48 protein-coding genes and 1 pseudogene (1 of these 49 running past the window's edge) are annotated in these 57296 nt (G+C 66.8%); 23 read left to right on the forward strand and 26 right to left on the reverse strand.

Features of this window, described 5'->3' with window-relative positions; translation table 11 throughout:
* Positions 1 to 260: 260 nt before the first annotated feature.
* A complete protein-coding gene (locus FFK22_RS07290) occupies positions 261 to 1094 on the reverse strand; it encodes a 3-keto-5-aminohexanoate cleavage protein (protein ID WP_138888122.1) in 834 nt (277 codons plus the stop codon).
* A gap of 69 nt (positions 1095 to 1163) precedes the next feature.
* Between FFK22_RS07290 and FFK22_RS07295 the strand changes: the two genes are divergently transcribed.
* Entirely contained in the window at positions 1164 to 2579 is a 1416-nt protein-coding gene (locus FFK22_RS07295) for an amidase (protein ID WP_186002352.1), read from the forward strand.
* Between the two features lie 19 nt (positions 2580 to 2598).
* Here FFK22_RS07295 and FFK22_RS07300 read toward each other — a convergent pair whose 3' ends face one another.
* The 5 genes from FFK22_RS07300 to FFK22_RS07320 form a co-directional block, all read right to left on the reverse strand.
* Positions 2599 to 3366, reverse strand: coding sequence for an ABC transporter ATP-binding protein (locus FFK22_RS07300; protein WP_186002353.1), 768 nt, complete (start codon positions 3364 to 3366; stop codon positions 2599 to 2601).
* 8 nt (positions 3367 to 3374) lie between these two features.
* Positions 3375 to 4115: an ABC transporter ATP-binding protein gene (locus FFK22_RS07305; RefSeq protein WP_138888234.1), complete on the reverse strand. Its 741-nt coding sequence runs from the start codon at positions 4113 to 4115 to the stop codon at positions 3375 to 3377.
* On the reverse strand, positions 4108 to 5076 hold the full coding sequence (locus tag FFK22_RS07310) for a branched-chain amino acid ABC transporter permease (protein WP_138888125.1): 969 nt from the start codon (positions 5074 to 5076) through the stop codon (positions 4108 to 4110). The genes FFK22_RS07305 and FFK22_RS07310 overlap by 8 nt, the downstream gene beginning before the upstream one ends.
* A gap of 10 nt (positions 5077 to 5086) precedes the next feature.
* Entirely contained in the window at positions 5087 to 5986 is a 900-nt protein-coding gene (locus tag FFK22_RS07315) for a branched-chain amino acid ABC transporter permease (protein ID WP_138888126.1), read from the reverse strand.
* Between the two features lie 79 nt (positions 5987 to 6065).
* Entirely contained in the window at positions 6066 to 7289 is a 1224-nt protein-coding gene (locus FFK22_RS07320; protein ID WP_186002354.1) for an ABC transporter substrate-binding protein, read from the reverse strand.
* Positions 7290 to 7398: 109 nt separating this feature from the next.
* Here FFK22_RS07320 and FFK22_RS07325 point away from each other — a divergent pair, with 109 nt between their 5' ends.
* The 3 genes and pseudogenes from FFK22_RS07325 to FFK22_RS07335 form a co-directional block, all read left to right on the forward strand.
* On the forward strand, positions 7399 to 8262 hold the full coding sequence (locus tag FFK22_RS07325) for a MurR/RpiR family transcriptional regulator (protein ID WP_138888128.1): 864 nt from the start codon (positions 7399 to 7401) through the stop codon (positions 8260 to 8262).
* Positions 8263 to 8276: 14 nt separating this feature from the next.
* Complete coding sequence (locus FFK22_RS07330; RefSeq protein WP_138888129.1) at positions 8277 to 9614, forward strand: aspartate aminotransferase family protein; 1338 nt, start codon at positions 8277 to 8279, stop codon at positions 9612 to 9614.
* 650 nt (positions 9615 to 10264) lie between these two features.
* Positions 10265 to 11089, forward strand: a pseudogene (locus tag FFK22_RS07335) (LLM class flavin-dependent oxidoreductase); the annotation flags it as partial.
* 236 nt (positions 11090 to 11325) lie between these two features.
* Here the strand turns inward: FFK22_RS07335 and FFK22_RS07340 are convergent.
* From FFK22_RS07340 to FFK22_RS07380, 9 genes are all read right to left on the reverse strand, one after another.
* Positions 11326 to 12813, reverse strand: a complete 1488-nt coding sequence (locus FFK22_RS07340; RefSeq protein WP_221938453.1) for a cyclic nucleotide-binding domain-containing protein — start codon at positions 12811 to 12813, stop codon at positions 11326 to 11328.
* A 163-nt stretch (positions 12814 to 12976) separates the two neighbouring features.
* Positions 12977 to 13837 (reverse strand): alpha/beta fold hydrolase, encoded by an 861-nt coding sequence (locus FFK22_RS07345; protein ID WP_138888132.1) that lies wholly within the window; start codon positions 13835 to 13837, stop codon positions 12977 to 12979.
* An 88-nt stretch (positions 13838 to 13925) separates the two neighbouring features.
* Positions 13926 to 14747 carry an alpha/beta fold hydrolase gene (locus tag FFK22_RS07350; RefSeq protein WP_138888133.1) on the reverse strand — a complete coding sequence of 274 codons (822 nt, stop codon included), beginning with the start codon at positions 14745 to 14747 and terminating at the stop codon, positions 13926 to 13928.
* 75 nt (positions 14748 to 14822) lie between these two features.
* A complete protein-coding gene (locus tag FFK22_RS07355; RefSeq protein WP_186002355.1) occupies positions 14823 to 16349 on the reverse strand; it encodes an MFS transporter in 1527 nt (508 codons plus the stop codon).
* Between the two features lie 74 nt (positions 16350 to 16423).
* Positions 16424 to 17587, reverse strand: a complete 1164-nt coding sequence (locus FFK22_RS07360; protein WP_138888135.1) for an HlyD family secretion protein — start codon at positions 17585 to 17587, stop codon at positions 16424 to 16426.
* A gap of 16 nt (positions 17588 to 17603) precedes the next feature.
* On the reverse strand, positions 17604 to 19832 hold the full coding sequence (locus tag FFK22_RS07365; RefSeq protein WP_138888136.1) for a molybdopterin cofactor-binding domain-containing protein: 2229 nt from the start codon (positions 19830 to 19832) through the stop codon (positions 17604 to 17606).
* Complete coding sequence (locus FFK22_RS07370) at positions 19829 to 20323, reverse strand: (2Fe-2S)-binding protein (RefSeq protein WP_138888137.1); 495 nt, start codon at positions 20321 to 20323, stop codon at positions 19829 to 19831. The genes FFK22_RS07365 and FFK22_RS07370 overlap by 4 nt, the downstream gene beginning before the upstream one ends.
* A 7-nt stretch (positions 20324 to 20330) precedes the next feature.
* Positions 20331 to 21656 carry a cytochrome c gene (locus tag FFK22_RS07375; RefSeq protein ID WP_138888138.1) on the reverse strand — a complete coding sequence of 442 codons (1326 nt, stop codon included), beginning with the start codon at positions 21654 to 21656 and terminating at the stop codon, positions 20331 to 20333.
* A 64-nt stretch (positions 21657 to 21720) separates the two neighbouring features.
* On the reverse strand, positions 21721 to 22923 hold the full coding sequence (locus tag FFK22_RS07380; protein ID WP_186002356.1) for an MFS transporter: 1203 nt from the start codon (positions 22921 to 22923) through the stop codon (positions 21721 to 21723).
* A 209-nt stretch (positions 22924 to 23132) separates the two neighbouring features.
* Here FFK22_RS07380 and FFK22_RS07385 point away from each other — a divergent pair, with 209 nt between their 5' ends.
* From FFK22_RS07385 to cydB, 3 genes are all read left to right on the forward strand, one after another.
* A complete protein-coding gene (locus FFK22_RS07385) occupies positions 23133 to 24248 on the forward strand; it encodes an FAD-dependent monooxygenase (RefSeq protein ID WP_138888139.1) in 1116 nt (371 codons plus the stop codon).
* 416 nt (positions 24249 to 24664) lie between these two features.
* Complete coding sequence (locus FFK22_RS07390; protein ID WP_138888140.1) at positions 24665 to 26083, forward strand: cytochrome ubiquinol oxidase subunit I; 1419 nt, start codon at positions 24665 to 24667, stop codon at positions 26081 to 26083.
* Positions 26080 to 27066 carry a cytochrome d ubiquinol oxidase subunit II gene (cydB, locus tag FFK22_RS07395; RefSeq protein ID WP_138888141.1) on the forward strand — a complete coding sequence of 329 codons (987 nt, stop codon included), beginning with the start codon at positions 26080 to 26082 and terminating at the stop codon, positions 27064 to 27066. The genes FFK22_RS07390 and cydB overlap by 4 nt, the downstream gene beginning before the upstream one ends.
* Positions 27067 to 27188: 122 nt before the next feature.
* Here the strand turns inward: cydB and FFK22_RS07400 are convergent, their stop codons facing one another.
* Positions 27189 to 27566, reverse strand: coding sequence for a response regulator transcription factor (locus FFK22_RS07400; RefSeq protein ID WP_138888142.1), 378 nt, complete (start codon positions 27564 to 27566; stop codon positions 27189 to 27191).
* A gap of 117 nt (positions 27567 to 27683) precedes the next feature.
* Entirely contained in the window at positions 27684 to 28358 is a 675-nt protein-coding gene (locus FFK22_RS07405; protein ID WP_221938454.1) for a response regulator transcription factor, read from the reverse strand.
* 292 nt (positions 28359 to 28650) lie between these two features.
* Between FFK22_RS07405 and FFK22_RS07410 the strand changes: the two genes are divergently transcribed.
* The 8 genes from FFK22_RS07410 (at position 28651) to FFK22_RS07445 (ending at position 35821) form a co-directional block, all read left to right on the forward strand.
* Positions 28651 to 29166 (forward strand): Dps family protein, encoded by a 516-nt coding sequence (locus tag FFK22_RS07410; RefSeq protein WP_138888143.1) that lies wholly within the window; start codon positions 28651 to 28653, stop codon positions 29164 to 29166.
* A 252-nt stretch (positions 29167 to 29418) separates the two neighbouring features.
* The gene (locus FFK22_RS07415; protein ID WP_138888144.1) at positions 29419 to 30066 is read left to right on the forward strand and encodes a hydrolase; all 648 of its coding nucleotides are present in this window, start codon (positions 29419 to 29421) and stop codon (positions 30064 to 30066) included.
* A gap of 36 nt (positions 30067 to 30102) precedes the next feature.
* The gene (locus tag FFK22_RS07420) at positions 30103 to 30366 is read left to right on the forward strand and encodes a XapX domain-containing protein (protein WP_138888145.1); all 264 of its coding nucleotides are present in this window, start codon (positions 30103 to 30105) and stop codon (positions 30364 to 30366) included.
* 82 nt (positions 30367 to 30448) lie between these two features.
* A complete protein-coding gene (locus FFK22_RS07425; RefSeq protein ID WP_138888146.1) occupies positions 30449 to 32338 on the forward strand; it encodes an amidohydrolase in 1890 nt (629 codons plus the stop codon).
* Between the two features lie 2 nt (positions 32339 to 32340).
* On the forward strand, positions 32341 to 32784 hold the full coding sequence (locus FFK22_RS07430) for a DoxX family protein (RefSeq protein WP_138888147.1): 444 nt from the start codon (positions 32341 to 32343) through the stop codon (positions 32782 to 32784).
* Between the two features lie 26 nt (positions 32785 to 32810).
* On the forward strand, positions 32811 to 33704 hold the full coding sequence (locus FFK22_RS07435) for a glyoxalase (protein WP_138888148.1): 894 nt from the start codon (positions 32811 to 32813) through the stop codon (positions 33702 to 33704).
* A gap of 142 nt (positions 33705 to 33846) precedes the next feature.
* The gene (locus FFK22_RS07440; protein WP_221938455.1) at positions 33847 to 35142 is read left to right on the forward strand and encodes an alginate export family protein; all 1296 of its coding nucleotides are present in this window, start codon (positions 33847 to 33849) and stop codon (positions 35140 to 35142) included.
* A gap of 4 nt (positions 35143 to 35146) precedes the next feature.
* Positions 35147 to 35821: a YoaK family protein gene (locus tag FFK22_RS07445; RefSeq protein ID WP_138888150.1), complete on the forward strand. Its 675-nt coding sequence runs from the start codon at positions 35147 to 35149 to the stop codon at positions 35819 to 35821.
* Between the two features lie 12 nt (positions 35822 to 35833).
* Here the strand turns inward: FFK22_RS07445 and FFK22_RS07450 are convergent, their stop codons facing one another.
* The 7 genes from FFK22_RS07450 to FFK22_RS07480 form a co-directional block, all read right to left on the reverse strand.
* Positions 35834 to 40909: an AAA family ATPase gene (locus tag FFK22_RS07450; RefSeq protein ID WP_138888151.1), complete on the reverse strand. Its 5076-nt coding sequence runs from the start codon at positions 40907 to 40909 to the stop codon at positions 35834 to 35836.
* Positions 40910 to 41257: 348 nt separating this feature from the next.
* Entirely contained in the window at positions 41258 to 41392 is a 135-nt protein-coding gene (locus FFK22_RS44375) for a hypothetical protein (RefSeq protein WP_306770082.1), read from the reverse strand.
* 190 nt (positions 41393 to 41582) lie between these two features.
* A complete protein-coding gene (locus tag FFK22_RS07460; RefSeq protein WP_138888152.1) occupies positions 41583 to 42407 on the reverse strand; it encodes an aldo/keto reductase in 825 nt (274 codons plus the stop codon).
* An 18-nt stretch (positions 42408 to 42425) separates the two neighbouring features.
* Positions 42426 to 43409: a TIGR03571 family LLM class oxidoreductase gene (locus FFK22_RS07465; protein ID WP_138888153.1), complete on the reverse strand. Its 984-nt coding sequence runs from the start codon at positions 43407 to 43409 to the stop codon at positions 42426 to 42428.
* 364 nt (positions 43410 to 43773) lie between these two features.
* The gene (locus FFK22_RS07470) at positions 43774 to 44886 is read right to left on the reverse strand and encodes an adenylate/guanylate cyclase domain-containing protein (RefSeq protein WP_221938457.1); all 1113 of its coding nucleotides are present in this window, start codon (positions 44884 to 44886) and stop codon (positions 43774 to 43776) included.
* Positions 44887 to 45424: 538 nt separating this feature from the next.
* Positions 45425 to 46903, reverse strand: a complete 1479-nt coding sequence (gene gabD, locus FFK22_RS07475) for an NADP-dependent succinate-semialdehyde dehydrogenase (RefSeq protein WP_138888155.1) — start codon at positions 46901 to 46903, stop codon at positions 45425 to 45427.
* Between the two features lie 11 nt (positions 46904 to 46914).
* A complete protein-coding gene (locus FFK22_RS07480) occupies positions 46915 to 48039 on the reverse strand; it encodes a zinc-dependent alcohol dehydrogenase family protein (protein ID WP_138888156.1) in 1125 nt (374 codons plus the stop codon).
* A 528-nt stretch (positions 48040 to 48567) separates the two neighbouring features.
* On the opposite strand from FFK22_RS07480, the gene FFK22_RS07485 reads away from it, so the two are divergent.
* From FFK22_RS07485 to FFK22_RS07500, 4 genes are all read left to right on the forward strand, one after another.
* Positions 48568 to 49059 (forward strand): cupin domain-containing protein, encoded by a 492-nt coding sequence (locus FFK22_RS07485; protein ID WP_221938458.1) that lies wholly within the window; start codon positions 48568 to 48570, stop codon positions 49057 to 49059.
* A gap of 9 nt (positions 49060 to 49068) precedes the next feature.
* The gene (locus FFK22_RS07490) at positions 49069 to 50124 is read left to right on the forward strand and encodes an L-dopachrome tautomerase-related protein (RefSeq protein ID WP_138888157.1); all 1056 of its coding nucleotides are present in this window, start codon (positions 49069 to 49071) and stop codon (positions 50122 to 50124) included.
* Between the two features lie 187 nt (positions 50125 to 50311).
* Positions 50312 to 51202 carry a zinc-binding dehydrogenase gene (locus FFK22_RS07495; RefSeq protein ID WP_186002357.1) on the forward strand — a complete coding sequence of 297 codons (891 nt, stop codon included), beginning with the start codon at positions 50312 to 50314 and terminating at the stop codon, positions 51200 to 51202.
* A gap of 37 nt (positions 51203 to 51239) precedes the next feature.
* Entirely contained in the window at positions 51240 to 51665 is a 426-nt protein-coding gene (locus FFK22_RS07500) for an SRPBCC family protein (protein WP_138888159.1), read from the forward strand.
* 3 nt (positions 51666 to 51668) lie between these two features.
* Here the strand turns inward: FFK22_RS07500 and FFK22_RS07505 are convergent, their stop codons facing one another.
* Entirely contained in the window at positions 51669 to 52568 is a 900-nt protein-coding gene (locus tag FFK22_RS07505) for a LysR family transcriptional regulator (protein ID WP_138888160.1), read from the reverse strand.
* 259 nt (positions 52569 to 52827) lie between these two features.
* On the opposite strand from FFK22_RS07505, the gene FFK22_RS07510 reads away from it, so the two are divergent.
* Both FFK22_RS07510 and FFK22_RS07515 read left to right on the forward strand, forming a co-directional pair.
* Positions 52828 to 53937 (forward strand): alkene reductase, encoded by a 1110-nt coding sequence (locus FFK22_RS07510; RefSeq protein ID WP_138888161.1) that lies wholly within the window; start codon positions 52828 to 52830, stop codon positions 53935 to 53937.
* A gap of 57 nt (positions 53938 to 53994) precedes the next feature.
* A complete protein-coding gene (locus tag FFK22_RS07515) occupies positions 53995 to 54894 on the forward strand; it encodes an NAD-dependent epimerase/dehydratase family protein (protein ID WP_138888162.1) in 900 nt (299 codons plus the stop codon).
* Between the two features lie 173 nt (positions 54895 to 55067).
* Here the strand turns inward: FFK22_RS07515 and FFK22_RS07520 are convergent, their stop codons facing one another.
* Positions 55068 to 56036, reverse strand: coding sequence for a LysR family transcriptional regulator (locus tag FFK22_RS07520; RefSeq protein WP_138888163.1), 969 nt, complete (start codon positions 56034 to 56036; stop codon positions 55068 to 55070).
* Positions 56037 to 56226: 190 nt separating this feature from the next.
* On the opposite strand from FFK22_RS07520, the gene FFK22_RS07525 reads away from it, so the two are divergent.
* Together FFK22_RS07525 and FFK22_RS07530 are read left to right on the forward strand one after the other, a co-directional pair.
* The gene (locus tag FFK22_RS07525) at positions 56227 to 57159 is read left to right on the forward strand and encodes a ring-cleaving dioxygenase (RefSeq protein WP_138888164.1); all 933 of its coding nucleotides are present in this window, start codon (positions 56227 to 56229) and stop codon (positions 57157 to 57159) included.
* Positions 57160 to 57233: 74 nt separating this feature from the next.
* Positions 57234 to 57296: the beginning of an alpha/beta hydrolase gene (locus FFK22_RS07530; protein WP_138888165.1), read on the forward strand. Its footprint extends 588 nt past the window's final position; only the first 63 of its 651 coding nucleotides appear in the window; its start codon is at positions 57234 to 57236; its stop codon lies off the right edge, out of view.

Consider the following 57296-nt stretch of genomic DNA (forward strand, 5'->3'; position numbering starts at 1 on the left):
GACGGGTGCAGAGATCACGGAAGCCTCCTGTCTGCAGGGGATGGACCCCTGATTCAGACAGGACCCGCGATCACCGCCCAGGCCGGCTCAACTCTCCGCCCGCGCAGCAAACCCATGCCGCGGAGCGGCTTAGTCCGCTGGCGCAGCGCAGCCGGTCGGAAGGGACCCTCTATCGGCTCGCAGCATATTGCCTCCGATAACGATGTGGTCGACGCTGGCATTTGAACCTACTGCCCCAACCGGGGCGAGATTCGACAACATCATGAGATCCCGAGAGTTGCACGGGCTTGACGCGCTGATGCGAGCGGTCGGCCCGTCGTCCTGGCGACGGCGGCGATAGCTGCAACACGGTCGGCATTGTCGCGTGCGATCTGGCCGTCCGCGTTCCATAGGGAGTTCTCGAATCCCACGCGGACGTGGCCGCCGAGTGCAAGCGCTGCAGCCAAAGCGGAGGTTTCGCCGCGGCCGAAAGCGCAGACCGACCACACGGCGCTGGCACTCAGCCCATGGCGCTCGAGGCCGTGGAGGAAGACATCGAGGTCCTCCGGCCGGCTCTCCTGGTCCGGTGCATAACGGCCGAGGACAAACAGGAGCTGCGGCCGCGCGATGTCCCCGAGGTCTCCCCGATGATGCCGCTCGGCGAATCTATCGAGATCGGCCCCGTCGTAGAGGATGTGCTGGACGGAGATGCCTTCGCCGGCGGCCCAGGAGAAGAAGGCGGATGCTGCCGTTTCCCCGGCGCCGAGAATCTCACGCAGCGCCACGGAGACGGCGGCCGGGTGCAGCCTGCGCACCAGATCTATCTGCTCCGAAGGCGAATAGCGGCCGACCGCTTCCGTGGTGACCTGGACCAGCATCTGGCCGTCCGTGCGGTCCCGGATCGCCGCGATCGCCTCCGCATAGCGGCCCGCGTCGAGCACATGCGCGCCGGCCTCGTCGCGCACATGGACGTGCATGGCGGCGGCGCCGGCGGCGAGGCAGGCCGCGGCGGTGTCCGCCAGCTCCGCGGCCGTCATCGGCAGCGCCGGATGATCCGCCTTGGTGCGGCGCGCACCGTTCGGCGCGACCATGATGAGCAGAGGGTCTGGGGGCATGCGTCACCTCGATCTTGGTCTCCGGAGTACGCCCAGCCTATGGTTCCTGCAAAGGGAGACCCGGACATCATGACCGAAGCGGAAGAGAAACCATCGCCATTCGCCACCGCGGCCGAACTGTCTGCGGCGCTTCGGCAGGGCGGCACGACATCGGCCGCCATCATCCGGCGCGCGCTCGACCGGGCGGCCGCGCATGAGCCGGCCCTGCACGCCTTCGTGGAGATCTTCGGCGAGGCCGCGCTCGCCGCCGCCGGCGCCGCCGATGACCGCAGGGCCAGGGGCGCCCCACTCGGTCCCCTCGACGGCATTCCCTTCGCGGTGAAGGACCTCTTCCACATCGAGGGCCATCTCACATCGGCCGGATCGAAGGCCCTCGCCGCGACTCCCGCCGCGACAACCGCCAATGCCGTGCGGCGCCTGTGCGCGGCGGGGATGATCCCGCTCGGCAAGGCGCATACCGTCGAATTCGCCTTCGGCGGCTGGGGTACGAACCCGGTGCTGGGGACGCCGCTGAACCCGCGCGACCGCGCCGTCCCGCGCGCCCCCGGCGGCTCCTCCAGCGGTTCGGGGGTGGCGGTGGCGGCGGGTTTGGTGCCTGCCGCGCTCGGCACCGACACGGGCGGGTCGGTGCGCAACCCCGCCACCATGTGCGGCGTCGTCGGGCTGAAGACCTCCGTCGGCTTGATCGGGCGGGGCGGACTGCTGCCGCTCGCCACCTCCTTCGACAGCATCGGCCCGCTCACCCGGTCGGTCGAGGATGCGGCGCTGCTGCTGTCCGCCCTGCAGGGCCGGGACCCGGACGACCCCGCCACCTTCGGCGTGACGGGGCCGGACCCACTGCGCCATCTCGGCGACGGCGTCACCGGCCTCCATCTGCGCGTCCCGTCGGAGCGGGACCTCGGCACGGTCGAAGCCGATGTGCTCCGGCTGTTCCGGGCGGCGGTCGAGCAGCTCGCGACCCTCGGCGTCGAGGTCGAGGAGCGGGCGATGCCGCGCCGGCCTGAGGAATATATGGCCACGACCGGCGACATGATGGCGGCGGAGTCCTGGCACCATCTGCGCGAGCATGTCGAGTCCGAGACCAGCATTGTCCATCCGGCGGTCAGGGCGCGGATTCTTCGCGGCCGGACGATCGACGGCGCGCGCTATCAGGAGCTTCTCGTAGCGCGGCGGGCGGCGCAGATCGAGCTCCACCGCTATCTCGACGGCGCCGACGCGCTGCTGACGCCGACGGCGCCGATCTTCGCACCGCCGCTGGAGGGGATCGACGAGACCAAGACCCCGCTCGGCACCTTCACGCGCATGGTGAACCTGATGGACATGGCCGCGCTGAGCGTGCCGATCGGTCTCGCCGGCGGCCTGCCCGCATCCCTGCAGATCGTGGTGCGCCGCTTCGACGACGCCGTCGCGCTTCGGATCGGCCGCGCGCTCGAGGTCGCGCGCGGCGGCCTGTTCGAGCCTCCGGCAGGGTTCGAGACACCGTAGGATACCGGATCGACCGGCCTCATTTGCCGCTGGCGTAGAGCCAGCGGGCGACCAGCGCATCGGTGTCGCTGCCGAAATCCTCGCGTGCGCCCTCGGAGAAGACCGCTCCGGTCTTCACCACATAGACGTAGTCGGTGATGGCGAGCGCGGCGCGGATGTCCTGGTCGACCAGGAGCACGGCCTTGCCCAGGCCGCGGGCGAGGTCGCGCACGATCTCGTAGATGGTCTCGCTGGTCTGCGGATCCACGCCCGCGGTCGGCTCGTCGATCAGATAGACGGACGGGTCGGCCATCAGGCTGCGGGCGATCTCGACCTGCCGCTGCTGGCCACCCGAAAGCTGCCCCGCCGGCTGGTGGCGCTTCTCGCGGACCACCGGGAAGCGCTCATAGGCCCGCTCCAGCCGCTCGGCCAAAACGGCCTTCTTCGGCCGGGCGTGCCACAGGCCGAGCTTCAGGTTGGATTCGACGGTGAGGTACGGAAACAGGCTCGGCCGCTGGGGAAGATAGGCCAAGCCGAGGCCGAGCATGCGGAAGGGCGGGCTGGTGGTGATCTCGCCGCCATTCATCAGCACGCGGCCGGCGCGCGGCCTCAGGAAGCCGAACAAGGCTTTGAGCAGGGTGGATTTGCCTGTCCCGTTCGGCCCGACGACACAGGAGATGCGTCCGGCCCAGGCTTTGGCGGAGATGTCGCGCAGGATGTCGATGTCCCGCGTGTAGCCGGCGACGAGGCTCTCGCAGGCCAGCAGCGCCTGCGTATCGTGCCAGCGCGGGGTGGGAGCGTCTGCCATCGGGCCGCTCATCGGTGGGCCCGAGTGCCGGTATAGGCCCGGACGACATCGGGGTTCCGCAGCACTTCGGCGACGCCGCCATCGGCGATCTTGTGGCCGCGCGCCATGACCATGACGCGGGTCACGACCGACTGGATGGCCTCCAGATTGTGGTCGACCACGACGATGGTGTGGCCGTCGCGGTTGAGGCTTTTGATGTGTTCAATGATCTGCTCCAGCAGGCGCGGGTGGACGCCGGCGAAGGGCTCGTCGAGCAGCAGCAGCCGCGGCTTCAGCATCAGCGCGCGGCCGAGCTCCAGCAGCTTCTGCTGGCCGCCCGACAGCGCCCGTGCGTACTGGTCCGCCAGGTGGCCGAGCTTCAGGAACCGGAGCACGCCGCGCGCCCGCTCCTCCGCCGCTGCCCGCCGCTCGCCGGGGTCGGACAGCGCCGGCACGATCAGGTTCTCCATGACCGTCATGCGGCGGAACAGCCGTGGCACCTGGAAGGTCCGCGCGACGCCGCGCTGGGCGAAGCGATGCGCCGGCGCGCCTGCCATGTCGTGGTCCCCGACCCGGATGGCGCCGCCATTCGGCTTGAGCGCGCCCGTCACCATGTTGATGGTCGTCGTCTTGCCGGACCCGTTCGGCCCGATCAGCCCGACGATCTCGCCCCGCCCGAGCCCGAAGGACAGGTCCTCGACGGCATGCACGCCGCCGAAATGCTTGGAGAGACCGCCGACGGAGAAGAAGGGCGCGCCATGCTCAGCCATCGCCGGGCTCCCCCATCGCCGATGCCATCGGGCGCGGCTGCGGCCGGCGGCGTCCCAACTGCTCCAATGCCGGAAACAGCCCGTTCTGCGCGAAGCGCTGCACCAGGATCAGCGCCAGCCCCATCAGCACGAAACGCCACTCGCCATAGGAGCGCAGCGATTCCGAGAGCAGGAAGACCACGGCGGCGCCGATCACCGCCCCCGTCAGGCTCTCGATGCCGCCGATCACGGCCATGGCGATGACCAACCCCATCTCCGGCAGGATGGCGATGTTCGGGGTCAGGATGCCGATGAAATGGCCGTAGTAGATGCCGGCCACGGCGGCGATGACGGTGGTGACGACGAAGACCAGGATCTTGTATCGCGTCGTGTCGACGCCGCTGGCGCGGGCGGCGCCTTCATCCTCGCGGATCGCGCGCAGGAACAGCCCGACGCGCGTGGCGAGGAGGCCGTTCATGGCGCCGACAGCCAAGACGACCAGGCCGAGCCCGAGATAGTAGTACGGCGTGTCCGATCGGCCCGGAAACAGGCCGGGGACCGGCAGGCCCAGCATGCCGCGGGTGATCTCCTCCTCGGCGACCAGCACGAGCCGGAAGATCTCGGCGATCGCCAGGGTGAACAGGGCGAGATAGGGCCCGGACAGCCGCAGCACGAGGGCGCCGATCAGGGCGCCGACCACCGCGGCCAGCAGGATCGCGGTCAGGATGGCGAGCGGAAGCGGAAATCCCAGCTGCCCGGCGCAGAGGGCCGAGGCATAGCCGCCGAGCGCGGCGAAGGCGACATGGGCGAAGGAGAACTGCCCGGCATATCCCGCCAGCAGGGCCCAACTCGCGGCCAGTAGCGCGTAGTACCAGGCGATGGCGCCGACATGGATCCAGTAGGGGCCGGCCAGCAGCGGCAGCAGCAAGGCGATCGCGAGAAGGAGGGCCTGGCTTCCCTGCGTCACGGAGGGGCGGAGCATCGGTCGCCTCCTATTCCAGCCGCAGATGTGACCGCCCGAACAGCCCGGTCGGCCGGACGAGCAGGGTGATCACGAGAAGCAGCGCGCCGAAGGCTTGGGTGTAGGCCAGCGCCCGGTTCGGGTCGGGCAGGTAGCCGACGCCGAGCCCCTGGACGAGGCCGAGGAGGATGCCGCCGGCGATGCTGCCGCCGACGGAGCCCATGCCGCCGAGCACGATGATGATGAAGGCCTGGACCGCCGGCAGGTCGCCCATCGACGGCGATAGTGCGAAGATCGGGGCGATCAGCGCGCCGGCGCCGCCGGCCAGCGCCGAGCCGAGGCCGAAGGCGACGGTGTACATGCGGCGCGGGTCGATGCCGATCACGGCGGCGGAGTCCCGGCTCTGGCTGACGGCGTCGAGCGCCTGGCCCAGGGCCGTGCGCTTGAGGAAGACGGCGAGGCCGACGAGCAGGATGACGGCGACGATGGCCGCGATGAGCCGTTCATAAGGAAGGATCAGCGGCCCGAGGATCAGCACGCCGGCCATGAAGGAGGGCGGCGACTTAGCGAACGGCCCGAAGACCACCAAGCCGAGATTGGTCAGCAGGATGGTCAGCCCGAAGGTGACGATGATGGCGTATTCGTCCTTGCGCTCCACCTTGTCGGTGTACATCGGCGCGATGACCAGCCGCTCGAAGACGACGCCGAAGAGGAACAGGGCGATCATGGCCCCGGCCACCCCGGCCAGCGGCGGCAGGCCCAACGCCGAGATTAGATAGTACGACGCGTAGCCGCCCAGCATGTAAAGCGAGCCGTGGCCGAAATTGACGACCTTCAGCACGGAGAAGACCAGCGTCAGCCCCGACGCCACGAGGGCGAAGATGAGGCCGATGACCAAGCCGTTGATGGCGAGGAGAAGGAAATAGCTCATGGTTCGGTCGCAGCCGCAGGTCGATGGGACGGATCCGGCGAAATGAGGGCCGGCAGCCCCAGGCCGCCGGCCGCTCCGATCACTTGCCGGGGAGGATCTTGTCCGTGGTGGCCCATTGCTTCGGATAGACGATGGCCGCGTCTTCCGGCGACTGGTTCTCCTCGGTGTACTGGATGATGGTGAAGGGGACGTCCTTGAACTGGTGGAAAGCCCAGTCCGGCGTCTTGTCCGTCGGGAAGCTGTAGGTTGCGTTCACGCCCTCGTACTTGATCTCTTCCAGCGCCTTGACGATGGCGGCGCGGTCGGCGGAGCCGGCCTTTTTGATCGCCTCGATGACCACGCCGAGCGTGTCGTAGGCCTCCAGGGCGACGCCGGTGGGCGCCCGGTCGTAGCGCTCGGTGAACGCCTTGACGAACTCCTTCGCCTTGTCGTTCCACTGCGACTTCGGCTGCGCGACATTGACGATCAGCAGGTTCTTGGCGCAGGGGCCGACAACCTCCCACACCTCCTTCTGCAGCAGGCCGGACGACCCGATCAGGGCCGTCTCGGCGGTCGGGGCGAGGCCAAGCTGGCACGCCTGCTTGACCAGCTGGTACTGCGCCTGGCCGGCGATCACCATCTGAATGGCGTCGGGCCGCGGGCTCTGGCTCATCAGGCGCAGCAGCGCCGGGGTGAAGTCCTGCTGGTTCAGGTCGACCGTGGCCATCGTGTAAGGGACGTTCTTGGCCTTCAGCTCATCGGCGATGACCTGGGCTCCGCCCTGCCCGAAATCGGTGTTCTCGGCGACGATGGCGATGTTCTTGTAGCCCTGCTCGACCGTCCAGTCGGCCGCCTTGACATAGACCAGCGAGTTGGCGGGCGCGAGGCGGAACACCTCCGGATACTGCTTGGCGGTGATGGCGTCGGCCCAGACATCCGTGCCGACCCAGGGCACGCCGTATTTGTGCGCCTCTTCGATCTCGGCGAGGGCGACCGAGGAGTGGAACTCGCCGATGATCGCCGAGACGTTGTCCTTGGTGATCAGGCGCACGGCGGCGGCACTGCCCTCCGCCGGCTGGCCCTTGGTGTCCTCGTAGGTGACCGCGATCTGCCGGCCAAGCACGCCGCCGGCCTTGTTGATCTGGTCGACCTCGAGCTGGACGGCCCATTGCATTTCCTGGCCGCCGGAATAGTTGCCGGGTGGGGACAGCGGACCGACCCAGCCGATGGCGATCGGGTCTTCGGCCATCGCGGGCCATGCGGTGAAGGCCAGCGCCGCCAGCGTCAGCGCGGTGCTGAGATGAAGATGCGGATGAAGGTTCATCGAGCTCTCCCTGCTTTTTTGGCCGCCCATTGGATGAAACATTACACTCATTTTTCTGATTTTGAAATGTTCATTGCAGCTATGGGCCGGCGGGCGTAAATTCCGGTCCATGTCCGAACCGGCCTTCCGTTCGCGCCTCCTGGAAGCCTATCAGGCGATGCCGCGCCAACTGCGCGCTGCCGCGCAATGGGTGCTCGACAATCCGCGCGACGTGGCGTTGCTGACGATGCGTGAGCAGGCACGCCGGGCCGGCGTGACGCCCGCCTCGATGACGCGGCTGGCGCAGCGCATGGGGCTCGACGGCTATGATGATCTGCGCGCTCTTCACGCCGAGAGCCTGCGGCGGGGGGAGACGGAATTCTCCGACAAGGCGGGCGCCCTCGTCGAACGCCGCCGGCAGGGCGGCGACGGCGCCCTGGCCTTCGACCTGATGGAAACGCTGGAGCGTCACCTCGCGGCACTCTGCCGGCCGGCAGCGCTCGAGGATGTAACTAAGGCTGCCACGGTGCTCGCCGCGGCCGGACGCATCCACGCGCTCGGCTACCGCTCCAGCTACACGGTGGCCTGCCATTTCGCCTATGTGTACGGGCTTGCCGGCGGCGCGGTCCGCCTGCTCGACGGCCCGGGCGGGACCGGGCCGGACGCACTGCGGGAGGCGAAGCAAGGCGATGCCCTGCTCGCCGTCAGCGTGAAGCCCTACACCCGCGCGGCGGTCGAGCTCGCGGATTACGCACTGGCGCGCGGGCTCGACATCGTCGCGATCACGGACAGCGTGGTGTCGCCGCTGGTGACCCGGGCGCGAGCTGCCGTCATCGTTCCGACCGAAAGCCCATCCTTCTTCCACACGATGGCGCCGGCCTTCGCGGTTGCCGAGGCCCTGGCGGCCATCCTGGCGGCCACGGCCGGCGACGAGGCCCTTGCCGCCGTGCGGGCGATGGAACGCCAATTCAAGGCCCTTTCCACCCACATCTAGGCTCGGCCGATGCCATGACCCGCATTCTGCACCGATCCATCAAGGGCAAGCTTCCCGTCGCCGTCGGCGGCAAGGGCATCGAACTCCTCGACAGCGAGGGCCGCCGCTATATCGACGCGTCCGGCGGCGCTGCCGTCTCCTGCCTCGGCCATGGGCATCCGGACGTGATCGCCGCGCTGCACGCACAGCTCGACAAGCTCGCCTACGCCCATACGGGCTTCTTCACGACCGAGGTGGCCGAGCAACTGGCCGATCGGCTGGTCGCCGACGCCCCCGCGGGCATCGGCCATGTCTATCTCGTCAGCGGCGGCTCGGAGGCCGTCGAGGCCGCGCTGAAGATGGCGCGGCAATACTTCGTCGAGAAAGGCGAGCCGCAGCGCCGCCATGTCATCGCGCGCCGGCAGAGCTATCACGGCAACACGCTCGGCGCGCTTGCCGCCGGCGGCAACGAATGGCGGCGCAGCCAGTTCAGGCCGCTGCTGATCGAAACGCACCACATCGATCCATGCTTCGCCTATCGCTTCCAGCAGCCCGGGGAAATGGATGCCGACTATGCGGCGAGGGCCGCGCAGGCGCTGGAAGACAAGATCCTGGAGCTCGGCGGAGATGAGGTCATCGCCTTCGTCGCGGAGACGGTGGTGGGGGCCACGGCCGGTGCCGTGCCGCCGGTCGCGGACTATCTGAAGCGCATCCGTGCCATCTGCGACCGCTACGGCGTGCTTCTCATCCTCGACGAGGTGATGTGCGGCATGGGCCGCACGGGCACGCTACATGCCTGCGAGCAGGACGGCGTCTCCCCGGACCTGATGGTGATCGCCAAGGGGCTTGGCGGCGGGTACCAGCCCATCGGGGCGGTACTTCTGTCAGACCGGATCTTCGATGCCTTCGCGAACGGCTCGGGCTTCTTCCAGCACGGCCACACCTATATGGGCCATCCGATGGCGGCCGCGGCCGGCCTGGCCGTGCAGGAGGTCATCCGCCGCGACAACCTGCTGGCGAATGTCACGCAGATGGGCGGGCATCTGGCCCGGCGCCTGAGCGAGCGCTTCGGCAACCACCACCATGTCGGCGACGTCCGCGGCCGCGGCCTGTTCCAGGCGATCGAGCTCGTCGCCGATCGCGGCACCAGGGAGCCGTTCGATCCCGGGCTGAAGCTCCATGCGCGGATCAAGCAGGCGGCGATGGCGAGTGGCCTGATGGTCTATCCAATGGGCGGGACGATCGACGGCCGGCGCGGCGACCACGTGCTCATCGCGCCGCCCTTTGTCTCGGCCGCCGATGACATCGACGAGATCGTGGAACGGCTCGGCAATGCCGTGGATACGGCCATTTCCAGGATGCCTGCGAGATGAGCGATCACCGGCGGCAATGTCCGGAATGGAGGCGCGCCAACTCGGCGGGCATAGTGGGAAATGGCCGCGGAATGGCGATCCGAGTGATGTCCGGTGTCGGGGCGCCGACCCTAGGGCAGCTTTTGTTTAGGGCTTCGGATGCCGGCCCTGGCGCAGTGGGTTGGGCCGGGAGCGGGGCCGGCGTCCGAAGGCCTTCAGAGGAGGAAGCCGCGGTCAGCGCGAGGGGTGGCGGCCGGCTGAGACGAGGTTATGGGGATTTCGTGTTTCGCCTGGTGCCGAGGGGGCGGCGATCGGTCGATGACGGCGTGCGCCGGCGCCGACGGGAGGTGTCCGGAGCGGTCGCGGCGCGAACTGAGCCCGACGTGGCGGCGAGAGAGCGACGGATTGGGTGGCGTTCGGCGGTGAGAGGCGCAGCCGGGCTGGAGCCGTGGCCGAAGGACGACGGCGTGGCAGGCTCGGGCGTGTCGGCACAGTGGCCTTCATGATGCGCATGCGTCCGCCGCAGCAGGGGCAGGCCGGCAGGGCCGTGGCGTCGGGCTCTGGCTCGGGGTCGCGGTCGTCGTCGTCCGGCGCGGCGGGCTGGTTGCCGGGCTGTTCGGCGATCAGGGCCCGAAGCCAGTTGAGATCGATCGCATGGGGCCCTTGGTCAGCAGGCCGAACTGGCGGCGATGGCCGACGAGTTGGGATTTGGGGCAGTCTGGGTGCGCGATGTGCCGCTGAACGGCTCCTGGTATCCGGAGCATTTCGGCCATCCGGATCCCTTCGTCATGCTGGGCGCGATTGTGATGGCGACCTCGCGCATAGCGATCGGCACAGCCGCGACCGTGCTGACGCTGCGTCATCCGCTTCACATCGCGAAGGCCGCCACCTCTCTCGATCGACTTGCCCAAGGTCGCTTCTTGCTGGGATTGGGATCCGGGGATCGGCCGGAGGAGTTTGCGGCGTTCGGCGCAGATACCAAGGATCACAAAGCGCTCTTCCGCGAGCATTGGACCGAACTGGCCGCGGCGTTGGAACGGCCGCCGCGAATCCTCCGCCAATCCCCGGACCCCGCCGTCAGCTTCGAGCTTCGGCCAACGGCCTTGACCGAGATACCGATGCTCGCGATCGGATCGGGCGGACAGACATTGGAATGGATCGCCCGCAACGCCTCAGGGTGGGCGACCTATCAAAGACCGCCGGACGTTCAGCGCGATCGTCATGCGATGTGGCGGCGAGCGGTCGACCGTACGTCGCCAGACCAGTTCCGCAGTTTCAGCGTGGCCGTCCGCATCGAGCTTCTAGACGATCCTTCGGCCCCAGCCGAACCTGTCTATCTGGGCTATCGCACAGGGACGCATTCGCTGGTGCAAGTCCTCCGAGAGATGCGCGAGGCTGGGGTGCACCATGTCCTTCTCAATCTGCAACCCACGGGCGCACAGGCTCAACAGAGGCTTGAATGCATTGCACGCGAGGTTCTGCCGGCGTTCCGCTGATGCGAGCGGTCTCGACTCGGCGGTCGTGCGGCCCCGCAATTCATCTGCGCCACGATCGCGAGCTTGCACAAGCAGCGATGTATCGTGCTCCGACCTGGGTTCGCGTCGGCCGGCAGACTGGGGCTGCAGGGGCTGATCGACGACGGGGTTTCAGCTCCTGCAGGCGGCCTATCCTGGAAGTCCATAGGCCGAGGCAGATCCCATACCGGATGCAGAGTGAGATCCGAGTAGGCGGCTCAGAGATCGAACAGGCGCCGGATCCGAGCGGCCAGGCCGGGAGCCGACGTAATGGCGGGGGATCCATCGCCCTGCTCGAGGCGGTACCGGTCCCTGGCGGTCCGACGGGCCAGCAGGGAGCCGAGATCCTCGGTGATCGCGGGGCGGTCCCGCAACAGCGGCGCCAGGCCCTCCTGCGTGATCTCGTAGACGACGACGAGCGTCAGGGCCTGGATGGTCCCGGGCTCGCCTTCGCCGGTCAGCAGGCCGCGTTCGCCGAAGAAGTCGCCGGGTGCGAGCCGTCGCAGCTCCGTCCCGTTGCCATGCTCCAGCCGGGTCACGGTGGCGACGCCGTTGCGGACGATCATCAGTGACGTGAGCACCGTTCCCTGTTCGACCATGGTCTCGCCGCTGCGGAAGGTGCGGCGGGTCATGGTCGAGGCCAGGGCTTCCTTCTCGTCCTCGGTCAGAGAATCGAACAGGGTGATGGCGTCGAGAAGGCGCAGCGGCGTGCTGCGGTGATGGATGGGTACATCCTCTGCCCCCGCTGCGACCGACACGGCGCCGAGGGCGTTGGGCGGCAGAGACAGGACCAGGCCGGCCGCCTTTGCTTGGCGGTAGATCAGGTCGAAAATCTCACTCTTCGCCTGCGCTGTCGCCGCGATCTCCGCCACTCGGAAGGACAGATCGAGCGCGACAGCGTTGGCGTCCAGCGAGGTCACCACTGCCGTTGGTTCGGGGATGGAGAGGATCGAGTTGCTGCTCAGCAGCACCGAGCGCATCACCTCGACCATCGCGGCCGGCGCTGTTGTCGGCTGGAACCGGACCGTCAGCGTCACGCCGTGGCTTCGTTCGGGACTGCTCAGATTGGACAGCCGCGCCTTCGCCAGGTCGGCGTTCGGGACGATAACAAGATCGTTCGTGCCGCTGAGGAGATGCGTCGCGCGCCAGTTAGTCTCCACCACCCGGCCCTCGATCCCGTTGCCGAGCACGAGCCAGTCGCCGATGGAGTAAGGTCGGCCGAGGTTGAGTGCTATGCCCGAGAACACGTCGCTCAGGGTGCTCTGCAGCGCCAGGCCGAGGATGATCGCGAAGACGCCCGATGTGGCGATTAGCGTCCCGACCGGTGCATCGAAAACATAGGCGACGACCGAGAGAAACGTGCTGACATAGACGACACCGCCGACGAGATCCTGCAACAGCCGTCCTTCGCGGGGCTGATGTTCGAGGATCAGGAAGACGCGGACGATACCGATGATGGACCAGGCCGCATTGATCCACCAGACCACCTTGGCCAAGCCGACGAAGAAGCGCTGCAGGTTGGATGCGGTCGCTGGATCAGGCTGATAGGGCACGATGCCGTGGTATAGCAGCAGGGCGGTGAGCGCCGCGAAGAAGGCGAGCTGGCCAATCAGCCGACGGGTCGGGTGGTGACGCAGCACGACGCGCGTAACCACGGCGCCGATGACGGCGAGCACACCGGTCTGGACGAGCGTGTCGCCGGCCATGCCAAGGATGTCGTCGGCGCTTAGCATCGGACTGGCCAGGGAAGCGGGGCGGTTGCGCCGCGGATGTCGGGGGAGAGAGTGGAGCCTTCACGAGCTATCGTGAGCGCCACGCATCGATGCCGGGAAGACACTGCCTGTCCTTGCATGTGGAGGCCGCGGGCGGTCAGCCGCGCCAGCTCTCAAGGAAATCGAGGAGCAGTTGGTTGACCACATCCGGCCGCTCTTCCGGGGGCAGGTGGCCGCACCGGGAAACGGGGTAGGTGACCAGGTCGTCGGCGAACTCCGCCCAGACCTCGGCCATGTCGAACAGCTTGCCGACGGCGTGGAAATCGGCCCCCCACAACGACATCACCGGGCAGGAGATCTTCACCTCGGCATCGGCCTGATCCTGGGCGATGTCTTCGGCATTGGCCCGGTAGTCGGCCATCGCCCCTCGAACCGCGCCGGGCGCCCGGTAGGCTCGGACATAGGTGTCGAACGCCTCGCCGGAGATCGCCGACGGGTCATAGGTCCAGTCGGAGAAGAAATGCCTCAGCCAGATGTGCTCGCGCCCGGCGATCAGCGCCTCGGGCAGGTCGGGCACCAAGTGGAACAGGAAGAACCAATAGGCCTTGGCGATGCCAGCATTGATGTCGCGTGCCACGATGCGGGTGGGCACGTTGTCGATCACGACCAGACGCTCCAGCAGGTCGGGATAGTCCTTGGCGAAGCGGGTCGCCACACGCGCGCCGCGGTCGTGGCCGACGAGCGCGACCTTCGGCAGGTCCAGGACGCGCATCAGCTCGCGGATGTCCCTGGCCATGTTGCGCTTGTCGTAGCCTGTGGCCGGCTTGTCCGTTTCGCCGTAGCCGCGCAGATCGGGCGCGATGACGCGATAGCGCTCGGCCAGAACCGGGATCTGGAACCGCCAAGCGAAATTGGTCTCGGGAAATCCGTGCAGCAGGATCACCGGCGGGCCGTCGCCGGCCTTGATGACGAACTGGCGGATGCCGTTGGCCTGGACGGTGTAGCTTTTCTGGGTCATCGGCTGGTGCTCCGTAAAGGATGGTCGCTGTCCGCCCGAGGGCGGACAGCGTCGAGAGTGGAGGCGCCGGGTCGCCCAGGCGTCCGGCCTAGCCGCGGATAAACGCCAACAGGTCGGCGTTCACCTGGTCCTTGTGGGTGGTGCAGGTCGCATGCGGTGCTCCGGGATAGACCTTGAGCTGCGCGCCGGGGACGATGCTGGCGGCTAGCTTCGCGGTGGGGCCGATCGGCACCGTCTGGTCGTCGTCGCCGTGGATGATCAGCGTGGGGACATCGATCTCGGCCATCTCCTGCCGGAAATCCGTCTCGGAAAACGCCGTGACGCAGTCGACCGTCGCCTTGATCGAGGCCTGCAACGCGATCTGCAGCGTCTGGGTCAGGATGCCCTTCGACACTGTGCTCCCCGGCCGGTTGGTGCCGTAGAAGATGGTGTTGAAGTCGTCGAGGAATTGCGGCCGATCATGAGCAATGCCGGTGCGGATGCCTTCGAACACTTCCGCCGGGATGCCGTCGGTATGGTCGCCGGTCTTGATGAACAGGGGCGTGACCGCGCTGATCAGCACCAGCTTCGCCACCCGGTCGCTTCCGTGGCGGGTGAGGTAGCGCACGACGTCGCCGCCGCCCATGGAGAAGCCGACCAGGACGACGTCCTTCAGGTCCAGATGCTCGATCAGCTGGGCGATGTCGCCGGCGAAGGTATCGTAGTCGTAGCCCTCCCAGGGCTGGCTAGACCGGCCGAAGCCCCGGCGGTCGAACGCCACGGCCCGATAACCGTGCCGTGCCAGATGCAGCATCTGGTATTCCCACATATCGGCGCTGAGCGGCCAGCCATGGCTGAACAGGACCGGCTGACCCCGCCCCCAGTCCTTGTAGTAGAGTTCGGTGCCGTCGCGTGTCACTAGGATGCTCATGCTTGATCTCTCTCTGTCTTGAGTTCACGGGCGGCCGTCGGCCGCCGGCGATCGAGGAACGGTCGCGGTCGACCGTCATGAAACTCTGGCCGACGGGCTCGCGGCTCGGGCGGGGACGGCGGCGATCTGCGGGCCCTTCGGAACGAGCACTGCCAGGAGCCAGCAGAACAGGGCGACGATAGCGGCCGCCCGGAAGGCGTCGATGAAGGCGAGGACATAGGCCTGCTGGGAGACAGCGCTCGCGAGCAGTTTGATGTCGGCGGCCGCGGCTGCCGAACCGCTCGCGAGTTCACCCGCGAGCGCATGGCCGTAGGCAGCGATCCGGCTGGCTGTGTCCCCCGACTGGCCCTGGACATGAAGGCCCAGCAGATTGGAATGGAGCTGCTCGCGCTGCCTGAGGAAGGTCTGCATGAAGGCGATGCCAGCCTCGCCGCCGAGCAGCCGGCTCGTCTGCATGAAGGCGCCGATGGTGACGGCCTGTTCCGGCTTGATGGTCCTCGCAACCAGCGTCACCAGGCTCGTCAGTGCGAGGGATTGGCCGACCGCCTGCATGACTTGGGAGGGTAGGAAGTCCGCCGTCGCCCAGACACCTGTCAGCCCCGTCGCCATTACGCATGCCGCGGCGACCAGGGCCGCCCCGGCGCCCAACGTCCATTTCGGATCGATCCGCTGCAGCAGGAGGGCCAGCGGCAGCACCAGGATGATCTGCGGCGCGGCGATCCAGATCAGCACCGCGCCGATCTCAAGGGCGCGGTAGTTCTGCAGTGTCTGCAGATAGGTGGGAATCACATAGGCCGTGGACAGGATGATGAAGCGTAGCCCGGCCAGCAGCATGAACAGGACGAGAAGCCCGGGCGCGGCGAGAACCCTTAGATTCAGAGCTGGGTAGGGTGTCTTCAGCTCCCGGGCGACGAAGGCGGCGAAGGCAAGGCCTCCGACGGCCAGGAGGCCCACGATGGTTCCGCTGCGGGTCCAATCCAGCCGGTTGCCCTGGTCGAGCGCGACGTAGCAGGCGCCGAGGCCCAGCCAGGCATAGGCCAAGCCCGTACCGTCGATCCGCTTCAGCTCTGGAGCATTGGGCGGGTCCGCCGGCATGCCGAGCCAGACGCACAGGAACATCAGTGGAAGCCCGAGACAGTACTGCCAGGAGAGCCAGTGCCAGGACAGGGTGTCGAGATAGAACCCCTCCAGCGACGCCGCGATGTTCTGCGAGAACTCGAGATTCATCCCATAGATGGCGATGCCGTAGATCAGCATCGGCTTGGGCAGGTGCCGCAGGATGAAGATCAGGGTCAGGGGAATGAACGTCCCCGAGCCGAGGCCGGCGAGGAACTGGGCGGCGAGGTAGCCGTCCAGATCGGGAGAGAACGGCCCGAGCAGGCTGGCGACGAAGAAGACGAGAATGCCTGACAACAGGATCCGGCGTCCGCCGGCGATGGAGGCGAGATACGGGCAGGAGATGCCCGAGATCAACTGTCCCAACCCCAGCGCCGTCGTGATCCAGGCGCCCTCGTCGAACCCGGCCCCCAGGCTGCCGCGAAGATCGGCGAGGCCGAAGGTGGTGACGCGCGTGCCGAGCGTCGCCATCATCGAGCCCAGCATGACACCGATGAGGCCGACATAGTGCCTCCAGGGCACGGACGGGGATGCAGGGTGAGTGCCGGCTGGTGCCGCTGTCATCGGCCCCGTCCCTTATCGGCGGAGGCGGCGTTTCCGTCCGGAGAACCGCCCGTGTCGATCGTGGCGATCACGGACATGCCGGGGCGGATCAGCGCCCCGAGGGCAGGGTTCTGGTCGAGCGCGATCTTCACCGGCATCCGCTGGACGACCTTGGTGAAGTTGCCGGTCGCGTTGTCGGGCGGGAGGAGGGCGAAGACGCTGCCCGTCCCAGGGGACCAGCTCTCCACCCGGCCGCTCAGGACGACGTCCGGGAAGGCGTCGACGGTGATGTTCGCGCGGTCGCCGACCCGGACATTGGTCATCTGCGTTTCCTTGAGGTTCGCGATGACCCAGACTTTCGCCAGAGGCATCAGCGTGATGAGCTGCGTTCCGGGCGAGACGAACTGACCCGGGCGGACCTGGCGGGCGCCCGTCATCCCTTCGGCGGGGGCCAGGATGCGCGTATAGCCGAGATTGTCCTGCGCCAGCTTCAGCCGGGCTTCGGTCGCCGCCACCTGGGCGGCGTCCTCCTGCTCCTCCGCGTCGAGCGCCGTCAGCAGGGCCTGCTGCTGGACGAGTTGCGACTGAGACAGCGACAGGGTGCCCGCCGCCTTCGCCGCATCGGCATCGGCCTGCTCCACATGCTGCTCGGTCCCGACGATGCCCGTGTGCAGGAGATCGCGTTGGCGCTTCGCTTCGGCCGCGGCGCGCGCCAGCTCGGCCCGGGCAACGTCGATCGCGGCCTTCGCCTGGTCGATCAGCGCGGCCTGGACCGCCCGCTTGTCGGCGATGCCTGCGAGGCTGGCGCGGGCCGCGGCCAGATCCGCCTCCGCCAGATCGCGCTGTGCCTGGTAGTCCGCCGGGTCGATCTCGGCGATCAACTGCCCCGATGCCACGACCTGGTAGTCGTCGACGGCCACCGACCGGACATAGCCGGAGATCTGTGTTGCGAGAGGTGTGGTGTCGCCCGCGATGAAGGCGTCGTCGGTCCGCTGGAAACGGGAGGTCCCTGTCCAGCGATCCCAGTTCGACGCCGCCGTCCATCCGGACGTAACGATGGCGACGAGGATCGCGGCGTGGAACACCGGGTGCGTCAGGGCGTGCTTGAGCCCGCGGCCCTCCGCGCCTGGCGTGGCGGCCTCAGGACTGGAGGGCGCGACCTCCGTGGGCAGCGTCGTCATCGGCGCGTAGCCTCCGTCAGGGGCCGATGGCCGCCTTGATGCGGGCCGGCGACAGCGGCAGGTCGCGCAGCCTGCGGCCGGTCGCATCGCGAATCGCATTGGCAAGGGCGGCCCCCATAGGCCCCTGTGCCGCCTCGGCCACGCCGAGGAACGGAGCCCCCGGCTGGTCGAGGATCGCGACGTCGATCCGTTCCGGCACGCTGGCGAAACGCAGGATCGGATACGCCGACCAGTCGACGGAGGTGATCCGCGTGCGATCGAACGCGACCCGCTCGTACAGGGTCCAGCTTGCGGACTGCACGATGCCGCCCTCGATCTGGTTGCGCACGCCGTCGGGATTGATGACCTCACCGGTGTCGACGGCCGCAGTCACCCGCCGGATGCGGACATCGCCCGTCTCCGGCTCGATTGCGATTTCGACGGCGATCGCGCAGTAGGCCTCGAGGTTCTTGTACTGAGCGAAGGCGAAGCCGTATCCGCTGCCGGCGGCTGGCTTCGGGCGGCCGCTCCAATCGAACCTCGCCGCGGCCTCTTGGATCACGGCGCGGGCCCGGTCGTTGTCCAGCCATCTGAGCCGAAAGGCGATGGGATCCTGCCCCGCGGCGCGGGCGAGGTCGTCCATCGTACTCTCGATCGAGACGACGTTCAGGTAGCCGCCGAGCGAGCGCATGGACGAGCCGCGCAGCGGCATCTCCGGCAGGAAGTGATGCACCACCTTGGCGTTGGGGATGTGATAGAGGGGAATAGCGTTGCGATCGCCGCCGCCCTCCGGCTGCGCCAACTCGACCGGCGGCGCCACCGCCGCCGGATCCGTCATGTCCCGGGCCGCGAGCAGCGTCCCGGGCGGGCCCGGCCGCATCATGTGCGACTGGCTCCAGACCTCGTGGTGCCAGTCGACGATGTCGCCGGCCTGGTCGACCGCGGCGCGGACCGACGTGACCATACCGGGGCCGAAAGGCTCCCAGGAATGCTCCTGCTCCCGCATCCATTGCAGGCGGACGGGCCGGCCCGGAACCGCCACCGCGATCATCGCGGCATCGGCCGCCACGTCGTCCGCGCCATTATGCCCGTAGCAGCCTGCGCCCTCAGCGTGGATGCAGCGCACCTTCTCGGCAGGGAGATCCAGCATGCCGGCGATGGCCTGGCGCAGGGGGAAGACGCCCTGGGTGTGGGTCCAGACCGTGACCGAGCCGTCGCGCGCTTCCGCGACGGCGCAGGAGGGGCCGATCGAGCCATGCGCGAGATAGGGCCGGGTGAAGGTTCCTTCCGCGACCGTGCCGCGTGCGCCGGCCTCCCCCTGATCCAGGATGACGGTGTCCTTGGAGGGGAGAGCCATCAGCGCCGCAGTGAGGTTCGCTTCATCGGGCAGGGAGGGGCTCTCTGCCCAGACCGCAGCGGCGGCGAGGCGGCGCATCGCCTGGATCGCGGCCCACTCCTTCTCGGCCACGACGGCCAGGAAGCTGCCGTTCCGGACCACCCGGACGACGCCCGGCATGGACTCGACCGGGCCGGTTTCGACGCGTTCGAGCTCTGCCCCGTAGCTGGGGGGCCGGATCACGCGGGCATGCAGCACGCCGGCGGGGCGCATGTCCTGGACATAGGCCTCACCGCCCGAGACCTTCGCTGGGATGTCGATCCGGGGAATGGGGCGGTTCATGACGGTGAAGTCGGCCGTGGGTGTCAGCCGCGAGACGGGCTGCGCCTCGATATCCAGCAACTGGTCGCGGACCAGGTCGCCATAGCCGATTTTGACCCCGTTTGGGCCGAGCACCGCTCCGCCGGCCGCGTGCAGCTGGGCCTCGGAGAGACCGAGCCGCCGGGCCGCCTCGCCGATCAGGATATCGCGGACCTGCGCGGCCGCGTTGCGGATCGCGGTGCCAGAATCCTGCATGGAGTGACTGGCCGCGGTGTAGCCCTCATCCGCGGTGAGGTCCGTATCGGCGGTAATCAGGGTCAGCGAGCCAAACGGGACCTTGAGCTCCTCGGCTGCGACCTGGAGCAGCGCCGTCTTCAGGCCTTGCCCGAGTTCGGCCTTGCCGGTCAGGATCGTCGCGGCCCCCAAAGCGTCGATACGGATCCAGGCGTCGAGGCGCGGCGTGTCGTCCAGGCTTCCGGGCAACCCGCGCTTCGATGGCCCACCACCCTTGCCGGTTTCCGTCTGTGCCCGCGCAGGCACCAAGCTGAAGCTGAGCAGAAGCGAGCCGGCTCCGGCCAAGACGCGGCGGCGCGAGATGACCATGCTCATGACCGGCCCTCCGAGGTCTTGGCGGGCCGCTCCCGGCCCATCGCGTCGGCCGCCCGGCGGATGGCCCGCAGGATGCGCATATGCGTGCCGCAGCGGCACAAATGCGGTTCCAGCTCGGCGCGGATCGCAGCGTCCGAGACATCGCTGTCGCGCTCCAGCAGCGCCTGCGCCCGCATCATCATCCCGGGGATGCAGTAGCCGCATTGGGCTGCCTGCTCGTCGATAAAGGCCTGCTGCAGCACGCCGGGATGCTCGCGCGTCCCCAACCCCTCCAGGGTCGTCACCGTGCGATCGGCGACGAGCTCGACAGGGGTGATGCAGGAGAAGACGGCCTGCCCGTCCACCATCACCGTGCAGGCGCCGCATTGGCCCAGGCCGCAGCCATATTTCGCCGCGTTGAGGCCGAGCTCGTCGCGAAGCACATAGAGAAGCGGCGTGTCCGGCGTCGACCGGATGGTGCGCGGTGCACCGTTGATCGTCAGCGTCAGCATCACGTCCTCACTGCTTGGCTTGAAGGGTCGCCTGGGCGGCGCGGGCCCGGCCGATCGCGGCATCCAGATCCGGCCACTCGCGCCGTTGCGCGATTTGGCTACGCAGGTAGCGGGCCAGCGCGGACACCTGCTGGTCGGTCATGACGGCGCTGAAGCCCGGCATGATCGGCGCGCTCGCACCGTTGGCCGCCGGAATGCCGGCCAGGATCAGGTTCACGAGATTGTCGGGGCTCTCGCCGGCCACGGCGGTGGAGAGGGACAGCGGCACGGCGCCGAGCGGTAGCGGCCTGCCGGAGTCGTGGCACGAGGCGCAGGTCGCAGCATAGAGCTGCGCCCCGGGCTGGGCGTCCCCGGACGGCGTCGCCGCCTGGATGCCCGCGGATTGCGGCGCCCACGGTGTAGCCATGGCCGCGTCCTGCGGGGCGGTGCTGCCGTCGGCCTTCGGCTGCCCCAGGGAGGCGAGATAGACCGCCATCGCGGCGACGTCCTCGCGCGGCACGTCTGCGAGGTTCTTGACCACTGGCGCCATCGGACCGCGGGCGACACCGTGCTGCGGATGAAAGCCTTCGGCGAGATACTGCTCAAGCGCCGCCGCGGTCCACGGCACCGGCGCCTGCGAGGCCGGCCCAAGCGCATAGGCATGCCAGCCCTCCGCCTCTCCGCCCTGGAAGGCACGGGAGGTCTCCTCCGCGCCCATCAGGTTGCGCGGCGTATGGCAAGCGCCGCAGTGGCCGAGCCCTTCGATCAGATAGCGCCCGCGGTTCCAGGCGGCATCCTTGGTCGGATCCGGCTCCAACTGCTGCTCGCGGAAGAACAGAAGCTTCCAGCCGGCGAGGACGAGCCGGATGCTGATCGGGAAGGGAAGGTCGTTGGCCGGCGCCTTCGCCGCGACCGGCTCCCGTGACATGAAGAAGGCGTAGAGCGCCTTGATGTCCTCGTCCGAGGTCCGGGTGAAGTGATCGTAGGGGAAGGCGGGGTAAAGATGGAGCCCCTCGCGATCGACGCCTTCCCGCATGGCGCGCCGGAACGCCTCTTCGGACCAGCTGCCGATCCCGGTCTCGCGGTCCGGCGTGATGTTGGTGGAATAGATCGTTCCAAACGGAGTCGGCATTGCGAGGCCGCCGGCGAAGACCCGTCCGCCCGGGGCCGTGTGGCAGGTCTTGCAGTCGCCGATGAGGGCGAGCTCGCCGCCCTTCTCGACGAGCGCGGGATCGAAGCTCGACGCGGCGGGCGTCAGGATCGGCGCTATCTCGGGCCGCCAAGCATAGACCAGAGCCGCGACTCCGAAGGCCGCGACAACCGTGCCGGCAAAGAGAGCATGTTTCAGTCGCATCGGCCTGATCCTTCGCGGCTGCTGTCGTGGTTTCGAACGGGGCGGGAAGGGCCTGCTGCCTACGTCAGGCCGTGTGGTGATGACGCCGGCTACGCAGCAGGCTGAAGATCTGCATCGCGCTGGCCGAAGCGCCGAGGGCGAGGCCGAAACCGACGACGCCCGGCCAACCGCCCGTTTCCCAGGCGAAGGTCGCGCCGGCGGATCCGATGGCGCCGCCGATGAACATCGATCCCATCAGGACTGTATTCAGCCGAGCACGGGCTTCTGGGCGCAGCGCGAAGACGATGTGCTGGTTGGACACCAGGGCGGACTGCATCGCGAAATCCAGGAGGATCACGCCGACGACGAGCCCGGCCAGGGAGATCCACGCGCCGAAGACGATCCACGAGACCAGGGTGAGCGCCGCGCCGAGCACGACGACCGGCGCCGGGCCTCGCGCGTCGGCGACACGCCCGGCGAGAGGGGCGGCGAAGATGCCGACAGCACCGACGATGCCGAACAACCCTGCGACGTCGGCTCCCAAGCCGAAGGGTGGCCCCTGCAGTCGAAAGGCGAGGATCGTCCAGAAGGCGGTGAAGGCTGCGAAGATCAGGGCTTGTGTCGCCGCGGCCAACCGCAGCACCGGGAATTCGCGCCAGAGATGGATGATCGAATGCAGCAGGCGGCCATAACCGAGGCGCGAATCCGGTGGGCTGTGCGGCAGCACGACCATCATCAGCCCACCCGCCAACAGCGCCATGGGCACGCCCAGCCAGAACATCTCGCGCCACCCGCCATAGGTCGCTACGAAGCCGGCCAGCGTCCGGCTCAGCAGGATCCCGGTCAGGATGCCGGCCAGGATGAAGCCGACCGTCGCACCGCGGCGCTCAGGGGCGGCGAGATGCGCGGCGAGGGGGACGATCTGCTGCGCTACCGTCGACGAAACCCCGAGGACGAGGGAAGCCAGCAGGATCAACAGCGCGTTCGGGGCAATGGCCGCCATGGCGAGCGCCAGGGCCAGCACTCCGAATTGCGTGACGATCAGCCGCCTGCGCTCGAGGATGTCCCCGAGCGGGACCAGCAGAAACAGTCCCACGGCATAGCCGAGCTGCGTGGCTGTCGGGATCAGCGGTGACAGCCGTCCCGGAAGCTCGGCCTCGATCAGACCCAGCATCGGTTGGTTGTAGTAGATGTTCGCAACTGCGACGCCCGCGGCGGCGGCCATGACATAGATGATCGATCGGCCGGCCACAGCCGAATCCCGGCTTATCTCTTGCGTCTGCTTCATTGTCCGCGCCTTGGAAGATGGAGGGCATCCCGGTCGTCGATCGCGAAGATCGACTGCTGGTCGGATTGCCTCCGCTTCCTCTGAAGTTACTGTGCCGACGGCGCGGCATCTTTAGCGCTTGCAGGTAGAGGCATCACACCTCCGTATGATTGCTCGCCACACCCGGAACGGTGTTCTGAAGGGGAGCGGCCACATAGAAGAAACAATGCATGAAACCGCTTCGGATCAGGATTGTGGGCGGCTCGCTTGCCGGCCTCTTCGCCGGCGTCCTGCTTCAACGCGACGGGCACGATGTGCGGATCTACGAACGCTCGACCGGCGGTCTTTCCGGTCGTGGAGCTGGGCTCGTTGCCCAGCGTGAGGTCTTCCAGATTCTCCGGTTGATCGGCTTCGAGCGGATTGCCCGTATCGGCGTGGTGGCGAAAGAACGGATTGTTCTGGACCGGGCGGGGCAGGTCGTGCAGACCGTCGCGACGCCGCAGACCCAGATCTCCTGGGATGTCCTCTACGACAGCGTGGCCTCCCGCTTCACGAGCGACCACTACCTGCCCGGTCGGCAGGCCGTGGACGTCGTGGACAGCGATGCCGGAGCGGTCATCAGCTTCTCGGACGGATCGACCGATCAGGCGGATCTGGTGATCGGGGCGGACGGTATCGGCTCCGTTGTGCGTCGGTCGGTGAATCCGGAGAGTCCAGACAACCACTTCGCCGGATATGTTGCCTGGCGGGGCCTCGTTCCCGAGAGCCAACTTCCAGAAGCGGCCTCTCTGCTGCTGGACCGGTTCACCTTCTACTTGGCACCGGGGGCCCAGGTACTCGGCTATCTTGTGCCCGGTCCCACGGGCGAAATGTCAAAGGGCGACCGGCGCTACAACTGGGTCTGGTACCGTCGTGTCCGTCCGGATGCTCTTGCCGGGCTGTTCACCGATCGTGCCGGGCGCACCCATGCCTTTTCGTTGCCGCGCGGCGGGCTATCGGACGAAGGGCTTCACGACCTACGTCGGGACGCGTTCGAGAGCCTGCCTCGGCAGCTCGCGCTTGCCGTATCCGTCGAGGACACGCCATCCATCCAGGGGATCTTCGACTATCAGGCGCCGCAGGTGGTGGGACGCTCGGTCGCGTTGATCGGCGATGCCGCCTTCGTGGTGCGGCCGCATACGGCCATGGGTGTGTCCAAGGCCGCTGGCGACGTCATGGCGCTGCAAAGGCATCTGGCGACGCGGGCCGATCTCCGGTCGGCACTCGCCGGGTTCGAGCTCGAGCGGCGGGCGGTCGGTGAGCAGATTGCCGCATACGGCCGCCGGCTCGGCGCCACCGCCCTCTGACGGCCCAACGGGCATCCGGGCCCGGCCGAGGCCATGCCGGCCCCGGGTCATACGAAACTTAAGTATGAGCGCGCCACGCCAGCGTCTGAATGCGCTGCACCCGTGGTGTCGCTACGTTTTCGGTCAGGCCTGCTGATCGTCCTTCGTGAAAGCGATCCGTAGGTTGCGAGGGGCGCTCGTCATCGGCCGCCGCTCTCGAAACCAGTAAGGGCTGCGTGGTGGCAATCGACTCCTGCCTTGGCTGGGCAGAGTCCGGCGGCCGCCCTTTTCCGCCAATCAAGCGAGAGGCGGGCGCGGCGACGACGTGGTCGACCTCCCGAGGATCAACCTGCTGTCCGCTGAGGCGCCCTCCAAGCGATGCCGCCTCCAGCCCCGCAGGGAGCGTCCTCGGCGCTCCGAACCGATGAGACTGCACCATGGACGTCACGCCCCTTCTGCTTTCACGGCTCCAATTCGCCTTCACGGTCTCCTATCACATCATCTTCCCCGCCTTTACCATCGGGCTCGCCGCCTGGCTGACCTTCCTGGAAGCCTGCGGGCTCGTCACCGGCGAGCGCATTTACCGGCGCCTGTCGGAGTTCTGGTTGAAGATCTTCGCCATCGCCTTCGGCCTGGGCGTCGTCTCGGGGATCGTGATGGCCTTCCAGTTTGGCACCAACTGGAGCGAGCTGTCCCGCCGGACGGGACCAATCCAGGGGCCCCTGCTCGGCTACGAGAGTTTCACGGCCTTTGCGCTCGAGGCCGGCTTCTTCGGGGTGCTGATGTTCGGACGGGACCGCGTGCCGCGCTGGATCTACTTCCTGGCGTGTCTCATGGTCGCCGCCGGGACGACCCTCTCTTCGTTCTGGATCATGGTCAACAACAGTTGGATGCAGTCGCCGACGGGGTTTTCCGCCGGTCCTGACGGCATCTTCGTCCCGACCGACTGGTCCGCCATCATCTTCGACCGGGCCGTATGGGTGCGCTTTCCGCACATGATACTGGCGGCCTACGTCACCTCGGCTTTCTGCGTCGCCGCGACCGGTGCTTGGTACATGCTGCGGCGGCAAGCCGCGCATGAAGGCCGGGTGATGCTGACGATGGGGCTGCGCCTGGCTGCGATTCTCGTGCCCATTCAGATCGGCTTCGGCCACCTCGTCGGCGACTTCGTCCATGACGAGCAGCCGGCGAAGTTCGCCGCCATCGAGGGCCGCTGGCAGGACGAACAGCCGGCGCGGGAAATCCTGCTCGCTTGGCCGGATGAACAGGCGGAGGCGAACCGGTTCGAGCTGGCCGTGCCCTATCTGGGCAGCCTGATCGGCTCGATGAGCCTCTCCTCGAAGGAGATCGGCCTGAAGAGCTTCCCGGTCGACGAGCGTCCGCCCGTCCCAGTTCCCTTTTTCGCCTTCCGCATAATGGTGGGCTGCGGGCTGGCCATGCTGGCGCTGGCTTGGTGGGGTTCGTGGCTGAGCCGGAGCGAGCGGATCCTGCGGGCGCGGTTCTTCCTGTGGGCAACGTTCCTGTCGTTTCCGCTGGGCTTCGTCGCGACCCTGACCGGCTGGTTCACGGCCGAGATCGGCCGGCAGCCCTGGGCCGCGTACGGGCTGCTTCGGACCGCCGATGCCGTGACGCCCTTTCTGAGGCCGTCCCAGGTCGCGGTCAGCCTGGCCGTCTTCATCGCCGTCTACACGCTCATCTTCAGCTTCGGCGGAGTCTACATCTATCGGCAGCTGCGCGCCGGGCCGATCCCCGCGGCCGATCGATCACCCTTGACGACCAATCCGAGACGTCCGCTTTCGGCGGCCGGGGGAGACCCTGGCGTGGCCGAGGCGACCGACACGGGAGAACCGGCATGATTCAGTTCTGGGCGACCGTATTGGCGCTCGCCATCCTTCTCTACATCACCCTGGACGGCTTCGACCTCGGCGTCGGGATGCTGTTCCCGTTCGCGCCCGACGAGACCGGCCGACGGCACATGCTGGCGTCCATCTCCCCTGTCTGGGACGGCAACGAGACCTGGCTGGTGGTGGCGGCAGCGACCCTGTTCGCCGCCTTTCCGCTGGTCTATTCGATTCTGCTGTCCGCGTTCTACCTGCCGATCCTCGTGATGCTCGCCGGCCTGATCCTGCGGGGCGTCGCCTTTGAGTTCCGCTACAAGACGGAGCGGTTCCGATGGATCTGGGACGCCGGTTTCGTCGCCGGTTCCTACGCCGCCGCATTCATCCAGGGAACGGCGGTCGGTGCGATCGTCCAGGGCGTGCCGATCGAAAACGGCGTGTATGTGGGAGGACCCTTCGCCTGGGCTACACCCTTCGCCCTGTTGTGCGGGGCCGGGCTCTGCATCGGCTATGCGATGATCGGGGCCTGCTGGATCGCCGGCAAGGCGTATGACGATCTCCGAAGCTTCGCGTTCGGCGTCCTGCCGAAGCTGCTCGGCGCGTTGGTAGTGTTCCTCGTCGTTGTCTTCGTCCATTCGCTTCTGATCGATCTTCCCGTTCTGCAGCGCTGGATCGAGCGGCCGCTGCTGATCCTTTGCCCGGCAGCTGGACTCGGCGCATTCGTCGTGCTCGTGCGCTCGGTCCGGCGCGACGACGACCGCTGGCTGTTCCCGGCCGGTGCCGCCGTCTTCGCGGCGGCCTTCGCCACTCTCGCAGGGTCCTTCCTGCCTTACATCCTGCCGTTCTCACTCACGCTTCAGCAGGCGGCGGCGCCCCAGTCCTCTCTCGAATTCCTGTTCTGGGGGGCCGGGCTCTTTGTCCTGCCTTTGACCCTGGCCTACACGGTCGCCGTGTACGTCATCTTCAGGGGGCGGGTGCGGAGCGACCAGTCCTATCACTGACGCAAGAGGGGAGGGCGGATGTCTCCGCCCTTCGTCCGGTCCGGCTTCGCCGCGGATGTAGCTGGAAGATCCGGGTGAATCACGTTGGCGTGCGTCGCGCACATGTCGTGAGGATGGCCCTTTTATGGGCGATGGGCGGGATCCAGCGCCGCCTCCAGGCAGCGGGAGATGGTCTCGCCGTCATACGGTTTGGCGATGAACGCGCAGGCGCCGGCAGCCATCACGCGGTCACGGACTGCGTCGGTCGGAAACGCGGTCATGAGGATCATCGGGAAGACACGGCCAGACGCGATCAGCTTGGCCTGCAGTTGGTCGCCGGTCATTTGCGGCATCTGGATGTCGGCGATCATGCAGTCCGGATCGCCCCCCGCTTCGCCGAGGAACTCCACCGCCGACCCGTAGGTCCGCACGGAGTAGCCAAGCGACCGTATGAGGCTGGAGAGAGATCGCCGGATCTCGTCGTCGTCATCGACCACCGCGATCGTCGAGATCTTCGTCATGACCACATGTCCTTCGTGCGGTTCTGGTACGAAGGAAGAGCGTCCCATCCGCGGCTTGCGCGATCATGCCGGAGTCCGGTGCACGCCAACATCATATTGAGGTTTGCATTCGACGTCTCACGGATGCGGTAACCCCAGGGATTGGGCGTGGCGGACGAGATCGGCGAGCGAACGCAGCTGCAACTTCCGCATCATGTTGCTCCGATGGATCTTCACCGTGATCTCGCTGAGCCCCAAAACCCCCGCGACCTGCTTGTTCATTAGGCCGGCGACCACATGCGTCATGACTTCCCGCTCCCGCTGCGTCAGCGTCTCGTAGCGGACGCGCAGGTCGCGCAGGGCGGCGACCTGGCCGCGCCGCTGCTGGTCGCGCTCGATCGCCGCGGTGACGGCATCGACCAGATCCTGCTCGCGGAATGGCTTGGCCAGGAAGTCGACGGCGCCGGCCTTCATTGCGCGCACGCTCATGGGGATGTCGCCATGGCCTGTCATGAAGACGATCGGAAACCCGATCCCCTGGCTCGCAAGGTGAGCCTGGAAATCCAGCCCGTTGATGCCCGGAAACCGGACGTCGAGGACGATGCAGCCGGGAACATCGGGCAACTGGCTCTCCAGCAGTTCGGCCGGGGAGCCGAAAAGCCTCGTCTCCATCCCGATCGAACGAAACAGGCTGTCGAGCGCGCCGCGGATGGTCGGGTCGTCGTCGACGATGATGACGATGGTCGAAGCCGGGGCTGGGGCGGGAGCCATCTTTCTGACCGTCTGCCTGATCATCGCGAAATGCCGCATCATGTTCGCCCCCTTGGACGCCGCATGCAGGGCCATGCCGGCGCGACGAAGTCTGGCCAAGTTCCGCGGTCGATAAAATCATACATGCGTTTAGTCGGGGTATCGAAATCCGTTGTCTCCCGCGACGCCGCCGCCAACCACAAACCCACGTATGAGTGGAGTAAACGACCGACCGATATGAGGCCGCCGGCTGTCCCGTTACCGTTCGATCCGTCAGGCCGCTGCCGGCCGAGAGATCTGCCGGTTCGGACGATGCTCGTCCGGCACTGCAGGCTGGATCCGAAGGGGATCTCACATGGACGATCTTTCGCTTCAGTCTCGTCGAAAGGCCGCGCTTCGTACACCGAGCGATCTCGGTGAGGCTGCCGTCGTGGATATCGCCGCCGCACTGACCGGCGTGCTGGCGGACATGTTCGCGCTGTACCTCAAGACCAAGAACTTCCACTGGCACCTGTCCGGCCCACATTTCCGTGACTACCACCTGATGCTGGACGAGCAGGCCGATCAGATCTTCTCCACCACGGACGCGATCGCGGAGCGTGCCCGCAAGGTCGGCGGTACCACCCTCCGGTCGATCGGGCAAATCCACCGGATCCAGCGGCTGCTGGACAACGACGCCGACTACGTCACCGCGCCGGACATGCTGGCTGAGCTGGCCGACGACAATCGGCGCCTCACAGGGTTCCTGCGGGCCGCGCACGAGGTCTGCGAAGCCCACAATGATGTCGCCTCGACCAGCCTGATCGAAGTCTGGATCGACGAAGCCGAACGGCGCAGCTGGTTCCTCTACGAGGCCACCCGCTCACGCTGAAGTGCCGCGGACCAAGGTGATTCCGCAAACTCGCCTTGCGCTCAGGAAAGCGGTTGTCCTGAGCAAGACCGGCCGACACGGCTAGTCTGAAGCCGCGGCATAAGGGGTGACGATCCTTCGCGTCCATGCGTGGGACCCCGAGCCCCACACCGCCCCCGGACCGTACCGCTCTAGCGCCAAGGCCGCATGGCTTCGGCCAACGGTCCTCCTTTCGCCTTTCACCCAGCCAAACTTCCGACAGAGGAAAGCAGAATGTCCAATCTCGATATGCTTACCCCGCAGAACAGCGCCATCGCCCTGATCGATTTTCAGCCCGCGATGTATCAGGGGGTGCAGTCGCATGACCGGCTGGTGCCGTTCAACAACGTCCAGATCCTGGCCAAGACCGCGAAGCTGTTCAAGATCCCGACGGTGATCTCGACGGTGGCCGAGAAGACCTTCTCCGGCCCGTTCATGCCCGAGGTGACTGACTTGTTCCCCGGCCACGACATCATCGATCGGACCTCGATGAACTCCTGGCTCGACGCCAATTTCCGCAAGGCGATCCACGCCACGGGGCGGAAGAAGATCGTCATCGCCGGGTTGTGGACCGAGGCCTGCGTCATGTTCCCGACCCTCGACATGTTGAAGGAAGGCTTCGAGATCTACATCGCGGCCGACGCCTGCGGCGACGTCTCCCTCGAGGCGCACAACCGGTCGATGGAGCGGGTGATCCAGGCCGGCGCCGTGCCGATCACCTCGCTGCAATACATCTTCGAGCTGCAGCAGGACTGGGCCCGGGTGGAGACCTATGACGGGTGCATGGAGATCATCAAGGCCCATTCGCCCTACGGCATCCAGATCCGCTTCTCCAAATGGGCGCTCGGCGAGCACGCCAGCGAGGCTGGCGCGGCCGCCTAAGCCCCCGTCCTGCCCGCTCGCCGCAGAGGAATGGCCATGAAGCTCTATCTGGTGTCGCTCGCCGTCGGGATTCTCGTCGGCATCATCTACGCGGTGCTCAATGTGCGCTCGCCGGCGCCGCCGGTGGTCGCCCTGATCGGGCTTCTCGGCATGCTCGTCGGCGAGCAGCTCCCGCCGATCCTCAAGAGCCTGTGGAGCCAGGAGCCGACGGCCGTGTCCTGGCTCCACCAGGTGAAGCCGCACATGTTCGGGCACCTGCCGAAGGGCAGCCGTCCGCCTACCGACCAAGCCGAGGGATAGCCGGCCCGACCCGACGCCCCCCGCCTTCATCGCGGCCCGCCCCAGCCGGGCGGCCGCCCGCCTTCGCACAGGAGAGATCCTGATGACCGAGACCCGTGCACCCGACGTGATCCTGCATCGCGGCCTGATCACCACCCTCGACCGCGCCCAGCCGACCGCCAGCGCCGTGGCGATCACCGACGGGGCGTTCAGCGCCGTCGGCGCCGACCACGAGGTGATGCCGCTGGCCGGGCCGAAGACCCGCATTGTCGACCTGAAGGGCCGGCGGGTGCTGCCCGGCCTGATCGACAACCACCTGCACATCATCCGCGGCGGCCTCAACTTCAACATGGAGCTGCGCTGGGACGGCGTGCGCTCGCTGGCCGACGCCATGGCGATGCTGAAGCGGCAGGTCGCGGTCACCCCGCCGCCGCAATGGGTGCGCGTGGTCGGCGGCTTCACCGAGCACCAGTTCGCCGAGAAGCGGCTGCCGACGATCGAAGAACTGAACGCCGTCGCGCCCGACACGCCGGTGTTCCTGCTGCATCTGTATGATCGGGCGATCCTCAACGCCGCCGCGCTACGCGCCGTCGGCTACGGCAAGGACACGCCCGAACCGCCGGGCGGCGAGATCACGCGCGGCCCCGACGGCACCCCGACCGGGCTCTTGCTGGCCAAGCCCAACGCCGCGATCCTCTACGCCACCCTGGCCAAGGGGCCGAAGCTGCCCTTCGAGTACCAAGTGAACTCGACCCGGCACTTCATGCGCGAGCTGAATCGCCTCGGCGTCACCGGCGCCATCGATGCCGGCGGCGGCTTCCAGAACTATCCCGAGGACTATGCCGTCATCCAGAAGCTCGCCGACGACGGCCAGTTGACCATCCGCCTCGCCTACAACCTGTTCACCCAGAAGCCGAAGGCCGAGAAGGACGACTTCCTGAACTGGACGAGGACCTCGCGCTACCGGCAGGGCGACGACTATTTCCGGCACAACGGCGCCGGCGAGATGCTGGTCTTCTCCGCCGCCGATTTCGAGGATTTCCGCCAGCCGCGCCCGGACATGCCGCCGGAGATGGAGGGCGAACTGGAGGATGTCGTCCGCATCCTGGCGGAGAACCGCTGGCCGTGGCGGCTGCACGCCACCTATGACGAGACGATCAGCCGCGCGCTCGACGTGTTCGAGCGGGTGAACCAGGACATCCCGCTCGAGGGGCTGCACTGGTTCTTCGACCACGCCGAGACGATCTCGGACCGGTCGATCGACCGCATCGCCGCGCTCGGCGGCGGCATCGCCGTGCAGCACCGCATGGCCTATCAGGGCGAGTATTTCGTCGAGCGCTACGGCCTCGGCGCCGCCGCGGCCACGCCGCCGGTGGCGCGGATGCTGGAGAAGGGCGTCAAGGTTTCGGCCGGCACCGACGCGACCCGGGTCGCCTCCTACAACCCCTGGGTCTCGCTGTCCTGGCTGATCACCGGCCGCACCGTCGGTGGCCTCCGGATCACCCCGCAGCACAGCTGCCTCGACCGAGAGACGGCCCTGCGCATGTGGACCGAGAACGTCACCTGGTTCTCGAACGAGGAGGGCCGCAAGGGTCGCATCGCGGTCGGCCAGCTGGCGGACCTGATCGTCCCCGACAGGGACTTCTTCGCCTGCGCTGAGAGCGAGATCGCCGACACCGCTTCGGACCTCACCTTGGTCGGCGGCAAGGTGGTCTGGGCCACGGCCGACTTCGCCCCGCTGGACGAGGCAGCGCCGCCGCCCGCCATGCCCGACTGGTCGCCGGTGCGCCGCTTCGGCGGCTATGCGGCCTGGGGCGATACCGAGCAGGCCGGTTCCGCGGCCCTGCAGAGGACGGCGGCCGCTAGTTGCGGCTGTGCAAGCAGTTGCGGCATCCATGGCCATGATCACGCCTCGGCCTGGTCGGCCCGGTTGCCGGTCTCCGATCTGAAGAGCTTCTGGGGCGCCCTCGGCTGCGCCTGCTGGGCAGTGTGACGATGCCGACGTCCGCGACGATCGAGAACCGTGTCGCCGCATTAGTCCGCCCCGTATTCGGGGCGGATTGGGCTCGGTGGCTGGCGCTCCTCGGACTCTGTGCCGCCTACCTTCAGGGCGGGCTCAACAAGGCCACGGATTTCCCCGTCGCAATCGCCGAGATGGAGCATTTCGGCATCGCCCCGGCCGCTCCCGCCGCGGTCGCGGTGATCCTGCTGGAGCTTGGCGCCTCAGCCATGATCCTGACCGGGATCTGGCGCTGGCTCGGGGCGCTGGCCCTCGCCGGGTTCACGCTGATGGCCACCCTCCTGGCGCTGCGGTTCTGGGAGATGGCTCCGCCCGACCGCTTCGGCGCCGCCAACGCCTTCTTCGAGCATCTCGGCCTCGCCAGCGGCTTCCTTCTCGTCGCCTGGCACGACCTCCGGGACCGGAAACGTCCGAGCTGACCCTGTTGACTGGAGAGAGTTCTCCCATGCGCATCCCTCTTCTCGCGGCGGCCCTCGGCCTGAGCATCCTGGCCGCGTTCCCCGCACAGGCCAGGGAGACCGGCGCACCGGTCGCCGTGGGCCCGCAATACGACACCACCCATGTCTATGTGGCGCCCGCGGATGTCGACCGCTTCGCCTCCAGCTTCCTCGCCACCTTCGGCGGGCAAAGCACAAAACAGGTGGTTGCGACCGTGACGCCGACGCCGAGCAGCACGACCTCGCAGCTGCTGCAGACGCCGGCCGGCACCGTCTCCCTGTTCGGCTTCACGACCCCGATCCCCTATCCCTTCGGGGCCGAACGGACCGGCTATCTTGTCACCGACCTGGACGCGGCGCTGGCGGCCGCCCGCACTGCCGGAGCCATCGTGCTGGTCGACGCTTTCCCCGACCCGATCGGCCGCGACGCCGTCATCCAGTGGCCGGGCGGCATCAACATGCAGCTTTACTGGCACACGACGAAGCCGTCCTATGCGCCGTACCAGACCGTGCCGGAGAACCGGGTCTATGTTTCGCCCGACGGCATCGACGATTTCCTGCGCGGCTTTCTGGCCTTCTCGCATGGCGAGGTGGTGTCCGACGACAGGCAGGCGCCCGGTGTCGAGATTGGCCGGCCGGACGACACCTACCGGCGAATCCGGGTCGAATCGACCTTTGGCCGGCTGACCGCCCTCGTTACCGACGGCCATCTGCCCTATCCGTATGGCCTCGAGACCACCGGCTATGAGGTGGCGAACCTCCAGGACACGCTGGCCAAGGCAAGGGCGACCGGCGCCACGGTACTGGTCGCGCCATACACCGCCGACGGCCGCAGCGCGGCCATGGTCGAATTTCCCGGTGGCTACATCGCCGAGATCCATGGTCCGGCCTCGCATGGCTGAGCCGGTGAAAGCAGGGATGATCGGCTGGCCCCGCCGCGCCCTCGCGCCTGTTGGGGCCGGGCTGCTAGCAGCCATTGCGCTCCTGCCCGGCGCGGCCGCGCAGGACGCGCCGGGCACGGCGCCCGTGCGGCCGAAAATCCAGATGAACCGCTGGCAGGAGGACTGGTCGGTGCTGGCCGATCCCGCCCTGCGGACCCAGCCCTTCGACGGCCTGAAATACATCCCGCTCTGGGCCGGCAACCCGCAGACCTACCTGTCCTTCGGCGCGACGCTTCGGGAGCGGTTCGAGATCAACGACGCGCCCGGCTTCGGCACCGGCGGCACCAAGGGCGACGGCTATCTGCTGCAGCGGCTGCAGATCCATGCCGACCTGCACTTCAATGAGAACTGGCGCTTCTTCGTCCAGCTCGAGGATGATCGGGCCTTCGACAAACGGTCGATCTCGCCGGTCGACCAGAACCCGCTTGACCTGCGCCTCGCCTTCCTCGAATTCACCCACCCGGCGGGTGACGGCGTGGTCAAGGCCCGGATCGGCCGGCAGGACTTCGCCTTTGACCTGCAGCGCTTCGTCTCCTCGCGCGACGGCCCCAACGTCCGGCAGTCCTTCGACGCCTTCTGGATGGACTGGGAGAGCGGGCCGTGGCGCGTCCTCGGCTTCGTCAGCCAGCCGGTGCAGTATTTCGACGGCGAGCCGTTCGACGACCGCTCGAACGACGATTTCCTGTTCAGCACGGTCCGAGTCGAGCGCCAGGTGCTCGGGACGAATGAGCTGTCAGCCTATTATGCGAGCTACGATCGCCAGGACGCGCATTACCTCGACGCCGACGGCGACGAGCATCGCGACATCTTCGACGCCCGCTTCGCCGGCGCGGCCGATGGGCTGGACTGGGACCTGGAGGCGATGGGCCAGACCGGCTCCGTTGGCTCCAAGTCGATCGCCGCCTGGGCCGTCGGCACGCGAGCCGGCTACACCTTCGGCGATGCGCCGTGGCGGCCCAGGCTCGGGCTGCAGATAGACGCCGCCTCGGGCGACACCCGTCCCGGCGATGGCACGGTCGGCACCTTCAACCCGCTGTTCCCGAACGGCTACTACTTCTCCCTCGGGGGCTACACTGGCTACAGCAACCTGATCCATGTGAAGCCATCGGTCACAGTGAAGCCGGTCAACGGACTGTCGCTGACGGCCGCGATCGGCCTGCTGTGGCGTCAGACCACTGCCGATGCCGTCTACACCCAGCCGAACGTGCCGGTCGGCGGCACCGCCGGGCAGGGCGACGCCTGGACCGGCGCCTATGGGCAGCTTCGCGTCGACTATGCCTTCAACGCCAACCTGACCGGCGCGGTCGAGGCCGTGCATTATCAAGTCGGCGACGCCCTGCGGCAGGCCGGAGCGCATGACAGCGACTATCTCGGCATCGAGCTGAAATTCGGATGGTGACGCGATGAGACCGACCCTCCCGGTGATCCTCAGCTGCAATGCCGGCTATGTCGACACGGCCGGGTTCCTGGCCCTGCAGGGGCTGTTCACCGCGCATGTGACGGGCAACTTCGTCACCTTCGGCGCGGCGGTGACGCTCGGCACCACCGGCGCGGTGGCGAAGCTGCTGGCTCTGCCGGTGTTCTGTCTCGTCGTCATCGGCACGCGCTATCTGGCCTATGGGCTTGAGAAAACCGGGCTGCAGCCGCTGCGGGCGATGCTGGTCCTGAAGCTGGCGCTGCTCACCGTCGGTGCCGCTTTGGCGATCCGGCTCGGCCCTTTTCCCGACGGCGACGCCTGGCCGGCGATCGTCACCGGGATGGTGCTGGTCGCGGCGATGTCGATCCAGAACGCGGTCCACCGTATCCACCTGGCCAGCGCGCCGCCGACCACGCTGATGACCGGCACGACGACGCAGATCATGATCGACCTTGCGGATCTGGCGCACGGCGTCGCGCCGGAGGCGGCCGCTGCGGCCCGGTCCCGCCTGGCCCGCATGTCGGCCGCCGTCATCGCCTTTGCCCTCGGCTGCGGCGCGGCCGCCCTGGCCTTCGTCCTGGCCGGGGAATGGTGCTTTGCCATTCCGCCAGTCGTCGCACTGGCCTCGACCCTGCTGTCCGACGCCAGGCAGGGCTCATAGGCAACGGCAGGGTTAGGGATCGAGAGCCGGCAGTTGGAAGGAGAACGTGCTGCCCCGGCCGACTGCCGACACGGCATCCAGCGCCCCGTTGTGCGCCTGGACGATGGATCGGCAGATCGCCAGGCCCATGCCCATTCCCGTCGCCTTGGTGGTGAAGAGCGGGTCGAAGATCCGCTCCAGGATCTCGGGGGAGATGCCGTCGCCGCTATCCTCGATGTAGACGCGGATGCTTCCATCCGCTCGGGTGGATCGGACCGACAGTTGACGCCGGTCTTCCGGCAGGCCGGCCATGGCGTCGATGGCGTTGGAGACAAGGTTCAGCACGACCTGCTGGAGCTGCACGGCGTCCCCAAGCACAGCGATTCCGCCCGGCTGGAGATCGGTCGTGAGCCGCACCTGATGGACCTCGAATTCGGTCGTCGCCAGTTGCAACACATCGCGGATGAGTCCGTTCAGGGCGATCGGGCTCGGCGTCGTCGTTTGCCTTGCGAGCGACCGCAGCGCCTTGACGATCCCGCCGGCGCGCATGGCGCCGCTACGGATGCTCTCCAGTGCCGCCAGCGCCTCTGCGACATCGGGCTCGGGCCGTTTCAGCCATCGCGTGCCCGCCTCAGCATAGGAGGCGATGGTCGTCAACGGCTGGTTGACCTCATGCGTGATCGACGCCGCCAACTCGCCCATCACGGTCAGCTGCGCCGCTCGAGCAAGGTCGGCGCGAGCTTGCCGCAAGGCTGTCTCCGCTCGCGCGCGGCGGGTATTCTCTTCGCCCAGCTCTTTGTACAGCCGGGCGGCATCGAGTGAGGCCGCGGCCTGTGGCGCCAGAATATCGAGCATCTCCGTCCGGCACTCGGTGAAGACGCCCGGTGCCAGATTGTTCTCGAGATAGAGAATGCCGACAAGATTGCCGCTCTTGACCAGCGGCTGGCAGATCACGGAACGCATGCGTCGGTCGTTCGGCCAGTCCGACCAGTTCCGCGACGCCTCCGCGTCGGCAAGCACCAAGGGCCGCTTCGTCCGCATCACCGTGTTCAGGACGGGAACCGGGATAGTCTCCGCGGTGAGCGCGGACGAGTCCAGCACGACCTCGACGTCGCTCCGGATGACTCGCCCCCTCGCTGCGACGACGGGCTCGCCCTCGCGCATCAGGAGCAGGAGGCCAGTCCGAGCCCCGGTGTGGATGATCATCTCGGTCATCAGCGTCTCAACGACCCGATCCAGCACGATCTCCTGCGAGATGGTCTGGGCAGCCTTCATGACTGCGGCAAGAGTCAGCTCGACCTGCCTCGGATCCGGCGTCGTGCCGGTTCCTGCGGGCGACGCCTCGAACAGGTGCGGGTGGTCAGCTTCCAGCCGGCGGGCCTTCGCCTCGGCGCCCCAGCGGCGGTAGCAGGCATGCGAGGCGCGGATATGGCTCTCTGCCGAGCGAGGCAGCCCCTGCTGCAGGCAGAATGTGCCGGCCAGCTCATAGGCCAGTGCCTCCTCATGGACAAAGCCGGCCGCCTGCGCATCCAGGACTGAGCGCTCGTAGCAGCCGAGCGCGGCCATGAGATCGCCCCTTAACCGGGCGATCTCGGCTTCGATGAGAAGTAGCTTGCAGCGGAACGTCGTGGGGTTGAGGTCCGCCCATCGGGAAAACATCGCGTGATGGCGGGCCAGGCTCTCCACGGCTTCGGGATGCCTGCCGTCGGATGCAAGCCGGGCAGCCGCCAAAGCGGAGAACAGATGGCAGTAGGCGAGATCGATATGCGCCGGCACGGACCACGACACCGCCATAGCCTCTCGTAGGAGGCGTTCCGCATCCGCATCGTTGCCCAGGAGGAAAGCGGTAAGCCCCTCATAATACGAGGCGAAAAACAGGGTAGTATAGGAGCGGATCTGATCTCGATAGATTGGCCTCGTCTCGCTGGCCTGGTCATTCTGCAACGCATCGACGAATGAAAGCTGCGCGCTCAAGATGAGTTCGACGTCTGTGAAGCTGATTTTTTGTGTGATTGCGATGCCGTCCTCGACTGCTTCTCTGACCTGAGCCAACGGGGCTCCGAGAGCGATCAGGTCGGACGCGATGTGGTTCCGCGCGTAGCACGTCATGCCGATGTCGCCGGCCGCATGTCCAGCGGTGACGGCGTCCCGCGCCCTGGCGAGCGCATAATGCAGCGGTTGAGTCCAGGGACTGACCTGATCGAGAGCGATCAAGACTGCAGTCCGTTGAGCCTCGTAGCCATCGCGCTGCACCAGCGCTGCGGCGGCGCTGGCGTAGGCGAAACCATCTTCATAGGCGCCGTAAAGGCTGGCGCTGAAAACGCCGAACCAGGCCAGGCCGTATCCCGCTGCCGGAGACGTGCCGTGCTGCAGGGTCAGTTCGACGATCTTGGCCGTGTGAAGGAATTTGAGGCCGCCTTCGACAAAGAAGGAGGAGCTCAGCGAAGACAGAAGCGCCAAGGCGGACTGTATCGTGCGGTCCTTCAACTCGGGCAGACCGGCGAAACTCTCCAGCGGACAGTCGTTCAGGCCCTGCCGAACCATGGCGTAGGCGGCATCCAACTCGTCGGATGCGGGCCATCGGGCCAGCTCGATCCCCAGCAACCGCAGACCGTTTAAGGCCGCTTCGATGGCCGCTTCATAGTCCGATCTGACCGTGTGGATCGCGGCTTTGAGCCGATACGCATCGGCCCGATCGACGGGGCTCGCGGCGACGGCGAGCAGGGGACCGACCGCTCGCGACGCCTGTTCGATGGACCCGCCCGCGACGAGGCATTCGCAATTCAGGAACTCGACCTCGAACACGAGCGCGGGGTGCTCCGCCACGCAGGTGGGATCGAGCCACGATCGCGCGGTCTGCAGATACCCCGCCGCCCGCTCCACCGCCGCTGCATTCCTGGCCCGTCGGGCAGCGGCCAGAAGGACTCGCACGAAGGTCAGGCGCTCGGTCGCGGTGATCTCATCCCCGGCGGCGCGCTCGATCTGGCTGGCGAGTTCGAACACAACATCGGCATTCGTTTCGCCATAGAGGTCGACCATGAGCCGTGCGATCCGCGCGTGCTCCCGGGGGCGGTCGGCGGGAGTCGTCAGGGCATAGGCCGCCTCGAGAACGCGATCATGCGCGATCGCATAGCCGATTTCGCGCCGGGCGAGCAGTCCCGTATCGATCAGCGGCGCCGAAAGTTCTTCAAGGCCTCGCGGGCTTTCGCCGGACATTCGCGCGAGAAGCATCTCGTCGCATTGGCCGTCGACGCAGGCGAGCCCACCCAGCAGCTCGCGCTGGGCCGGAGCAAGCGCATCGAGTCGGCGCAGCATGAAATCGACCACGCTGTCCTCGTAGGTGATCCGGGCAGTGTCCCAGACCCAGCGCCGACGATGTGCATCGTAGGTGACGACGCGGTCCTTTATGAGCTGCTGTAGGAGTTGGATGCAGTGGAACGGATTGCCGCTCGTCTTGTGATGCACGGTCTCCGCAAGCGTGTCGATATCCGCTTCCGAGCCGTTCAGGATGCCGCCGAGCAGCCGAGCGACATCGGCAGCGGCAAGCGGGCCGACTGCAATATTCGTCTGGGGCAGGCCGGCCAAGCGGATCGTCGAGAGCACCTCGTCGAGCCGGCCTGGCTGTCTACTCTCCTCGTCCCGATAGGCACCGATCAGAACAAGGTTTTCTGGCGTGTCCCCCGCAAGGGCCGAGATGACCGCGAGAGTCTGGTCGTCTGCCCATTGCAGGTCGTCGAGGAACAGGACGAGAGGCCGGCCTCTCGTTGCGAACGCCGCCAATGTCTGCAGGATGACGCGTCGCATCCGAGTCTGCGCCAGCGTTGCCGGGGCTGCGGGCAAGGGCGCCGCCGGCCCGAGAACGATCTCGGTTTCCGGTACGAGGTCGATGAGCAGCGGCACATGGCCGGCGAGAGTATCGACGAGACGCTGTTTGATCAGCGTGACGGCCTCGTCGCTCTCGCTCAGCAATCGGGTCGCGAGGGACCGGATGATCTGAACGAGCGGGGCATAGGGCATCGCCTTCTGCATGAGATCGCTCTTGCCGGACGCAAAGCGTGTGCCGGACGGCCCAATGGCTTGGCTGAACCGTTCGACGAGCGCCGACTTTCCCGCCCCCGGCGCGCCGGACAGGAGCACGATCTCGGTCGAGCCCGATCCGGCCACCCGGGAATGCGCATCCAGCAGCAACCCCATTTCGGCGGCGCGCCCGAAAAAATGCCGGAGGGCTGTTCCCTTCGCCGAGACATCGGCCCGTCCCAGCTCGAACGGCTCGATCGCCTGGATGGCGGACCAGTCATCCCGGCAGCGCAGGAGGTCGGCATGTAGGGCTGTCGCGCTTTGGTAGCGATCCGCAGGATCTTTGGCGATCAGCTTCAGAATGATCTCGTCGACGACGTTCGGAACGGCGTCATGGAGCAGGCTCGGCCGAATCGCCTCGACCGCCACATGCGCATGGAGCCACTGCTGGGTCGACGCGGCTTTTAGCGGCGGCTCTCCGGTGGCCAGCTCATAGAGAACGACGCCCAGCGCGTAGAGATCGCTTCTATGATCGCAGTAGGGGTCAAGGCGGCGGGCCTGCTCGGGTGCCACATGGACGAAGGTGCCGGCCGGGAGGGCCGTCGCCGGGGCCTGGCCGGTTCCCCCGATGATCTGGGCCGCGCCGAAGCCGGCCAGACGAACGGTGCCGGCCGCATCCAGAAATAGGTTGGCGGGGCGGATATCGCAGTGAACGATGCCCAGCGCATGCAACTTTGCGAGGGCGGATGCGGCGTCGACCGCGATGTCGAGGAAATCCGATAGCGCGGCGCGATGCCCCGGCTGAATCACGGCGTCGAGGGCCAGGCCCATGGCCTCGGGAAACACCAGCGCGGTGCCCCGCTCTGCCGGAATGAGAGCGAGTGGCACTAGAGCCCAGTCGTGCCCGAGTTCGCATGCAACCGAGAAGTCTCGTTTCAGACGCTCTGCTGCCGCTGCGTCTCGCGCGAGCAGGGCGCGCCATGTGCGGCGCGATCCGGGATCGGAGGCAAGACAGCGATCGACGCCGTCGAGGGCCTCGACGACCTCGATATCGAGGGTTTTGAACCAGGACGTGTCAGGAACGAAATTCATGCCGGCATCGGCGCCATGGTTGCCGGCGGGCAAAGCGACCGCGGCCCCCCATTGTCGGGAGCCATGCCCCAGTTGTGCAGAGAGGCGGCTCCGTTGCCGACGTCATGCAAGGCTCATCCTCTGTACGGTTCCGGAACCTCTCGGTGCGCGCCGAGCGCACCCGGAGTGTAGTGAAGAGCGCCGATCCCGGGGTGAGATAATAGCTTGCGCTCCTGCAATCTCGACTTGCGCGATGGATCACTCGGCGTCGCGCTTGCGCAGGTTCAGGGGCTCGTTGCTGAGCACGACGTCCGGCCGCATCGGGGCATTCGCCCTGAAACCGCGCGAACAACGGGGTCAGCAGGTGGATCAGCAGGGGTCGTTGGTGGTGACGCGCAATTCGCCGGCCGGGGAGATTGTCTGGCCGGCGATCTTGCGGCTGAAGCCGGTGATCTTGATCAGCCAGAAATCGTCCCAGGAGATATTGCCGAACGGCTCGCCCATATCCTCGATCCTGCGTACCACGTAAACAGTGTTGCTGCCGAGCTGATCCTTTCCACTGCACAGGCCCCATGGGCGTGAACTCTGAGGTTTCGCTGTCGAACGCGCCGATGGCGAGCGCAAGCGGTGGCCATCGCTGGCCAGCATCCGCGCGCGGAGCCCCAGAATTCATCCTTCTCATCGCTCGTACTCCTCATGCATCCCAGGCTGGAGCGAGACCGGGAGGGCTGACGAGACGGCCATCGGCTCGGGATAGCTTGTCGATCGCGGTCATATCCTCATCGCTTAACGCGAAATCGAAGATGTCGATGTTCTCAGCGGCACGTTCGGGCTTAGCGGTCTTGGAAAGCGCCACAAAACCCTGTTGGATCAGCCACCGCAGCGTGACCTGCGCAGCGCTCTTACCGTGCTTGGCTGCGATTTTCTGAAGAACGGGATCGCGAGGTGCAGCGCCGTCGGCCATGCCGTAGTAGGCAGTGATGGCGACGCCCGCGGCCCTGGTAGCCTTCGCCATCGCGCGTTGATCCAGATAAGGATGAACCTCGACCTGATTGGTGACGATCGGCGCCTTGCTCAGTGCGATCGACGCCCTGAGCTGCGCAACATTCTGGTTGCTGACGCCGATGAAGCGTGTCTTGCCGGTAGCCTGGACGGCGTTCAGCATCTCGATCTGCTCGGCAATGGCGACTTTGTCGCCCGGCCAGTGCAGCAGCAGCAGATCGACGCGGTCGACCTTCAGTTTGTCGAGACTCTCGTCGACGGAGGCGGCGAACCTTGCCTGGCTGTAGTTGTCGACCCAGACCTTGGTGGTGAGGAACAGGTCTTCACGGCGGGCACCAGCCGCTTGCAGGGCCCGGCCGAGCGCAGCTTCGTTCTGATAGATCTGGGCAGTATCGAAGTGCCGGAAGCCGGCTTCGAGCGCGGCTGGAACCACTCGCTCCACTTCGGCGTCCGACATGCGGAACACGCCGAATCCAAGTGCGGGGATCTCCGCACCGTGAGCCTCGACTATCTGCATGATGGTCTCCTGAGATCGTCAGGCGGCAAGCGCCGCCGGTTTCCTGGTGAGCGCCGGCATGACATCCGACGCCAGTTCCTCGATGACCTCGGCGGGCGGTCGCGCCGACTGCCTGAGATTGATGGCAATGTGATCGACGCCGCCGGCAGCCAACGCCCGCAAGTGGGTGACCAGGGCCTTGCGGCCGACGCGGGCACCGAAGCGGATCGGCATGGCCGGGGCATCGGCGTTGCTGAGCAAATCGAGATGGAAAGCGCTGATGAAGGCACCGCGTCCTGCCGTCGCTTCCACCCAACGACCTGCCCGTCCCACCAGCATTTCGAGGCTTCCGGGATAGACGAAGCGACCGTCCATGTTCGCGGCAAGCCAACCATCCTCCTGCCGCGCCTGACCGGCGACGACCAGCGGGATGCTCGATTGTGCAGGTCGCGGCAGCAGGTCGAGCGACGGGACGCGTTCGCCATTCAGCGTCAAACCGCCTGGCTGCCATGCCGCGCGCAAATAGGCGACGGAGTCGCGGAAGGCTTGGCCGCGCGCCTCGAAATCGAGGCCGAGCAGCGGGTATTCGACGGGCCGGTCGCCCGAAGCGACACCGAGGATCAGACGGCCGCCGGACAGCGCGTCGACTGAGGCTGCAGCCTTGGCCGTCATCAGCGGATGCCGGATCGGCAGGACCACCGCGGCCGTGCCGAGCGCGATGTTGCGCGTCACGCCCGCAAGGAAGCCAAGCAGCGCGAAGACGTCATAGACCGAGCCGGCATCGCCCATGTTCACCTGATCGAAGACAGGCACGTCACGCGTCCAGATCGCCGAGAAGCCGAGATCATCGGCCTTGTGAATGAGGTCGGTCTGTGCGGTGAGATCGGGAACGCCGCGAGGGCGTCCGTCGGCCACTCGCCGGGCTTCGCCGGCAGCCGACCAATCGTTGTCCAGCGGCAGTTCAATGCCGAGGGTCATGCGATCCCGCTTGCGGATCAGGTTTAGTGCGGATTTTCCTTTCATAAGGAACGAGATACGTGGCTAGTCCGGCCTTGATAATCCGCTGGCGTTCCATAACTTCTGTGAAGCCATTTCATAGATCGAGCACGTTCTCGCCGACGAATGCCGGTGCCCTTGACGCTGGGCGCCATCGAGCGCGGATCCGGGTCGGTCAGCGAAACCCGATCCGTTCGCCCAAGCCAGTCTCCAAAGGCCAGCCTTGAATCAGCCGCAAGTCACCCGTCAAGCTTGTCCACGCGGGGCAGCTGGCGCTCCATTGAGTAGGGCGCATGTCATTCGCGGCCGCGATGCGCTTGGCAAACGGGCGGACGCCTAATCCGGTACAGGCTCCAATTTTCGAACCGCAGAATTACTTCCAAGAGCCGTTTCACTCGGATAGCCCATACACAGAGACGCGAGCGGATACACCTCGCAATTGATGCTCGCCTAGGTGCTCAACCTTCTGGCAGAGATGTTGCGCCACGGCTTCGGTCATGAGCAATTCGCGGCCGATGGTCTTCGTGAGCACTTCTACTCGACAAGCTTCGTTGACTGCGGGGCCGATCACCGTAAAGTCGAGCCGATCAGGTGCACCGATATTGCCTAAGAATACCTCGCCTTCGTGCAGGACAATCCCCGCCTGTAAAGTGGGGAAAGCTTTCGCGAAAGGCATGCTTGGATATTGCTCATTGAAGGTTGCCAGACGTTCGATAGCTTCCTTCGCCGCCATGACAGCTAGGCGTGACGCACGACCAATTCCTTCGGTCACCGGAAATACGGCGAGCATCCCGTCGCCAATAAATTTGAGGATCTCGCCACCATGGGCGGCGACGGCGCTGGCCATTGTCTCGAAATACACATTGAGCAGGACGAGCACGTCCGCTGGAGCTAGCGTATCCGACATGCTTGTGAAGTTTCTGAGATCAGATACCCAGATGACCGCCCGAATCGATTCGCCCGCGCCGCGCTTAATCGCGCCCTTGAGCACTTTTGCGGCTGCCCCAGAACCAAGATAGGCGCAAAGCGCGTTTTCGGAGACCTTCAACTCGCTATGCCGCTGCACGTGGAGCGCGAAAAGCTTGAAGAGTCTAGTCAGCGAAGCAATTTCCTCTTCGGCAAAACCGCCTAGCGCAGTGGTCGCAATGGTAATCACGTTGCGCTTATCTAGGCCGGCCAGCGGGATCGCCGCGTAGTCGGTCATTCCGGCGGACGCGAGTTCACGAATGATAGGAAATTCCGCCTGTGCCGAGGGCGTCTGGGGCAACCGCCGAATCGTCTCCCCGGTCTCCACAATCCGTTGCAACGGATTGAGCTTGTAGGCGTCCGAATCGATTGTCGCATCCCCGACGCGCACCTCGTCGCAGAATCCATCGTCGGAGTTCCATATCCAGGCGAAGCCAACCAGTTGAGGATGGAGTGTTCCAATGTGCAACGTGAGGCGATCGACCGAAGAGCCGGCAGCCTTAATGCGTGTGATCAGGTTGACCAGCAGGACGATCATCTCGCGTTCTGCCGAGGCGTCCTCGAGCAGCCAGTTCTCAATGTCCGCGAACGTATCAGATCGTTCTAACACTAACTCGATCGGGCCTGCCCGACGGACGAATAAGACTGATTGAGGATAAGATCGGGGAGCCGAATCAGGAGCTTTGTTTTTCATCGGATGTCCATTCGAGATTCAAACACCGCCCTCGCGCCCGAGGTGCTCAACGAGGAAGTCGACGAAGCGACGGCCCTTGATGGACAGATGCTTGGTTGGCGGAAAGAACGGGTATAGCGAAAGTCGCGGTGCCTAGAATCTATCCAGAAGCATCCGCAGCTTTTTCGTCTTTTATCGCTATCGGACATGAGGCCGGCAAGGGCCGGTCCCAGCCGGATCGTATTGAACGACATCGCTGCGCTGATACGCAGGACTTCCGCGGCGTCTTGTACCGGAGCTGTAAATCCGATGGGGAGACCTCCGACAGGAGGCCTCCCGTCGTGATCAGTTGGGCAATCACTCGCTGACATGACGGATTTCCCCGGTTGCCGCCCCGCCGGCTTCAGGCGCCGATGCCGCCAAGGCAGAGATACTTGATCTCCAGATAGTCCTCGATGCCGTATTTGGAGCCTTCGCGCCCGAGGCCGGACGCCTTCATGCCGCCGAAGGGGGCGACCGTGGTTGAGATCAGCCCTTCGTTGATGCCGACCATGCCGTATTCGAGCCCCTCGGCCACGCGGAGAATCCGGCCAACATCGCGCGCGTAGAAGTAGGAGGCCAGGCCGAACTCCGTGTCGTTGGCCATCTGGATGGCGTCCGCCTCGGTCTTGAACCGGAACAGCGGTGCGACCGGGCCGAACGTCTCCTCACGGAAGATCTTGGCCTCACGCGACACGTCGGCGAGGACGGTCGGCTCGAAGAAGCTGCCTCCGAGCGCGTGGCGTCTACCGCCGGTCACGATCGACGCGCCGAGCGCAACCGCGTCGGCGACATGCTCTTCGACCTTGCGGACCGCCGCCTCGTCGATCAGCGGCCCGATCGTCACGCCGTCCTCGAAGCCATGGCCGACCTTCAGCGTCTCGACCGCCGCCTTCAGCTTGGCGGCGAAGGCATCGTAGACGCCATCCTGTACCAGCAGGCGGTTGGCACACACACAGGTCTGGCCGGCATTGCGGTATTTGGAAACGAGCGCGCCCTCTACCGCCGCGTCGAGATTGGCGTCGTCGAAGACGATGAAGGGGGCGTTGCCGCCGAGTTCCATGCTGGTCTTCTTGATCGTCGGCGCGCATTGGGCCAGCAGCTTGGCGCCGACCTCGGTGCTGCCGGTAAAGGACAGCTTGCGCACGTCGGGGTTGGAGGTCATCTCGCCGCCGATCTCGCTGCCCGGCCCGGTGATGACGTTGCAGACGCCTGAGGGCAGGCCCGCCCGCTCTGCTAGCACGGCGATCGCGATCGCGGAGAAGGGAGTCTGGCTTGCCGGGCGGAGCACGCTGGCACAGCCCGCGGCCCAGCCAGGACCAGCCTTGCGGGTAACCATCGCGGCCGGGAAGTTCCACGGCGTGATCGCGGCAAAGACGCCGATCGGCTCCTTCTGCACGATGATCCGGCGACCGGGCAGGTGCTGAGGAATGGTGTCGCCGTAGACTCGTTTGCCCTCTTCAGCGAACCATTCGATGAAGCTGGCCGCGTAGGCGATCTCGCCCCGGCTCTCGGTGACCGGCTTGCCCTGCTCGGCGGTCATGATCCGGGCAAGGTCGTCCTGGTTCTCCATCATCAACTCGAAGAGGCGGCGCAGCTTCGCCGCGCGTTCACTCGCGGTCAGCGCACGCCAGGCTGGCTGGGCGCGCTTGGCCGCGGCGATGGCGCGGGCCGTCTCCACGGCGCCCAGCGACGGGACATGGCCCAGGATCGCGCCGGTGGCCGGGTTGGCGACGGCGATGCCGCGGCCGTTGCCGACCTCGATCCACTCGCCGTCGATATAGTTGGCCTCTCGGAACAGCGACTTGTCGCTGAGAGTGGCCAGGAATGTCTCATCAACCATGATGCTGTCCTTCAGAATTCGACGACCTGCCGGACGGCGCTGCCGTCGTGCAGGCGATCGAAGCCTTCGTTGATGTCCTCGAGCTTGAGCTTGCTGCTCAGCAGTCGGTTCACCGGCAGGCGCCCGTCGCGATAGAGGTCGATGAAGCGCGGAACATCGCGGACCGGCACGCAGGTGCCGATGTAGCTGCCCTTGAGGGTCCGTTCCTCGCCGACGAGCTGGACCACGTTCACCGGCAGCGCCGAGCCTGGCGGCGGCAGGCCGGCGGTCACGGTCATGCCGCCGCGCTTGGTCATCTTGAAGGCATTGTCGAGCGCCCGGGTCGATCCCGCCATCTCTAAGGCGTAGTCGGCGCCGCCGCCCGTCAGCTCCCGGACCTGGTCGACCGCATCTTCGTCGCGACCGTTGACCACGGCCGTCGCGCCGAGCTCCCGGGCGAGGTCGAGCTTCTCCGGGGACAGATCGACCGCGACGATCTTGCTCGCGCCGGCTGCGTGCGCACCGAGCACCGAGGCGAGGCCGACGCCGCCGAGGCCGATCACAACGGCGGTAGAGCCGGTGCGGAGTTGTGCGGCGTTGACCACGGCGCCGACGCCGGTCAGCACCGCGCACCCGAACAGCGCGGCCTCGACGAACGGCAGATCGCGGTCGATCTTGACGAGGGAGTTGCGCGACACGACGGCGTGATCGGCAAAAGCCGAGACGCCCAGGTGATGATGAACATGGCCGTGATGGTCGCTCAACCGGACCTCACCCGTGATCAGCGTTCCGGCTGCATTGGCGGCGGCGCCCGGCTCGCAGAGGGCGGGACGTCCTTCCGAACAGGGCACACAATGGCCGCAGCTCGGCATGAAGACCATGACGACATGGTCTCCGACCTCAAGATCCCGGACGCCGTCGCCCAGCGCCTCGATCACGCCGGCGGCTTCGTGCCCCAGCGCCATCGGCATCGGGCGCGGCCGGTCGCCGTTGATGACTGAAAGATCGGAATGGCACAGGCCCGCTGCGCCGATGCGGACCAGAACTTCGCCCGGGCCGGGAGGGGCCAGCTCGATCGTCTCGATCGAGATCGGCCTGCTTTGGGCGTAAGGGCCTGGCAGCCCCACCTGCCGCAAAACGGCGGCTTTGACCTGCATGCTGATGTCTCCGATTGGGGCTGCCGCTGCAGCCGACATCCCTGAGTGTGTGGTTCGCTCCTAGACCGGGAAATCCGGTCCCACTCCGAAGCTCTTTGGAAGCGAATTCACCAATGGATGGGCGCCGCCCATTTCAAGATGCGTCGTCGCCCGGTTCGCCCGAATGTCGATGAAGCACCTTATGACACGCTTGCAACGCATCATGGTTTCCTCCGGCCTGCGGAGGCGTGGCCATGCCGTCGTCACCTGCATCGGACGTTCTTCGGCCTCGGCGACCCTGGCCTACTGCCTGGCCCTGACGCTGAACCTGCATCAGCCCGAGTGGGCGCCGGTATCTGCGCTGATCACGGCGAAGGACAGCGTCGGCGAGGCGTTGGCTCTGGAAACGTTGGTTCCGACGCCGACACAGGCCCAAGCCACCATCTGCCGGAGCGCCGGATTGAGGCGGCGGCCCGGCGGGCGATTTGTTCCTTTGATTCTCAGATCTTGTGCTCCGGGTGTGCGTTTGGGGTGTCGCCCGTCGGACATATGTTCGCCGGGGCCAAGGCGCCGGTCGGCGATGCGCCGAACGATGGAGGACCGATCATGGCCGAAACACGCACCAAATTGGTCGAGGCTGCTCCCCACGCTGCATTCGACCTCGAAGCGATCGTCAAATCCTTTCCCGAGACCGCGAACACCCTGCTTGTCGACACGAGGCTGACAGATGAGGACGAGGCGAGCGCACGCGTGTTCCGCGTCTATCGTCCGACGCCTGCTCATTACCATGCCACCTGCGACGAATACCTGATCGTCCTGTCCGGTCGAGCCCGCTTCTTCATGGGAGAGCGCGAGCCCTTCGAGGTCGGACCCGGCCAAATGCTGTTCTTCAAGAAGGGCACCGTTCACGGCATGCCCGAAATCCTCGAGGAGCCGCTGTTCATGGTCTCGGTGGATACGCCGCGCCGCGACCCCAGCGACATCATCTTCGTCGATCCCAAGGACGGAACTCCCGACACCTTCGTTCAAGCCAAGGCGTGAGAGGCGGTCATGTCTGATCTGCAGCTGGAAACGGTCGCGACCTTCCCGCAGGAGCGGCCCGGCAACCCGACCGTGACGCGGGACGGTCGGGTGCTCGTCTCGATCTCGGCCATCATCGCTCCCGAATTCGCGGTGCGGGCGATCGGCAAGGATGGGCACCATCCGCCATATCCTGACGATACCTGGGCAGGCAAGCCGCGGCCCGATGGCCGGGGCATGGTCGGCGTGATCGGGATCCGAGCGGACTCCGATGACATCGTCTGGATCCTGGATATGGGCGACCGCGGGCACCAGCCGAAGCTGGTTGGCTGGAACGATCGAGATCATCGGCTTCATCGGGTGGTCGTGCTGCCGCAGAACGTCCTCCGACCGAGCTCCTTTGCCCAGGACTTCGTCGTCGACCGGCGCCGCCGTCGCATCTACATCGCCGACATGACCCTGAACGAGCAGGGCGCCAGCGACTATCCGGCGATCATCGTCGTCGACCTCGATACCGGGCTCTCCTGGCGGGTGCTGGAACGCCATCCCTCGTTACTGCCGGGGGATGAACCCCTGTCGGTCGATGGCAAGACTATCTCTCTCCGGACGGCGGACGGGCAGCTCATCCCTTACCGATACGGGCTCAATCCGATCGGGATCGATCCGCTGGGGCGCTGGGTCTATTTCGGCGCGATGTCGGGCAAGTCGGTGCATCGCATCGACGCCGGTCTGCTTGCCGCACAGGACAGCGACGCCCTCCTGGCGGAGCGGGTCGAATACTGGTGCCCCAAGCCCCATTGCGACGGTTTCGACGTCGATGCCCGCGGCAACGTCTATGTGACGGACGTCGAGAACAGCGCCATCGGGGTTGCGTCTCCCGCCGGCTATACCGTCCTCGTACGCGATCCCGATCTGCTGGGATGGCCGGACGGGGTCGAGCTCGATGCCAATGGGCGCTGGCTCTACATAACCGCCAACCAGCTGCATCGACTTCCGGTTCTCAACGGCGGCCTGGACGAAAGTCGCCCGCCGTTCCACGTCCTGCGCCTGCGCGTCGACGCGGACATGACCGGGGCCGGCGTGTGAATCGGCCGGGGCTTTTCTGACCGACGGCGGGTCCATGCTGGGCTGGGCGTCGATCGGCCCGGGCGCCAGGGTTCTCCCATCTCTCCGCGACGAGATATCGATGCGTGCCATTCTCCTCGATAGGCCGGGGCCTAGCTTCGCCCTCCGTATGGGAACGCTCTCGGTCCCCGAGCCAGCGGGCGGAGAGGTGCGGATCAAGGTGACCGCGGCCGGCCTCAATCCGGTGGACTATAAATTCGCCGAGACCGGACAGGAGGGCTGGGTCCTGCCGCATGTCCTCGGCCTGGACATCGCTGGGGCGATCGACGCCGTGGGCGACGGGGTCACAGGTTGGGCCCAAGGGCAGCGGGTGGCCTGCTTCGGCAATCCCTGGCGGCGGGGCGGCTTTGCCGAGTTCGCGATCGCGCCGGCGCAGGCCCTTGCCGCGATTCCGGACGGTCTGTCGTTCGAAAGCGCCGCGGCGCTCCCGACCGCGGGGCTGACCGCCTACCAGATCTTCCACAGGAAGGTCGCTCCGCGGCCGGGTCGGACCGCCCTCATCCACGGCGTGACGGGCGGGGTCGGGAGCTTCGCGGTCCAGCTGGCGAAGCTCGCCGGCTATAAGGTGATCGGCGTGGCCGCAGCGGCGCGGTCCAAGATCGCCCGTCAGCTTGGCGCGGACCATGTCGTCCAGCCCGACGACCTTCAGTCACTCCTGCGGCGGCTGAACGGGGAGCGCCTGGCCGATCTGGTGGTCGACACCATCGGCGCGAGCAACGCGACCGCCGCCCTCGATCTGCTGGCCTTCAACGGCGCGCTCGCATGCGTCGTGGACTTTCCCGACTTCGGGCGCATCAACTGGTTCGAGCGCGGCGTCTCGATCCACGAGGTGGCGCTCGCTGCGGCCTACCGCGCGGCCGATGAAGCGGAGATCTCGGATCTCGGCCTCATGCTTTCGGAGCTCATGGGGCTTGTCGATCGAGGGCGGGTGATGCCGTTGATCGCGGAAATCGTGACCTTCGAGCAGATCCCCGATGCCCTCCGCCGGCTGCGCCGGCGGTCGGTAACGCCCGGGAAGATCGTCGCGCGCCTCGCATGAGCGCGACAACGCCTAACCATGAACGAGGACCCGCACGATGATTGAGGTCAGTGTTTCCGTGGCGATAGCGGCGCCCGTGGAGCGCGTCTGGTCGCTCCTCGGAGGATTCGATCTTCTGCCCCGGTGGCTCGATGCGGTCCGCAGCAGCGAACTCGAAGACGGCGGGCGCATCCGGCGCCTCGAGACGGTCTCCGGCGACGTCATTGTCGAACGGCTGCTAGAGTTCAGCGAGGCCGAGCGACGCTACAGCTACGGCCATGTCGAGAGTCCGGACCCAGTCTCCGGCTATGTCGGAACGATGTCCGTGCGCGACGCAGACGGAGGCTCGGTCGCGACATGGTCGAGCCGCTTCCGGCCGCACGATCTGGGCGACGCCGCGATCGCCGGCCAGTATGAGCATTTCTATCGGACGGCACTCCATCATCTGAAGGCGCTCGTCGAGTCAGGGCGGGACCGACCCTAGCGGTCACGGGCGCTTCATGAACGCCTGCAAGCGCGGGACAATGAAGTCCAGGAACAGGCGGATGCGCTGCGGCGCACGCTGCCCGCCGACATAGAGCGCGTGCACCTCCTCGGTGTCGGACTCAGTCACGGCAAACTCCACGAGCCGGCCGGCGGCGATATCCCTGTCGATGTGGAAATCGGCGAGCCGCGCGATCCCCACTCCGGCGATGGCGAGCCGCCGCACCGTTTCGCCGTTGTTGGCCAGAGCGTTGCCACGGACGATACGCTCCGCGATCGGGCCGCCCTGCCTGCTCGGCCAGACCGGCGTTCCGCGCCGGAAATTGAAGCCGAGGCAGTTGTGCTGATCGAGGTCCTCGATCGTCGTCGGCGTGCCGTGCTTCTCAAGATAGGCTGGTGCTGCGACCATCTTCCGGCGGGCGACGCCGATCCGGCGCCCGGTGAGGCTCGAATCCGCCAATGCGCCGACGCGGAATGCGATGTCGGTGCGGTCGAGATAGAGGTCGACGATCTCGTCGGACAGGGACAGGTCGACGACGATGTTCGGATGCTTCTCCCAGAAGGCGGGCAACTGCGGCTCAATGCCGAGGGTACCGAACGCGACCGACGCGTTCACACGGACCGTTCCCCGGGCCGTCTGTGCGCCCTGGGTCAGTTCCCGCTCGATGTCGTCGAGCTCAGCCAGTAGGGCGCTGCTGCGCTCATGGTAGAGGCGCCCCTCTTCGGTCAGCGAGAATCTGCGTGTCGACCGCTCGATGAGCCGCGCACCAAGCCGCTGCTCGATCCGAAAGATGATCTTGCTGACCGTGGACGGCGTCATGAGGAGCTGCCGTGCGGCTTCCGAGAAACTGCCGGCTTCGACGACGCGAACGAACACCATCATCTCGCCGGCCCGGTTGTCCACGAAGTCCCTCCATCACGATTTGTGAATCCGTATCACAAATCATGTGCCAGCGGCCCGAATTCTCAATGCGACGCGGGTGGCCTATCTGCTGCGGGACACCATCGTCCGGTGCGGTCTGACGGTCGACGCTAGAGGGCATCGAGAGGCACCGCGTCGGGCGATGGCGTCCCCGATCTGATCCTGCCGCCGGGCCATCCCGATCCGACGAACGCGGCGAGCGGCAGGCCGGGCTGCCACGCCTTCGGAGGACACCTTCGCCATGAGCAAACTGTTCGAACCCTACAAGCTTGGGCCACTCACGCTGCGCAATCGCATCGCAATGGCGCCGATGACCCGCTCGCGCAGTCCGGATGGGATCGCCAGCGACCTCACCGCGCGCTACTACAGACAGCGCGCGGCGGCTGGCCTGATCGTGACGGAAGGCACGCCGATCTCCCGCACGGCCGAGGGCTTCCTCTTCATCCCCGGGATCTACACGGACAGCCAGGTTGCCGGCTGGCGCAAGGTGACGACCGCCGTCCACGACGAGGGCGGTGTGATCTTTGCGCAGCTCTGGCATGTCGGCCGCGTCAGTCATGCCTCGATCCAGCCCGATGGCATCGACCCGGTCAGCTCGACGGCACAGATCGCGCGCAACTCGCAGGCCTGGGGTTATATGGAGAACGGCAGGCCGGGGCCGGTCGACGTGTCGAAGCCCCGCGCACTCACGACGGCGGAGGTGGAGGGGGTCGTCGAGGACTTTGCCCAGGCGGCGGTCAATGCCATCGTGGCCGGCTTCGACGGCATCGAGGTACATGGCGCTAACGGCTACCTGGTCGAGCAATTCCTCAATCCGCTGGTAAACGACCGGACTGACAAATACGGCGCCGCCTCCGTCGAAAGCCGCTCGCGATTTCTGCTCGAAGTCGTGGACGCTATCGTCGCCAGGATCGGCGCCGATCGAACTGCAATCCGGCTATCGCCCTTTGGCGGGCTGTTCGACATGGGCGTCTATCCGGATATCGAAGAGACCTATCTCTACCTGGCTGACGAGCTGTCGAAGCGGAACCTGGCCTACATCCATCTGATGGACCAGCGGTCGCGAGGCAGTTCGCCGATCCCCGCCGACTTCCTTCAGAAGTTCCGAGCCCACTACAAGGGCACGCTGATCCTCGCCGGAGGCATGACCCGGGATCTGGCGGAGCGCTACATCGAAGAAGGGCTGATCGACGTCGCCGCGTTCGGTGAACCGTTTATCGCCAACCCCGATCTCGTCGAGCGTCTGCGTGACGGCTGGCCGCTCGCGCGGGCAGACCGGGCCCTCCACTATGGCGGCGGGGCCCATGGCTACACCGACCACCCGACCTATCAGGCCGCCGAAGTCGCCTGAACCCGATCGTCGCTGGCTCGGCCTTTCGCTGGACCAGCGTTGCAGGAGGACAGATCCATGAAGATTTTCGTGACCGGGGCGAGCGGCTACATCGGTGGCGCTGTTGCGACCCTTCTCGCTTCGCAGGGGCACCAGGTTCGCGGCCTCGTGCGCAGCCCGAACAAGGGGGCAGGCGTCAGGGCGAAGGGCATCGAGCCTGTGATAGGCACTCTCGACGACGCCGAGTTGCTGACCGCCGAAGCGCGGGCAGCCGATGCCGTGGTCAACGCTGCCGACAGTGACCATCAGGGAGCTGTCGAGGCGTTGCTGGCCGGCCTGGCTGGGACCGGCAGGCCGTTCATCCACACCAGCGGGACCAGCCTCGTCGGAGACGAGGCTATGGGCGAGCCTTCGGATGCGGTCTTTACAGAAGACACGCCGGTCGCGCCCGAACCCGACAAGGAGCATCGCGTCGCGCTCAACAGGCTGATCGTCGATGCCGCTCCCGGAGTGCGCACAATCGTGCTCTGCAACAGCCTGATCTACGGCCATACCTTCGGCCCGCCTGCCCAGAGCGTGCAGATTCCCCCACTTGCCGCCCAGGCGAAGGAGAGTGGCGTTCCTCGCTATATCGGCCGCGGCCTCAACGTCTGGTCGAACGTCCATATCGCCGACATCGCCGATCTCTATGCCCTTGCATTGGAGAAGGCGCCGGCTGGGAGCTTCTACTACGTCGAGAACGGCGAGGCGGCCTTCGGTGATCTCGTCCGCGCCATCGGCAAGGCACTCGGGCTTCCCACGTCGGCCCAGTCATGGCCGGCCGAGGATGCCGTTGGCAAATGGGGCCGCGAGCTCGCGGTCTTCGCTCTTGGTTCGAACAGTCGCGTCCGTTCGGCGAAGGCGCGCCGGGAGCTCGGCTGGCAGCCGAAGCAAGGCTCGGTGATCGAGTGGGTGGAACACGAGCTCGTCCGCTCCTGAAGTCCCGGATTGCGGCTGGGCCGTGGAGGCCCGGCGCCGACCGCAGTCCCTCGGCCACCACCTCAGCACGAGATGCGAGCGCCGTCCTGCCCTTCGCCCAGCATTTCGGGCGGATCCGTCCGACTCTGCCACGATAGTCGCTTGCGTTACTGCATCTCGACTTGCGTGGCAGCTCACTCGGCGCTACGGCCCGACACGGCCGACGTCGCGAACGCGGAGCTAAATACGATCGGCAGGTCGCCTTCGAAGAGCGGCCGTGACCGGCCGACCTCGCCGGCCAGATAGTCCAGAAATACGCGCACGCGGGCGGATTGGCGGAGGTCGGGATGGGTCAGCAACCAGAGATCCGCCGCAAAGTCAGGATTCGGCGGAGCCAGCCGAACCAGTGTCGGACGGACGTCGCCGATAAAGCACGGCAGATGTCCGATACCTATGCCGCTCTCGACCGCCTCGGCCAAGCCGAGGACCGTGTTGATCTTGTAGGTGATCCGTTCCGGCGCGACGTGCTGCTGAACGAACCGCACCGCTTTCAGCGTCGCCAAGTTGTCGCCGAGCGACACCCATGGCCGGTCGGTGAGATCGTCGAAGGCCGGCATCTCGGGCTGCGGGAAATCGGCCGCCCGTCCGTAAAGCGCCCAGGCAATCCGGGCGACCCGCCGGCCCACCAGCGTCTCTGGCGGGTTGTCCGTGGCTCGGATCGCGACGTCGGCATCCCGCTTGGAGAGATTCAACGGCTCGTTGCTGAGCACAACATCCAGCCGCACATCAGGGCACTCGCTCTGGAACCGCGCGAAGAGCGGAGTCAGAAGGTGGATCAGGAGGGAATCATTGGTGGTGACGCGCAACTCGCCGGTCGGCGAGATCGTCCGCCCGGCGACTTTGCGAGCGAAGCCGGTGATGTCGTCGTCCAGGCGGGTGGCCAACTCCGCCATCTCCTCGCCGACCGGGGTCAGGACATAGCCGGAGCGATGCCGCTCGAACAGCATCACGCCGAGAGCCTGCTCGACCTGGCCGAGGCGGCGAAAGACGGTCGAATGGGCGAGGCCCAACTGCACTGCGGCTCCAGGCAGGCCTCGAGAGTCCGCGATGGCCTTAATCAGCCGGAAATCGTCCCAGGAGATGTTGCCGAACGGCTCGCCCATATCCTCGATCCTGCGCGCTTCGTGGATAGCGGTTGAGTCAGGATGTTCCTTTCCTGTCTGCACAGCAAATTGCCTGGATGCAGTGATATCTTTGCATGAGTGCAAGCGGTTGGCTATCGGCCCGCGGCGCCAGAGGTATTATCTGAATGGCCACGGGCGGGCCATCGGGTCCGCGATCTGGAGGCACATCATGCGCAGCAGCGGCATTCATCACGTCACGGCGATCGCGGGACCGGCCCGGCGGAACCTCGACTTCTACACGCGGGTGCTCGGGCTCCGCCTGGTGAAGAAGACGGTCAATTTCGACGATCCCGGCACCTATCACTTCTACTACGGCGACGAGACCGGCCAGCCCGGGACGATCCTGACCTTCTTCCCCTGGGCCCATGTCGCGCCCGGACGCCTCGGCGTCGGCGAGACCCAGGAGACGGTGTTCCGGGTGCCGGAAGGGGCGATCGGCTACTGGGTGCAGCGCTTCGTCGAGAAGGGCGTGCCGCATCAGGCGATCGAGCAGCGCTTCGGCGAGACCGTGCTGGCCTTCAAGGACCCGGACGGCATGCGTCTCGCGCTGGTCGCGGTGCCGGGGATCGAGAGCGAGCCCGGCTGGGCCGGCGGCGAGGTTCCCGCGGAGCACGCGATCCGCGGCTTCCACAGCGTCAGCCTGCTGCTCGAGGACGCGGCCCCGACCGGCGCGGTGCTGACCGACGTCTTCGGCTTCACCGAGGTCGGGCGGGAAGGGACCGTGATCCGTTATCGGGCCGGCGACACGGCGATCGGCGGCATCGTCGATCTCCGCGCGGCCGGCGGGTTCCTGCCCAGCCGCCCCGGCGCCGGCTCGGTGCACCACATCGCCTTCCGCGCGGCCGACGATGCGGCCCAGGCCGAGATGGTGAAGCGGCTGGCCGAGACCCACCGGCTGCTCACCACCGAGCAGAAGGACCGCGCCTATTTCCGCTCGGTCTATTTCCGCGAGCCGGGGCACGTGCTGTTCGAGATCGCCACGGACATCCCCGGCTTCGCGGTCGACGAGCCGGCGGATACGCTCGGCCAGGCGCTGCAGCTGCCGCAGTTCCTCGAGCAGCATCGCGCCGAGATCGAGCGGGTGCTGCCGGACGTCGCCTGAAATTCCCCTGTGCCAGACGCCGCGGCTCCCGCGGCGTCCGGTCCCTCTTCCCGCCAGACATCGGAGCTTGCGCGATGACCCAGGCGCAGTCCTTCATTCATCGGTTCGAGCCCGGGCAGAGCCCGGATGCGCCGCCG

The organism is Mycobacterium sp. KBS0706 (genome assembly GCF_005938675.2).
Taxonomy (GTDB): domain Bacteria; phylum Pseudomonadota; class Alphaproteobacteria; order DSM-16000; family Inquilinaceae; genus Inquilinus.

What these genes read in the sequence shown, in the direction of transcription:
- FFK22_RS07445 (WP_138888150.1), top strand. Translation starts at nt 35,147, where the DNA reads ATGAGACCGACCCTCCCGGTGATCCTCAGCTGCAATGCCGGCTATGTC.
- FFK22_RS07295 (WP_186002352.1), top strand. Translation starts at nt 1,164, where the DNA reads ATGACCGAAGCGGAAGAGAAACCATCGCCATTCGCCACCGCGGCCGAA.
- FFK22_RS07290 (WP_138888122.1), bottom strand. Translation starts at nt 1,094, where the DNA reads ATGCCCCCAGACCCTCTGCTCATCATGGTCGCGCCGAACGGTGCGCGC.
- FFK22_RS07350 (WP_138888133.1), bottom strand. Translation starts at nt 14,747, where the DNA reads ATGAGCATCCTAGTGACACGCGACGGCACCGAACTCTACTACAAGGAC.
- FFK22_RS07450 (WP_138888151.1), bottom strand. Translation starts at nt 40,909, where the DNA reads ATGAATTTCGTTCCTGACACGTCCTGGTTCAAAACCCTCGATATCGAG.
- FFK22_RS07470 (WP_221938457.1), bottom strand. Translation starts at nt 44,886, where the DNA reads ATGATCGTCCTGCTGGTCAACCTGATCACACGCATTAAGGCTGCCGGC.
- cydB (WP_138888141.1), top strand. Translation starts at nt 26,080, where the DNA reads ATGATTCAGTTCTGGGCGACCGTATTGGCGCTCGCCATCCTTCTCTAC.
- FFK22_RS07320 (WP_186002354.1), bottom strand. Translation starts at nt 7,289, where the DNA reads ATGAACCTTCATCCGCATCTTCATCTCAGCACCGCGCTGACGCTGGCG.
- FFK22_RS07315 (WP_138888126.1), bottom strand. Translation starts at nt 5,986, where the DNA reads ATGAGCTATTTCCTTCTCCTCGCCATCAACGGCTTGGTCATCGGCCTC.
- FFK22_RS07340 (WP_221938453.1), bottom strand. Translation starts at nt 12,813, where the DNA reads ATGGCCGGCGACACGCTCGTCCAGACCGGTGTGCTCGCCGTCATCGGC.
- FFK22_RS07485 (WP_221938458.1), top strand. Translation starts at nt 48,568, where the DNA reads ATGTTCGCCGGGGCCAAGGCGCCGGTCGGCGATGCGCCGAACGATGGA.
- FFK22_RS07400 (WP_138888142.1), bottom strand. Translation starts at nt 27,566, where the DNA reads ATGACGAAGATCTCGACGATCGCGGTGGTCGATGACGACGACGAGATC.
- FFK22_RS07435 (WP_138888148.1), top strand. Translation starts at nt 32,811, where the DNA reads ATGCGCATCCCTCTTCTCGCGGCGGCCCTCGGCCTGAGCATCCTGGCC.
- FFK22_RS07390 (WP_138888140.1), top strand. Translation starts at nt 24,665, where the DNA reads ATGGACGTCACGCCCCTTCTGCTTTCACGGCTCCAATTCGCCTTCACG.
- FFK22_RS07465 (WP_138888153.1), bottom strand. Translation starts at nt 43,409, where the DNA reads ATGAAAGGAAAATCCGCACTAAACCTGATCCGCAAGCGGGATCGCATG.
- FFK22_RS07380 (WP_186002356.1), bottom strand. Translation starts at nt 22,923, where the DNA reads ATGAAGCAGACGCAAGAGATAAGCCGGGATTCGGCTGTGGCCGGCCGA.
- FFK22_RS07325 (WP_138888128.1), top strand. Translation starts at nt 7,399, where the DNA reads ATGTCCGAACCGGCCTTCCGTTCGCGCCTCCTGGAAGCCTATCAGGCG.
- gabD (WP_138888155.1), bottom strand. Translation starts at nt 46,903, where the DNA reads ATGGTTGATGAGACATTCCTGGCCACTCTCAGCGACAAGTCGCTGTTC.
- FFK22_RS07460 (WP_138888152.1), bottom strand. Translation starts at nt 42,407, where the DNA reads ATGCAGATAGTCGAGGCTCACGGTGCGGAGATCCCCGCACTTGGATTC.
- FFK22_RS07385 (WP_138888139.1), top strand. Translation starts at nt 23,133, where the DNA reads ATGAAACCGCTTCGGATCAGGATTGTGGGCGGCTCGCTTGCCGGCCTC.
- FFK22_RS07420 (WP_138888145.1), top strand. Translation starts at nt 30,103, where the DNA reads ATGAAGCTCTATCTGGTGTCGCTCGCCGTCGGGATTCTCGTCGGCATC.
- FFK22_RS07330 (WP_138888129.1), top strand. Translation starts at nt 8,277, where the DNA reads ATGACCCGCATTCTGCACCGATCCATCAAGGGCAAGCTTCCCGTCGCC.
- FFK22_RS07415 (WP_138888144.1), top strand. Translation starts at nt 29,419, where the DNA reads ATGTCCAATCTCGATATGCTTACCCCGCAGAACAGCGCCATCGCCCTG.
- FFK22_RS07305 (WP_138888234.1), bottom strand. Translation starts at nt 4,115, where the DNA reads ATGGCTGAGCATGGCGCGCCCTTCTTCTCCGTCGGCGGTCTCTCCAAG.
- FFK22_RS07520 (WP_138888163.1), bottom strand. Translation starts at nt 56,036, where the DNA reads ATGGGCGAGCCGTTCGGCAACATCTCCTGGGACGATTTCCGGCTGATT.
- FFK22_RS07405 (WP_221938454.1), bottom strand. Translation starts at nt 28,358, where the DNA reads ATGATGCGGCATTTCGCGATGATCAGGCAGACGGTCAGAAAGATGGCT.
- FFK22_RS07515 (WP_138888162.1), top strand. Translation starts at nt 53,995, where the DNA reads ATGAAGATTTTCGTGACCGGGGCGAGCGGCTACATCGGTGGCGCTGTT.
- FFK22_RS07300 (WP_186002353.1), bottom strand. Translation starts at nt 3,366, where the DNA reads ATGGCAGACGCTCCCACCCCGCGCTGGCACGATACGCAGGCGCTGCTG.
- FFK22_RS07525 (WP_138888164.1), top strand. Translation starts at nt 56,227, where the DNA reads ATGCGCAGCAGCGGCATTCATCACGTCACGGCGATCGCGGGACCGGCC.
- FFK22_RS07510 (WP_138888161.1), top strand. Translation starts at nt 52,828, where the DNA reads ATGAGCAAACTGTTCGAACCCTACAAGCTTGGGCCACTCACGCTGCGC.
- FFK22_RS07480 (WP_138888156.1), bottom strand. Translation starts at nt 48,039, where the DNA reads ATGCAGGTCAAAGCCGCCGTTTTGCGGCAGGTGGGGCTGCCAGGCCCT.
- FFK22_RS07360 (WP_138888135.1), bottom strand. Translation starts at nt 17,587, where the DNA reads ATGACGACGCTGCCCACGGAGGTCGCGCCCTCCAGTCCTGAGGCCGCC.
- FFK22_RS07425 (WP_138888146.1), top strand. Translation starts at nt 30,449, where the DNA reads ATGACCGAGACCCGTGCACCCGACGTGATCCTGCATCGCGGCCTGATC.
- FFK22_RS07365 (WP_138888136.1), bottom strand. Translation starts at nt 19,832, where the DNA reads ATGAGCATGGTCATCTCGCGCCGCCGCGTCTTGGCCGGAGCCGGCTCG.
- FFK22_RS07490 (WP_138888157.1), top strand. Translation starts at nt 49,069, where the DNA reads ATGTCTGATCTGCAGCTGGAAACGGTCGCGACCTTCCCGCAGGAGCGG.
- FFK22_RS07440 (WP_221938455.1), top strand. Translation starts at nt 33,847, where the DNA reads ATGAACCGCTGGCAGGAGGACTGGTCGGTGCTGGCCGATCCCGCCCTG.
- FFK22_RS07355 (WP_186002355.1), bottom strand. Translation starts at nt 16,349, where the DNA reads ATGCTGGGCTCGATGATGGCGACGCTCGGCACGCGCGTCACCACCTTC.
- FFK22_RS07310 (WP_138888125.1), bottom strand. Translation starts at nt 5,076, where the DNA reads ATGCTCCGCCCCTCCGTGACGCAGGGAAGCCAGGCCCTCCTTCTCGCG.
- FFK22_RS07345 (WP_138888132.1), bottom strand. Translation starts at nt 13,837, where the DNA reads ATGACCCAGAAAAGCTACACCGTCCAGGCCAACGGCATCCGCCAGTTC.
- FFK22_RS07500 (WP_138888159.1), top strand. Translation starts at nt 51,240, where the DNA reads ATGATTGAGGTCAGTGTTTCCGTGGCGATAGCGGCGCCCGTGGAGCGC.
- FFK22_RS07375 (WP_138888138.1), bottom strand. Translation starts at nt 21,656, where the DNA reads ATGCGACTGAAACATGCTCTCTTTGCCGGCACGGTTGTCGCGGCCTTC.
- FFK22_RS07430 (WP_138888147.1), top strand. Translation starts at nt 32,341, where the DNA reads ATGCCGACGTCCGCGACGATCGAGAACCGTGTCGCCGCATTAGTCCGC.
- FFK22_RS07370 (WP_138888137.1), bottom strand. Translation starts at nt 20,323, where the DNA reads ATGCTGACGCTGACGATCAACGGTGCACCGCGCACCATCCGGTCGACG.
- FFK22_RS44375 (WP_306770082.1), bottom strand. Translation starts at nt 41,392, where the DNA reads ATGGGCGAGCCGTTCGGCAATATCTCCTGGGACGATTTCTGGCTGATC.
- FFK22_RS07410 (WP_138888143.1), top strand. Translation starts at nt 28,651, where the DNA reads ATGGACGATCTTTCGCTTCAGTCTCGTCGAAAGGCCGCGCTTCGTACA.